We start from the raw sequence: 56532 nt of genomic DNA, 5'->3' as shown, positions 1-56532 counted from the left end.
TTCAGACCGCGTCTGGCGGCGGCGTAGGCGTGGGACAGGCCGAGAATGCCGGCGCCGACGATCAGCATGTCGTTGTGGTGTGTCATCAAGTGATGTCCTGAATTTTAAGCCGCCTTCGCGGGCAAGCCTCGCTCCTGCAGGGTTGCGCGTTATCACAAACGACACCAACCCTGTAGGAGCGAGGCTTGCCCGCGAAGAGGCTCTTCAGCCGATAGAGATCTTACTTGGCAGCCACTTTCTCGGACTTGCCGTCATACCGCTTGCGCCACTCGCTCAGGATTTCGTCGCGATTCTTCGACGCCCAGGCAAAGTCGTTCTTGATCAAACGCTGCTCATAATCCGCCGGCAATTCGGTCTGCGGCTTGGCAATCCCCGGTTGCGCGAGCACCGCGAAGTTCTCTTTATAAAGCTCCATCGCCGCCGGGCTGGCCGAGAAGTCAGCCAGTTTCTTCGCCGCCTCTTCGTGTGGTGTGCCCTTGATCACAGCGGTCGCTTCGATCTCCCAGCCCAGGCCTTCCTTCGGCAGGATGATGTCCAGCGGTGCGCCCTGACGCTTCAGCTGAACCGCCGGGTATTCAAAGGAAATGCCGATCGGGAATTCACCCGAAGCCGCCAGCTTACAAGGCTTGGAACCGGAGTGAACGTACTGGCCGATGTTCTGGTGCAGGTCGTCCATGTACTGCCAGCCCTGCTTCTCGCCGAAGGTTTGCAGCCAGGCGCTGACGTCGAGGAAACCGGTGCCGGACGAGGCCGGGTTGGGCATCACGATCTTGCCTTTGTACTCAGGCTTGGTCAGGTCCTGCCAGCTCACCGGTTTGGTCAAACCCTGCTTTTCGGCTTCGACGGTGTTGAAGCAAATGGTCGCCGCCCAGACGTCCATCCCGACCCACGCGGGTGGATTGGCGGCATCGCGGTAGTTGCCGCCGATCTTGCCCAGGTCCTTCGGCGCGTAGCTTTGCAGCATGCCTTGCTGATCGAGGATCGCCAGGCTCGACGCCGCCAGGCCCCAGACCGCATCAGCCTGTGGGCGGGCTTTTTCGGCCAGCAGTTTGGCAGTGATAATCCCGGTGGAATCGCGTACCCACTTGATCTCGACGTCCGGGTTAGCCTTTTCGAAGGCTTCTTTGTAAGTCTTCAGTTGCTCGGCTTCGAGGGCGGTGTACACCGTCAACTCGGTTGGCGCCGCGAAGGCGTTCAGGCTGAAAGCGGTGAGGACAGCAGCGGCCAGGGCCATAGGCTTGAACATGATCTTTTCCTGTTTGAGTTGAGGGTTGGTCTTTTATGGGGACAGATTTATTTACCAGGAGCGGTCTGCCGCCAGGCCTGGGAACGGCGCAGCAAGCCGCGCGAGGCCCAGGCCAGCAGCATCGACACGCCTGCCGAAGTGAACAGAATCAGGGTCGACATCGCCGCCGCGCCGCCGACGTTGCCGGCGTCGTCCATGTTCAGCACCGCCACCGCCGCGAGGATGGTGTCGGGGCTGTAGAGGAAGATCGCGGCTGAAACGGTGGTCATGGCCGAGACGAACAGGTAGCGCACGATGTCCAGCAGCGCCGGCAGGCAGATCGGCACAGTGACTCGCAGGTAGTGCCGATACAGCGGCGCCTTGAGCGACAACGCGGCGGCCTCGAACTCGGCGTCGAGTTGACGTAGCGCCGTGGTCGCGGTCATTTGTGCGGTGGTCAAATAGTGAGCAATAGTGCAGACCACCAGCAGCGTCATGGTCCCGTAGAGCACATGCAGCGGGTTGCCGCTGAGGTTGAAGAAGAAAACGTAACCCAGGCCCAGCACCAGACCCGGCACCGCCATCGGCACGAAACTGAGCATGCGCAAGGCCAGGTTCAGTCCGCGCTGGCCTTTGGTTTTCTCCATCAGGTAGGCGCCGGTGAAGATCAGCACGCTGCCGATCAACGCCGTGCTCAAAGCCATTTTTACGCTGTTGCCGTAGGCCAGCCAGCCGCCGCCCGCGGTGTCGCTGAACTGGTAATGGTTGAGCGACAGCGACAGGTTGTACGGCCAGAATTTCACCAGCGAGGAGAACACCGCCATGCCGAACACCAGCAGCAACACCGCGCAGATCAGCAGCACGATGGCCAGATAACAACCGTCCCGCCGCTTCGACGGCGCGGGTTTGAAGACTTGGGCGCGGCCGCTCATGGCGTCGCCGTGACGTCGACGCAACCAGGCATCGACTGCAAAACTGAAGAGTGCCGGCAGCAGCAGGACCATGCCGATCAACGCGCCGCGACCGAATTGCTGCTGGCCGACCACGGCCTTATAGGCTTCCAGCGCCAGCACTTGATAGTCGCCACCGACCACTACGGGCACGCCGAAGTCAGTGATGGTCAAGGTGAACACCAGGCAGAACGCCGCGAACACGGCCTGACGGGTCGCTGGCCAGGTGATGCTGCGAAAGGCTTTGGCCGGACTGGCGCCCATGCTGGAGGCGGCATCGAAGAGTCGCGCATCCGCCAGGGAAAGCGCCGACAGAAGAATCATCAATGCGTGTGGGAAGGTGTAAATGACCTCGCCCAGAACAATGCCCCAGAAACCGTAGATATTGTCCGAGAGCAAGCCGCGCAACATGCCCTGATTGCCGAACAGATAAACCAGCGCAATCCCCGGCAGCATCGACGGCGCCATCAGCGGCAACAACGAAATTGCGCGCCAGATGCCTTTGCCGGGAATCAACGTGCGTTGCAATGCGTAGGCAAACAGGTAGGCCAGCGGTACGACAATCGCCGCCACGCTGAGGGAAACTTTCAGGCTATTGCCGAGCAACCAGTGGAAGTTCGCACTGGTCACCAATTCACGCGCGGCCACCAGGCCTCCGCCCTGCCCGGCCTCGGAACTGAAACCGCGCCAGAAGATCGCCAACAACGGCATCAACACCGCGAGGCCGAGCAACACCAATAAAAGGAGTTTGCCGCCGACCACGAACACCCGGTCGCCGATCTCGGCACGGGAGGTCTGCCGAACCTGCTTGTGCGGTATCGGCAGCGCGATGTTCGCGCTCATCAGGCAAACACCTGCAGGCTGCGCGGGGGCAAGGCGACCATGATCTGCTGCGCACCGAGGCGCGGCATGGCTTCCGGTGCCAGTTCGGCCAGCAATGCGTGGCCGGGCAGTTGATCGAGTTCGAAGCTCATGCGGCAGCGGTTACCGAGAAAGGTGATCTCGCGAACCTTGGCCGGGAACAGGTTTTCTTCATGCACCAGCGGGTTGACGTTGATCGCTTCCGGTCGGCAAAACAGACGGCCCGACGTGGTTTTAGCGCTGCCATCCGCCAGGCGCATGCTCATCCCGCCGACCTGGGCATGGCTGTCGCTGCTGCGGCTGAATGGCAGCCAGTTGCCCTGGCCGACAAACTCCGCCACAAACGGCGTGGCCGGGCGGTCGTAGATGTCCTGCGGCGTGGCGTACTGCTCGACCTTGCCGTTGTTCATCACGGCGATGCGGTCGGCCATCAGCATGGCCTCGTCCTGATTGTGCGTGACCATCAGGGTGGTGACGCCGAGGTTGCGCTGCAGTTGGCGCAGTTCGGTGCACAAATGCTCGCGAACCCGGGCGTCGAGGGCCGACATCGGTTCGTCCAGCAGCAACAACGATGGCGCCGGCGCCAATGCCCGAGCCAGCGCGACACGTTGCTGTTGGCCGCCGGACAACTGGCCGGGGTACTTTTTCTCGCTGCCGGTCAGGCCGACCAGTTCCAGCATCTGACCGACACGTTTGCGCACTTCATCACGACCACTGCCGGCGAGGCCGTAGGCAATGTTCGCTTCGACGGTGAGGTTGGGAAACAGCGCGTAGGACTGAAAAAGAATGCCGTAATCCCGGGCCTGGGGTGCCAGGTGGGAAACGTCGCGATCGCCGAGGTACAACTCGCCGCTGTCCTGTTTCTCCAGGCCGGCGATGCAACGCAGCAACGTGGTTTTGCCACAGCCGGACGGGCCCAGCAGGCACACCAGTTCACCGGCCGCCACGTCGAGGGAAACATTGTCCAGCGCGGTGAAGGCGCCAAAGCGTTTCTGCACACCGCGCACTTTCATCGGGGCGCCGGGGTTGGTCAGGGCAGTTGCGATCGAGTGGTTCATGGACAGGCCTCATCAAGCAGATGAAGCCCATCCTAGGTTTGTAATGCGTCCGTCATGTGGCAGTGAGGCAAAAACGGCTGATAGTGGTATTCAAGAATTTGGGTTGGATACGTTGGTGCACTGACGGACGCCTTCGCGGGCAAGCCTCGCTCCTACAGGGGAATGCGACCACCTGTAGGAGCGAGGCTTGCCCGCGAAGGGGCCCTCACATTCAACACAAATCTCACGCGGGGGCCATTTCCTGCGCCAAACCCAGGAACGCCGCCGGCAACCGCGCGCCTTTGCGCTCCTTGAGGCAGTACAGATACTCCGGAATCTGCGGCGCATTCTCAATCGTCAGCACGCGCAATTGCGGGTCATGCGGCACTTCCTGTCGGGCAATGATGCTGATGCCGATGTTGCGCAGCACCGCCTCGCGAATCGATTCACGGCTGCCAATTTCCAGCAACGGCCCGAAACTCACCCCGGCGCTGGCGAGCAATTCTTCGGTCAGGCGTCGAGTGGTCGAGCCTGATTCGCGCATCAACAAGGTATGCCCGGCCAACGCGCTGAGCGGCACATGATCGTGCGCCGCCAGCGGATGGTTGCGATGCACCGCCAACACCAGCGGATCGCTGCCGAGTACCCGCCGAATCAGCCGCGCGTCATCGAGCAATTGTGACGACGCCGCGACATCCACCCGGTAATCCTCCAGCGCTTCCAGCACCTGCTGGGAGTTGCCGATTTCCACTGACACTTCCACTTGCGGCAAGCGCTCGCGGAAAGTCTTCACCAGGTCGAGGATGTAATACGGCGCGGTAGCAGCAATGCGCAATGTGCCCTGGACCTGGCCGCTGTTGCGCAGGAAAAACTCGATGTCGGCTTCCTGCTGCAACAGCGCCTTGACCATCGGCAACAGCCGCGCGCCTTCATCGCTGACGCTGAGGCGGCGGCCGCCACGGTAGAACAGCTCAACCGAATACTGGCTTTCCAGATGGCGGATCTGCGTGGTCACCGTGGGTTGGCTCAGGCCGAGCTTTTTCGCCGCCAGGGTAATGCTGCCCAGGCGGGCAACCATGTAAAACGCCTTCAGCTCGGCACTCAGCACACCCGTCCCTCATCGCTTACTTGCGCAGCAGGCGCAAACCGTTGAACACCACCAACAGGCTGACACCCATGTCGGCGAACACCGCCATCCACATGGTGGCGATCCCGGCGAAGGTTACCCCAAGAAAGATCACCTTGATGACCAAAGCGAGGGCGATGTTCTGTTTGAGAATGGTCGAGGTTCGACGCGACAGGCGGATGAACGCAGGGATCTTGCGCAGATCGTCGTCCATCAGGGCGACATCGGCGGTCTCGATGGCGGTATCGGTACCGGCGGCGGCCATCGCGAAACCAATCTGGGCGCGGGCCAGCGCCGGCGCATCGTTGATGCCGTCGCCGACCATGCCAACACGATGGCCCTGTGCATAAAGTGCCTCGATGGCTTGCAGCTTGTCGTTGGGCAGCAGATCGCCCTTGGCCTCGTCGATGCCGACTTGCACGGCAATCGCCTGGGCGGTGTGGACATTGTCGCCGGTCAGCATCAGGGTTTTGATGCCCAGATCGTGCAGTTGCTGGATCGCTTCGCGGCTGGACTCTTTCACCGTGTCGGCCACGGCAAACAGCGCCAACGGGCCGGACTTGTCGAGCAACAGCACCACCGATTTTCCCTGTTTTTCCAGGGCAAACAGCTTCTCTTCCAGCGCAGGCGAACACAGGCCCAAGTCTTCCACCAGGCGATGGTTACCCAAGTGGTAGACCTGACCGTTGATTTCCCCGCGTACACCGCGACCGCCCAGGGCTTCGAAGTTATCCACAACGAGCGGCGCGAATTGTTTATCCACCGCCGCATTGGCGATGGCCAACGACACCGGGTGGTCCGAACGACCGGCCAGCGCTGCGGCAATCGCCGGGGCAGTGGCGTCTGCGGTGGGATCAAGCGACACATAATCGGTCTGCACCGGTTTGCCGTGGGTCAGGGTGCCGGTCTTGTCCAAGGCCAGGTAATCGAGTTTGTGGCCACCTTCCAGATAAACGCCGCCCTTCACCAGGATGCCTTTGCGTGCCGCCGCGGCGAGGCCACTGACGATGGTCACCGGAGTGGAAATCACCAACGCGCATGGGCAAGCGACCACCAGCAAGACCAACGCGCGGTAGATCCAGTCGAACCAGACGGCGCCCATAAACAGCGGCGGAATCACCGCCACAGCCAAGGCCAGCAGGAACACCGCCGGGGTATAGATTTTCGAGAACTGATCGACGAAGCGCTGGGTCGGCGCCCGTGCGCCCTGGGCCTGTTCCACGGCGTGGATGATCCGCGCCAGCGTGGAATTGTTCGCCGCTGCAGTGACGGAATACTCCAGCGAGCCTGCCTGGTTGATGGTGCCGGCGAAGACCTTATCGCCCACCGTCTTCTCGATCGGCAGACTTTCGCCGGTGATCGGCGCCTGATCGATGGTCGAACTGCCCGACACGACTTCGCCGTCCAGGCCAATCCGCTCGCCGGGACGCACCCGCACTCGCGCACCGAGCTCGATGGTTTTGACCTCTTGCGTGACCCAGCTGCCGTCGGCTTGCTGCACCGTCGCCTGTTCCGGGGTCATCTGCATCAAGCCGCCAATGGCGTTACGCGCCCGGTCCAGCGACTTGGCCTCGATCAACTCGGCCACGGTGAACAGGAACATCACCATCGCCGCTTCCGGCCATTGCCCGATCAGGATCGCGCCGGTGACTGCGATGCTCATCAACGCGTTGATGTTCAGGTTGAGGTTCTTGAGCGCGATCCAGCCCTTCTTGTAAGTGGTGAGGCCGCCACTGAGGATCGAAATCAGCGCGATGATCGCCACCACCCAGTCCGGCGCGGCACTAGTGAAGTGGATCACTTCTGCCGCCAGCGCACCCACGCCGGACAGTGCCAGAGGCCACCAGTGCTTTTTCTCGGCGATCGGCGCTGGCGCTTCGGCGCCCTGTTCCATCGGTTCAGCCACCATGCCCAGCGACTTGATCGCCTCGATGATCGGCGCAGTGCTCGGCAGGTTATGGGTCACGCCCAGGACCCGATTGATCAGGTTGAATTCCAGTTGCTGCACCCCCGCAAGCTTGCCCAGTTTGTTCTGGATCAGCGTCTGCTCGGTCGGGCAGTCCATGGCGTCGATGCGGAAGCTGCTCAGCCGCGCGCCGTCGGTCGGCGTGTCGCTCAACTTGATCAGCGAAGGCGCTGCCGCCTTGGAGGAGCAGCAGGAATCGCCGTGCCCGCCATGGTCATGCTTCTGCACAGGCTGCAGCTTGTGGCTGTGATCGTGATCGTGATCGTGATCGTGATCAGCCTCGGGTTTGTGGGTGTGAAGGGAATCGCTCATTGGTTGCGTCCATGAAGGTGCCTGTTGCCAAGTAAAGACCCTGTAGCCACTATAGGGTCAAGCACCCTTTTGGAGATTGCTGTCATGAAGATTGGAGAACTGGCGAAACTCACCGACTGCGCCGTCGAAACCATCCGCTACTACGAGCGCGAAAACCTGCTGCCGGAGCCCGCCCGCAGCGACGGCAACTACCGGGTCTACACTCAGGCCCACGCCGAACGCCTGACCTTCATCCGCAACTGCCGCACGCTCGACATGACCCTGGAAGAGATCCGCAGCCTGCTGGCCCTGCGCGACAGTCCGCAGGATCAGTGCGAAAGCGTGAACGCGTTGATCGACGAGCACATTCATCACGTGAAAGCGCGGATCGACGGATTGATGGCGTTACAGACGCAACTGCTCGACCTGCGCCAACGCTGTGGCGAGGGCCCGGACATTGATCAGTGCGGGATTTTGCAGCGGCTGGAAGTGAGTGGCGGGGTGGTGGCGACGGAAGTTGAGCATTCCCATGTCGGCAGGAGTCATGGGCATTAGCCCCATCGCCACATCAGCGACTAGATCAACTTGAATTCCAATATGCCTCGATGCCCCATGCCGTAACCGATGCCCGGGACCATGCCCGAGCCCAGAAAAAGACTGCAGCGCAGGTGAACGGTCTCACCCCGATGCTTTTGATAGACAGAGGGCTCAATCCGAAACTTGAGGGGGGAATCGGGATTGACCGTCAACTTGCGCTGATAGTCTCTCCAGGCTCCGCCCTGCCCGCCATTCGCGCTACTTATCCAGAGCATTTCAATGGCGTTGTTTGTTCGCAGGTTTTCAATCCGCGGAATGGTCAGAACGACGCCATCGGGATGTGGGTCAATCTCCAGAACGCCCTCAGAGACGCCCTCAATAGAGACCGGGCCGGTTTGAATCAGTGCCGGGGCGAAGGTCATGAGCAATGATGCAGAAGGTATAGCGCCCCCGCTTCTTTCGATGACAAAAATGACCTCGACCCGGTCTCCTTCAAACTGCCTTGCCGTGTCGTCGGGCACAACAAAATGCAACGGCATAAAACTCTGTACGGACTGCGGCTGCGACTGATAATTGCCCCCCGAACCGCCAAACGCCGCCCATTGCACTCGAACCTGATCGCCGATCTGAAATTCTCTATCGTTTACCGCCACGACCACTCGAAGTGAATCGACGAAGATCGGTGCGCCGGTGAAAACCTCCATGGGCACCACGCATCCCCATGGATCGAGGCCCGGAATGAAATGAAAGAGCCCCGACTGGCTTTCACAGCCAACGAACGGTGCTCCTGTCAATCCGCTCCTTAGAGGGTTTGTGCCGAAATGTCGCTCCGAAAAGCCGTCCGTTACACCGGCCGCAGTGTTATTCATGACAAGGCTCCTGAAATAAAAAGAGAGTGTTGCTGACCACGGCCTGATGGCCTCGTGATCAGTCAAACACCCTCTCATTTATTCGCCTACTGGCAGAAATGACAGTCAGGTAGAACCTTTTCTAATAAAACAGCCCTGCCCGTCAAACAATCAGACGGCCATCGGTGCCGTCATCGGCGCGTGATGCTGATACCCCTCAAGCGAGAAATCGCTCGGCTCGATCAACTCCAGCCACTCCGGCTGATACAAGCCGGTCTTGGCAAACTCCGGCACACGGTCACTGATCACCAGTTTCGGCATCGGGAACGGCTCGCGCTTGAGCTGTTCGTTGAGCATGTCCAAATGGTTTTCGTAAACGTGGGCATCACCGATGAAATAGGTGAACCAGCGCGGTGTGTAGCCGGTCAGTCGGCCGATCAGACTCAGCAACGCGGCGCCTTCGGTGAGGTTGAACGGCGTGCCCAGCCCTAGGTCGTTGGAGCGGATGTAGAGCGTCAGGGAGATTTCCCTGGTCTCGACATTCGGGTGGAACTGGTACAGCAGGTGGCACGGCGGCAAAGCCATTTCATCGAGTTGGGCGACGTTCCAGCCGTGGAACAGAATGCGGCGGCTGCCCGGGTCCTTGATGATGGTGTCGACGCACTGGCGGACCTGGTCGATCGCCTTGTACAGAACGACATAGGCCTGACCGTCTTCCTCGCCTTCGGCGATCTGACGATAACCCTGGCTCAGGGTCTGTTCGATAGCGGCCTGATTGCTGACCGGAATCTGCTTGTACGCCGGCCATTTGCGCCATTGCACGCCGTAGATTTCGCCAAGGTCGTCTTCACCCTGACGGAACGGATTGGCCAGCCACTGCGCGTTTTCGTTGGCGTTCTGATCCCAGACCTTGCAGCCCAGCGCGCGGAATTCGGCGGCGTTGTTCACGCCACGCAGGAAACCACACATCTCGCCGATGGCCGATTTGAAGGCCATCTTGCGCGTGGTGATCGCCGGGAAACCTTCTTTCAGGTCATAACGCAGCATCGCGCCCGGAAAGCTGATGGTGTTCACGCCGGTGCGGTTGGCTTGCTTGGTGCCGTTCTTGATGACGTGGGCGACCAGTTCGAGATATTGCTTCATGAATTACCTGTGTCCTTGAACCCGGGGCCGTCACCCCGGGATTCGAATTTATACGGCAGCCGCTGGAGTCGCCGGGGCGCGGTGATACGCCAGCCAGATCAGGAACAGCCCGCCAACGATCATCGGTACGCAGAGCACTTGGCCCATAGTCAGCCAGTTCCAGGCCAGATAGCCCAGTTGCGCGTCCGGTACGCGGACAAACTCCACGATGAAACGGAAGATGCCGTAGAACAGGGCAAACATCCCGGACACCGCCATGGTCGGCCGCGGCTTGCGCGAGAACAGCCAGAGAATGGCAAACAGGGCCACGCCTTCGAGCGCGAACTGGTACAGCTGCGACGGGTGACGCGCCAGTTGCGCCGGATCGGTCGGGAAGATCATTGCCCACGGCACGTCGGTCGCCTTACCCCACAACTCGGCGTTGATGAAGTTACCGATGCGCCCGGCACCCAGGCCGATCGGCACCATCGGCGCGACGAAATCCATCAGCTGGAAGAACGACTTGTTGTTCTTCTTGCCGAACCACAACGCGGCCAGCATCACGCCGATGAAGCCGCCATGGAACGACATGCCGCCCTTCCATACTTCGAAAATCAGTGTCGGGTTGGCCAGATAAGCGTTCAGATCGTAGAACAGCACATAGCCCAGGCGGCCGCCGACGATAACGCCCATCGACATCCAGAAGACCATGTCGGAAAGCTTTTCCTTGGTCCAGGTCGGGTCGAAACGGTTGAGCCGGCGCGATGCCAGCAGCCAGGCGCCGCCGATGCCGATCAGGTACATCAGACCGTACCAGTGGATTTTCAGCGGACCGATGGCCAGGGCCACCGGGTCGATCTGCGGGTAAGGCAGCATTGCGACTCCTTGTTGAAAGTTGAAACCAGAATTCCCGGGCGACGCTGCCACCTCAGGATTAAGCCAGCATTGCGAGCTAGAGCAGGAAGCTCAGGCCTACGCAGAACAGCAAAGCCGCGAACAGCCTTTTCAGCAACTTTGGCGACAGCCTGTGGGCCAGTCGCGCACCGAGGCGGGCGAACACCATGCTGGTCAGGGCAATCCCCAGCAGCGCCGGCAAATAGATAAAACCGAGACTATGGGCCGGCAGCAAGGGATCGTGCCAGCCCAGAATCATGAAACTTGATGCACTGGCCAAGGCGATGGGCAGGCCGCAAGCCGACGAAGTCGCCACGGCTTGCTGCATCGGCACGCTGCGCCAGGTCAGGAACGGCACGGTCAACGAGCCGCCGCCAATGCCGAAAATCGCCGAGGCCCAGCCAATCACACTGCCGGCCACGGTGAGACCGAGTTTGCCGGGCACCGTTCGACTGGCCTTGGGTTTGACGTCCAGCGCCAGTTGCGCGGCGATGATCAGCGCAAACACACCGATGATTTTCTGCAGATTCGGGCCGGAGATCGCTTCGGCCGTCAGCGCCCCGAAACCGGCACCCATCAGAATTCCGACGGTCATCCACACGAATATCGGCCAACGCACGGCGCCACGACGATGATGTTCGCGGACGGCATTGACCGACGTAAAGATGATCGTTGCCAGGGACGTGCCGACCGCCAGGTGGGTCAGGATCGAGGCGTCGAAGCCCTGCAAGGTGAAACTGAACACCAGCACCGGGACGATGATGATCCCGCCACCTACCCCGAACAGCCCGGCCAGCACGCCTGCGCAGGCGCCCAGCGCCAGATAGAGCAGAAATTCCATGGACGATCTCAATGCTTAGGCAAAACCGGAGCGGCATGGTAACGGATGCGTGGCCTCGGGCTCCACTGCGGATGGCAATGGAACGACAGGCGACGACTGCGTAGAGTGAGCAAAAAACACACAAGGACCACCTTATGTGCCTGATTGTTTTTGCCTGGCGACCGGGTCACGCCCAGCCGCTGATCGTGGCGGCCAACCGCGACGAGTTCTATGCCCGGCCCAGCCAGCCCCTGGCGCAATGGCCGCACGCACCGCATGTCTACGCGGGTCTCGACCTCGAAGCCGGCGGCACCTGGCTCGGTATTGGTGCCAATGGGCGTTTTGCTGCGCTGACCAATATTCGTGATCCGAATCAGTCGCCATCGCGAAAATCCCGAGGTGAGCTGGTGGCGGGTTTTCTCTTGGGCAATATGCCAATTGATGATTACTTAAGCGACGTTGTCGGACGTTCGCTGGAATATGCCGGATTTAATCTGCTGATCGGCAATGCCAACGAGCTGTGGCACTTCAATGCGCGGGAGTCTGAGGCGGTGATGCTGGCGCCTGGGATTTATGGGCTGTCGAATGCCGGGCTGGATACGCCGTGGCCTAAATTGCTCAAGGCACGGGCGGCACTGGAGGAAGTGCTGGAGGATCCGCAGCCAGAGGCGTTACTGGCGTTGCTGAAAGATCCGCAGACCGCACCCTTCGCCGAGTTGCCGGATACCGGGGTGGGGTTGGCGACCGAGACGTTGCTGTCGAGTGTGTTTATTGCCAGTCCGACTTATGGGACGCGTGCGAGTACGGCGCTGATTGTTCAGGCGGATGGGACGCGGCGGATGGTCGAACGGAGTTTCGGGCCGTATGGGGGGCATTTGGGGGAAGTGGAGATCTGGGTTTAGATTTTTGGAGTGTTCGAGGACGTCTTCGCGGGCAAGCCTCGCTCCTACAAGGGTCAGGTAATCCCTGTAGGAGCGAGGCTTGCCCGCGAAGGGGCCATCAGCCTTTCAGAGGGTTTTGACCGAAGCCGGATTGACCATCCGCGCCAACCCAAGGTTTTTCAGCGCCAATTGCAGCGAGCTGTGGATCACTTGCGGGTTGTCGATGGTCATCAGTTCAGCCAGCAATTCCTGGGCCTTGCTCAGGTTGATCTGACGCAGCATCCACTTCACTTTCGGCAGGTTGGTGGCGTTCATCGACAGGCTGTCGAAGCCCATCGCCATCAACAGCACCGCCGCCGCCGGGTCACCGGCCATCTCGCCGCAAATGCTCACAGGCTTGCCTTCGGCATGGGCATCACGCACCACGTTCTGCAACGCTTGCAGCACCGCCGGGTGCAGATAGTCGTAAAGGTCGGCTACACGCGGGTTGTTCCGGTCCACCGCGAGCAGGTATTGAGTCAGGTCGTTGGAGCCGACCGACAGGAAGTCCACCTGCCGCGCCAGTTCCTTGGTCTGATACACCGCCGCCGGAATCTCGATCATCACGCCAATCGGCGGCATTGGCACGTCGGTGCCTTCGTCGCGGACTTCGCCCCATGCCCGGTGAATCAGGTGCAGGGCTTCTTCGAGTTCATGGGTGCCGGAGATCATCGGCAGCAGAATCCGCAGGTTGTTCAAGCCTTCGCTGGCCTTGAGCATGGCGCGGGTCTGCACCAGGAAGATTTCCGGGTGGTCGAGGGTAACGCGAATGCCGCGCCAGCCGAGGAACGGGTTGTCTTCCTTGATCGGGAAGTACGACAGCGACTTGTCGCCGCCGATGTCCAGGCTACGCATGGTGACCGGTTGCGGATGGAACGCGGCGAGTTGCTCGCGGTAGATCGCCAGCTGCTCCTTTTCGCTCGGGAACCTCTGGTTGATCATGAACGGCACTTCGGTGCGGTACAGACCGACCCCTTCGGCACCACGCTTCTGCGCTCGCGCCACGTCCGCCAGCAGACCGGTGTTGACCCACAGCGGCATGCGGTGGCCATCGAGGGTCACGCACGGCAAGTCGCGCAAAGAGTCCAGACCCAGCGCCAGCTGTTTCTCTTCTTCCACCACTTCGGCGAACTGCTTGCGCAGCACGTCGCTGGGGTTGGTGTAGACCTCGCCGCGATTACCATCGACGATCAATTCGATGCCGTCGACCTTGGCATAGGGCAGGTCGACCAGGCCCATCACCGTCGGTATGCCCATCGCCCGGGCGAGGATCGCGACGTGGGAGTTACCCGAACCGAGGACCGAGACCAGACCGACCAGCGTGCCTTCCGGCACCTCGCCGAGCATGGCCGGCGTCAGTTCTTCGCTGACCAGAATGGTTTTTTCCGGATAGACCAGATTCTGCTGACGCTCTTCCTGCAAGTAGGCGAGCAAACGGCGGCCAAGGTCCTTGACGTCCGAGGCTCGCTCACGCAGGTACGCGTCGTCCATCAATTCGAAACGGTTGACGTGCTCCGTGACCACCTGACGCAACGCACCCTGGGCCCACTGACCGGTCTTGATCACCGTGGTCACTTCGTTGCCCAGCGCTTCGTCGGCGAGCATCATCAGGTAGACGTCGAACAAGGCCCGCTCTTCGGGGCGCAGCTGCGAGGCCAATTTGGCGGACAAGGCACGCATGTCGGCGCGAACGCCTTCGATGGCGGTCTTGAACAGCCCGAGTTCGGCGGCGATATCGGAGATGGTCTTGTCGGGCACCACGTCCAGGTCGGCCGGCGGCAGCATGACCACCGCGGTCCCGACCGCCGCACCCGGCGAACCCGGTACACCGACGAACTTGGCTTCCTGAATGCCTTTGCCCTGACGGCCCAGGCCACGGATCGAACCGGTGGCTTCGGCGTGGGCGATAACGCCGGCGAGCTGCGCGCTCATGGTCACGAGGAAGGCTTCTTCACCTTCATCGAACTGGCGGCGTTCTTTTTGCTGAATGACCAACACGCCGACGACGCGGCGGTGGTGAATGATCGGCGCCCCGAGGAAGGAGGCGTAGCGCTCCTCGCCCGTTTCGGCGAAGTAGCGGTAGCGCGGGTGATCCGCGGCGTTTTCGAGGTTCAGGGGTTCTTCACGCGTGCCGACCAGGCCAACCAGACCTTCGTTGGGTGCCATGCTGACTTTGCCGATCGAGCGCTTGTTCAAGCCCTCGGTCGCCATCAGCACGAAGCGGTTGGTCTCGGGGTCAAGCAGGTAGACCGAGCAGACCTGGCTGCCCATGGCCTCTTTGACGCGCAACACAATAATCCCCAACGCCGCCTTGAGATCCTTGGCGGAGTTAACTTCCTGGACGATCTTGCGCAGCGTATTGAGCATGGCTCGGGGTCGAACTCCGTCGTCAGTCGCGCGTTAAAAGGCGCGGGGCAAGCTCTTTGAGAGCGCGTCGATACACCTCGCGCTTGAATGTCACCACCTGGCCCAACGGATACCAATAACTGACCCAGCGCCAGCCATCGAACTCCGGTTTACCGGTCAAATCCATCCGCACCCGCTGCTCGTTGGAGATCAGGCGCAGGAGAAACCATTTCTGTTTCTGGCCGATGCACAGCGGTTGGCTGTGTGTTCTGACCAGACGTTGCGGCAAACGATAGCGCAACCAGCCCCGGGTGCAGGCGAGAATTTCAACATCTTCGCGCTCAAGACCCACTTCTTCGTTCAACTCGCGGTACAAGGCGTCTTCCGGCGTCTCCTGGGGGTTGATCCCGCCCTGTGGAAACTGCCAGGCATCTTGATTGATACGGCGAGCCCATAGCACCTGTCCGGCATCATTCGTGAGAATGATCCCGACATTGGGGCGGAAACCATCGGGGTCGATCACGGCAACAACCTCGCAAACGCATGTCGCCGCATTGTTCCACAAAGGTTGTGAAGGCAGCAACGAGCCGACCTACCTTATGTGCACTCTTGTGAAAAGTCCGTATTCTGGACGCCTTTCTACAGACTTTTCAGCGAGTAACTGCAATGCGGCTGGCTTTATTCGACTTGGACAACACGCTTTTGGGCGGCGACAGTGACCACGCCTGGGGCGATTACCTGTGCGAGCGCGGCTTCCTCGATGCCGTCGCCTACAAGGCACGCAACGACGAGTTCTATCAGGATTACCTGGCCGGCAAGCTGGATAACGATGCTTATCTGAACTTTTGCCTGGAAGTCCTCGGCCGCACCGAGATGGCCACACTGGATCAATGGCACCTGGATTACATGCGCGATTGCATTGAGCCGATTGTGCTGCCCAAGGCTATCGATTTGCTGGCCAAGCACCGCGAGGCTGGCGACAAATTGGTGATCATCACCGCGACTAACCGTTTCGTCACCGGGCCGATTGCCCAGCGTCTGGGGGTTGAAACTCTGATCGCCACGGAATGCGAGATGGTTGATGGCCGTTATACCGGGCGCAGCACCGATGTTCCGTGCTTCCGCGAAGGCAAGGTCACGCGGTTGAATCGTTGGCTGGAAGAGACCGGGCATTCGCTGGAAGACAGCTATTTCTACAGCGACTCGATGAATGATTTTGCGTTGCTGGAGCAAGTGGCGAATCCGGTGGCGGTCGATCCTGATCCGAATTTGCGCGCCGAGGCCGAGCAGCGTGGCTGGCCGGTAATTTCGTTGCGCGACTGAAATTGCTTTCGCGGGCAAGCCTCGCGCCTACAGGATTTGTGGTGGTAGCCGACTACAGACTCGACACATCACCTGTAGGAGCGAGGCTTGCCCGCGAAGGGATCGCCTCGGTTTCAAGCCTTAAACCGGCTTGGCGCCCATCAACCCCGCAATGGCGATAAAGCAGACAAAGCTGAACAGCGCGAGAGCAAAGGTGAACTTGCCGCTGCCGCCCGGCGCAGTACGCAGCTTGTTCAGCCGCACCAACAACCAGAACCACCCCAACGCTGCCAGGGTGTAAAGCACACTCGACGCGAGCAACCACGTCTGCCCCAACGGCCAGCCCACCAGATGCACCATCCACCAGCCGGTGAACGGCATGCTCAGCAGCGCCAGGCCCATCAACAGCCAAACGAACACCCGAGGCCGTTGCAACGTGCGCGCTGCAGCAGTCGCATCACCACGACGCCGCGTTTGCCAAAACCATATCCCCAAGCCCAGCGCACAACCCAACAATATTGCCGTCGCCGCGGTGTGCGCCATTTTCAGGGCGGTTAACGTTTCCATTGTTCGACTTCCTTAGAGACTGCCCATCAGCGTAGCCGCTCAGCCGAGAAACAGCTGATAGGCCGGATTGTCGCTTTCATCCCAGTACGGGTAACCGATTTCCTCAAGCGCCGCAGGAACCAGATGACGTTCGTCGTGAGGCACTTGCAGGCCCGCGACCACACGGCCATCCGCCGCGCCGTGGTTGCGGTAGTGGAACATCGAGATGTTCCAGCGCCCGCCGAGCTTGTTGAGGAAGTTGAACAGCGCACCCGGACGTTCCGGGAATTCAAAGCGCAGCACCACTTCATCGACGACCTGGGCCGCGCGGCCACCGACCATGTGACGTATGTGCAACTTGGCCAGTTCGTTATCGGTCAGGTCCAGCACCGGGAAACCCTGCTCGCTGAGGCTGGCGATCAGCGCACTGCGCGGGTCGGTTTCCGGATGCGTCTGCACGCCGACGAAGATATGCGCTTCGCTGCCAGTGTTGTAGCGGTAGTTGAATTCGGTGATCTGGCGCTTGCCGATGGCTTCGCAGAACGCCTTGAAGCTGCCCGGTTTCTCGGGAATGGTCACGGCGATGATGGCTTCGCGGCCCTCGCCCAGCTCGGCGCGCTCGGCAACGTGGCGCAAGCGGTCGAAGTTGACGTTGGCGCCGGAATCGATGGCGACAAAGGTGTGCCCGGTGACACCGCGTTGCTCGACGTACTTCTTGATCCCGGCCACGCCCAGGGCGCCGGCAGGTTCGGTGATCGAGCGGGTATCGTCGTAGATGTCCTTGATCGCCGCGCAGATTTCGTCGGTGCTGACGGTGATCACCTCATCGACGTAGTCTTTGCAGATATCGAAGGTGTGCTGACCGATCTGCGCCACCGCGACACCATCGGCGAACAGGCCCACGGTCGGCAGCACCACGCGCTCGCCGGCCGCCATGGCCGCTTGCAGGCAGTTGGAATCGTCCGGTTCGACGCCGATGATTTTGATTTCAGGGCGCAGGTATTTCACATACGCAGCGATCCCGGCGATCAACCCGCCGCCGCCCACCGGAACGAAGATCGCATCCAGACGCCCGGGGTGCTGGCGCAGAATCTCCATCGCCACGGTGCCCTGCCCGGCAATAGTGTGGGGATCGTCGTAAGGGTGAATGTAGACGTAGCCTTTTTCGTCGACCAGTTTGAGCGAGTAGGCCAGGGCTTCCGGGAACGAATCGCCGTGCAGCACGACTTTGCCGCCACGGGAGCGCACGCCTTCGACCTTGATTTCCGGGGTGGTCTTGGGCATGACGATGGTGGCTTTCACGCCCAGCACTTTTGCCGCCAGGGCCAGGCCCTGCGCGTGGTTGCCCGCCGAGGCGGTGACCACACCGCGAGCGCGCTCTTCATCGCTCAACTGCGTCAACTTGTTGTAGGCGCCGCGAATCTTGAACGAGAACACCGGCTGCAAGTCTTCACGCTTGAGCCAAATGGAATTGCCCAGCCGCTCGGAGAGCTGGCGAGCAGTCTGCAACGGGGTTTCTACGGCAACGTCATAAACGCGCGAGGTGAGGATCTTTTTGACGTACTGTTCGAGCATCGGAAAGCATCACTGAGCGGGTTGGGCAGGGCCAAGGAGTCTAACCCGGCTTTCGGCCGGACGACCACACTAAACAGGTGGTTTTACCGTCCATGGAAGGGATCATGAACCTGTGGGAGCGAGGCTTGCCCGCGAAGAGGCCGTCACATCCAACATAAATGTTGGCGGTACGATCGCTTTCGCGGGCAAGCCTCGCTCCTACAAGTAACGGTCGTGGCCCGCCAATCGGGCAATGACCTTCCCTGCCCCGAAGCCTATAATGCTGGCCTTTCGTTCCCTCCTTCGGCACCTCGGAGCCCGCATGACCCAGGATCAACTCAAACAGGCAGTGGCTCAGGCCGCCGTCGACTTCATCCTCCCAAAACTCGACGACAAGAGCATTGTCGGGGTCGGCACCGGCTCCACCGCCAACTGCTTCATCGACGCCCTGGCCAAGCACAAAGGCGCGTTTGACGGCGCGGTCGCCAGCTCCGAAGCCACCGCCGCTCGCCTCAAGGGCCACGGCATTCCGGTGTATGAGCTGAACACCGTCAGCGACCTGGAGTTTTATGTCGACGGCGCCGATGAAAGCGACGAGCACCTGAACTTGATCAAGGGCGGCGGCGCGGCCCTGACTCGCGAGAAAATTGTCGCGGCCGTGGCCAAGACCTTCATCTGCATCGCCGACGCCAGCAAACTGGTGCCGGTGCTCGGCGCGTTCCCGCTGCCGGTCGAAGTGATCCCGATGGCCCGCAGCCATGTGGCCCGCGAGCTGGTGAAGCTCGGCGGCGACCCGGTCTACCGTGAAGGCGTGTTGACCGACAACGGCAACATCATCCTCGACGTGTTCAACATGCAGATCACCAACCCGGTGGAGCTGGAGGCGCAGATCAACGCCATTGTGGGCGTGGTCACCAATGGTTTGTTCGCGGCGCGTCCGGCGGATTTGCTGCTGCTGGGCACTAGCGAAGGCGTGAAAACCCTCAAGGCCTGACCCCGCACTCCCAGTAGGAGCGAAGCTTGCTCGCGAAGAGGCCGTCACATTCAACATCTCTGTCGATTGTTACGGCCTCTTCGCGAGCAAGCTTCGCTCCTACAATAGGTTTTGCGGTGTTTGTTAGTTCTGCGCTGGTTTTTTGAAGACGTAGAACAGGTTCGGCTCGCTCACCAGGTACATCGTGCCATCGTCATCCATGGCGATGCCTTCCGCTTGCGGCACGGTCTTCTGCAACCCCTGTCGCCCCTTGCTCAGCGACATGGTGCTCAGCGGTCGCCCGTCCACATCCAGTTCCAGAATCAGCCGCGACTCGTCGGACAGCGCCAGCAAATGGCCGCTGCGCTCGTCGTATTGCAGGCTCGACAGGTCTCGCACGAACATCCCGGCATCGCGCTTGGGGTTGTTGACCACATGCACCGCGTAGGATTTCTCCGGGTTGTAATGTGGGAAGCCCTGCACTTCGTAGATCAGCATCGGGTCGCGCTCCTTGGCGACGAACAGGCGCTTGCCCACCGAATCGTAAGCCAGGCCTTCGAAACCCTTGTTGCCGCTCATGTGCACGCCGAGGGTCATCTGCTCGGCGTCCGCCGCGTCGAGGAACGTCGTGTCCTTATCCAGATGAATCTTGATCAGCCGCTGCTGGCGTTCATCGGTGATCACGTATGTGTCGGCGCTGATGAACTCCACCGCCTCCGGATCACCGAAGCCGACCAGCGAAATACGTCGGACGATCCGCCCGTCCAGCGACAGTTCGATCAGCTCGGCGTTTTTGTTGGTGACGGTAAACAGGCTTTTGCGCACCGGATCGAAGGTCAGCGCCGACACGTCGTCGTTCAGCCCGTCAATGACCCGGGCTTCGAGCTCCACCCGGTATTGATCCAGGCCGATGGACTCGCTGCTTAAAGGTTGCCAGAGGGTGTGCAGGTTGAACCAGGCGCGCTCGAACAGACGCATGTATTGGCCAACCGCAATCAGCGCGACCAGTGCAATGACTGTCAGGATCAAAATAAGGGGTTTGGGACGGGCAAGTCGGCGCATTCAGGCGGGCTCGGAAACAGAAACAGGCGGATGAAATATCACGCCTGTATGAATTCAAGCTTAATGGCCAGTTGCCTTTGACCACAACGCCTGGATTCTGAGCGCCTATTTCTGCTTTTCGAAACGGTAGAACAGGTTCGGCTCACTCACCATGTACAGCGTGCCCGCCTCGTCCATGGTCACGCCTTCGGCGCGCGGAATGGTCTTCTTCAAGCCGTTGAAGCCGCCCAGCAAGGTCATGAAGCTGACCTGCTCGCCCTTCTCGTCCAGTTCCAGCAACAAGTGGGAATCGGCGGACAGCACCAGGGTGTGGCCTGTACGCGGGTCGATGGCCAGTCCCGAGAGGTTGCGGATGTCCAGTTCGTCATTGGCGAGTTTCTGCTTGTCGCCCTTGAGGGTCTGGCTGCCGTCGCTTTTCCAGCTGAACAGCGCAGGCGGACGCTCCTCACCCAGGAGGATTTGCTGATTGCGCGGGTCATAGACGATGGCTTCGAAGGCCTTGTTCTGGTCTTTCGAAGGGCCGAGGTCGTATTTAGGGAAGTTGGTGATGTTCAGTTCACGCGTGTCGGCATCGACCTTGACGATGGAGAGCATATGCTCACGCTCATCGACGATGGCCAGCAGACCATTGCCCATCATGGTCAGGCCTTCAGGGTTGCTCCAGCCCACCAGCGGCATCTTGCGCAGGACATCGCCTTGCAAGGTCAGCTCAACGAGGAACGGGTTTTTGCCCATGACCGAAAACAGGGTTTTGGTGTGCGGGTTGTAAGCCAGGTCCGACGCTTCGTCCTTCTCCATGCCCGGCAGCAGCTTGGCGTCGATCACTGCGCGGTAATCCGGTAGCCAGATACTTTCCTGACGCTCGGCCGGGCTTTCAAAACGCTCATGCAGCCAGAGCACACCGCGATCGTCCCAATGCATCGCAAAGGCGAGGCCATAAACGGCGACGGCCACCAGCAAAAGCCAGGAATACCAACGCATGACAAAGCGCGAGCGGCGGGCAGTTTTGACAGTGGGCAGCGGTCGGGTGGCCATTCAGGATGCGTTCCAGAAATTCAGGCTACGGGTAATAGCACAATTGGGACCGGCTCAGACGCCGGAATCCGCGGAATTATCCAGACAAGATGTGAAAAAAACGGGAAATGGCGGGATTGCCCTTCTGCGGGCCACCACAAACCGATGTCGGAGCGAGCCTGCTCGCGATGAGGGCGTGTCAGTCAACAGAGATGTCGAATGACAGGCCGGTATCGCGAGCAGGCTCACGCCTACCGGGTTTTGCGGTGTTTGGGTTAACGGACGCTGCTGGTGAAACTGCTCGCGCCGGACAGTTCGATCACCAGTTCATCACCGACATTCAGCGGGCCAACGCCCACTGGCGTGCCGGTCAGGATCACGTCCCCGGCCTGCAGCGAGAAGCAACCGGCCATGTGCTGGATCATCGGCACGATCGGGTTGAGCATGGCGCTGCTGTTGCCATCCTGGCGCACTTCGCCATTGATGGTCAGGCGGATGCCGATGTCAGTCAGGTCGGCAAAGGTGCTGCCGGACACGAACGGCGCAATCACCGCCGCGCCGTCGAAGGACTTGGCGATTTCCCACGGCAGGCCCTTGGATTTCAGCTCGGCCTGCTTGTCGCGCAACGTCAGGTCCAGGGCCGGGGCGAAACCGGAAATCGCATCCAGCACTTCTTCACGGCTTGGCTTGGTCGACAACGGCTTGCCGATCAACACCGCGATTTCCGCTTCGTAATGCACCGAACCGCGCTCGGTCGGAATGCTGAAACCGCCTTCCAGCGGCACCACGCAACTGCCTGGCTTGATGAACAGCAGCGGCTCGGTAGGCACCGGATTGTCCAGTTCCTTGGCGTGTTCGGCGTAGTTGCGGCCAATGCACACCACTTTCCCCAGCGGGAAGTGAATACGCGTACCGTCGACATACTGGTGCTGATAGCTCATTACCGACTCCTGTTCCGTTGATTCAAACAGCGAAGATTTTGCCCGGGTTCATGATGCCGTTCGGGTCGAACACCGCCTTGACGGCTTTCATGTATTCGATCTCGACCGGCGAGCGGCTGTAGGTCAAGTAATCACGCTTGGTCATGCCCACGCCGTGTTCGGCGGAAATCGAGCCGTTGTACTTCTCGACGGTTTCGAACACCCACTTGTTGACGGTGGCGCACTTGGCGAAGAACTCGTCCTTGCTCAGGTTTTCCGGCTTGAGGATGTTCAAGTGCAGGTTGCCGTCGCCGATGTGGCCGAACCAGACGATTTCGAAATCCGGGTAGTGTTCGCCGACAATCGCGTCGATTTCCTTCAGGAATGCCGGGACTTTCGACACGGTGACCGAAATGTCGTTCTTGTATGGCGTCCAGTGGGAAATGGTTTCGGAAATGTATTCGCGTAGTTTCCACAGGTTCTGCAGCTGGGTTTCGCTCTGGCTCATGACGCCGTCCAGCACCCAGCCCTGCTCGACGCAGTGCTCAAAGGTTTCCAGGGCGTGGTTGGCCACTTCTTCGGTGGTCGCTTCGAATTCCAGCAGCGCGTAGAACGGGCAATCGGTTTCAAACGCCGCCGGCACGTCGCCGCGGGCCATGACCTTGGCCAGGGCCTTGTCGGAGAAGAACTCGAAGGCGGTCAGGTCGAGTTTGCTCTGGAACGCGTGCAGCACCGGCATGATCGAGTCGAAATCGGCGGTGCCGAGGACCATCGCGGTGAGGTTTTTCGGCGCGCGGTCCAGGCGCATGGTCGCTTCGACGACAAAACCGAGGGTGCCTTCGGCGCCGATGAACAGCTGACGCAGGTCGTAGCCGGTGGCGTTCTTGATCAGGTCGCGGTTCAGTTCCAGCAGATCGCCCTTGCCGGTGACGACTTTCATGCCGGCTACCCAGTTGCGGGTCATGCCGTAGCGAATCACCTTGATTCCGCCGGCATTGGTGCCGATATTGCCGCCAATCTGGCTCGAACCCGCCGACGCAAAATCCACCGGGTAATACAGGCCTTTTTCTTCAGCCACGTTCTGCAGATGCTCGGTGACCACGCCTGGCTGGCACACCGCCGTGCGGTCGGTCAGGTTCACGTCGAGAATCTGGTTCATGTAGTCGAACGACACGACCACTTCACCATTGGCCGCCACCGCAGCGGCGGAAAGACCGGTACGACCGCCGGACGGCACCAGCGCCACCTTGTGCGTGTTGGCCCAACGGACAATGGCCTGGACCTGCTCGGTGGTCTTGGGGAACACGATGGCGGTCGGGGCCGGGGCGAAATGCTTGGTCCAATCCTTGCCATAAGTATTCAGGGAGTCGGCGTCGGTCAACACCTTGCCAGGCTCAACCAGGGTCTTCAGCTCATCAATCAGGGCAGGATTGGTCATCGACAGAACTCTCGAACAATTCATGGTCATCCTGAGAACGCTTCACGTCGCAGGAATGAGTGTTTAGCGGGGTGCGTATGCTAGCATACCGACCCCGCAGGGTAGTGCCCAACGGCTATTCTGCGGTGACGGCTTTCCTGCCGTCCGGGTCAGCGTTATGTGCCCTGTTTTATACGTACGATCCTCTTTTGACGAGTGGCTGTTGTCGTCAGGTAAGGCGCCGCGACGAGTCATAGCCCGCTATGGCGAGGAGCGGCAACGCAGCATGACGGCAACAGACGCCGTCAAAAAGGATCAGTACGTATAAGACAGGGCACCCTGACTATTTCCTGCCATTTTTCTCCGGGATACAGGTTTACGCAGATGAGCAAGACTTCTCTCGATAAGAGCAAGATCAAGTTCCTTCTTCTCGAAGGCGTCCACCAATCGGCTGTCGACGTCCTCAAGTCGGCGGGCTACACCAGCATCGAGTACCTCACTGGTTCTCTGCCGGAAGCCCAGCTGAAGGAAAAGATCGCTGATGCGCACTTCATCGGCATTCGCTCTCGCACTCAACTGACCGAAGAGATCTTCGATCACGCGAAGAAGCTCGTGGCTGTGGGGTGTTTCTGCATCGGCACCAACCAGGTCGACCTGAACGCGGCGCGCGAACGCGGCATCGCGGTGTTCAACGCCCCGTACTCCAACACTCGCTCCGTTGCCGAGCTGGTGCTGGCCGAAGCGATCCTGTTGCTGCGCGGCATTCCTGAGAAAAACGCATCCTGCCACCGTGGCGGCTGGATCAAGAGCGCGGCCAACTCCTTCGAGATCCGCGGCAAGAAGCTGGGCATCGTCGGTTACGGCTCGATCGGCACGCAATTGTCGGTCCTGGCGGAAGGCCTGGGCATGCAGGTGTACTTCTACGACACCGTGACCAAGCTGCCATTGGGCAATGCAACCCAGGTCGGTAACCTGACCGAGCTGCTGGGCATGTCCGACATCGTTACCCTGCACGTTCCGGAAACCGCGGCGACCCAGTGGATGATCGGCGAGAAGGAAATCCGCGCCATCAAGAAGGGCGGCATTCTGATCAACGCCGCACGCGGCACCGTGGTCGAACTGGACGCCCTGGCGGACGCGATCAAGGACAAGCACCTGATCGGCGCGGCCATCGACGTGTTCCCGGTGGAGCCACGCTCCAACGACGAAGAGTTCGAAAGCCCGCTGCGTGGCCTGGACAACGTGATCCTGACCCCGCACATCGGTGGTTCCACCGCCGAGGCGCAGGCCAACATCGGTCTGGAAGTGGCAGAAAAACTGGTCAAGTACAGCGACAACGGCACCTCGGTGTCGTCGGTGAACTTCCCGGAAGTGGCCCTGCCGGCTCACCCTGGCAAGCACCGCCTGCTGCACATCCACCAGAACATTCCGGGTGTGATGAGCGAGATCAACAAGGTCTTCGCCGAAAACGGCATCAACATCTCCGGTCAGTTCCTGCAGACCAACGAGAAAGTCGGCTACGTGGTCATCGACGTAGACGCCGATTACTCGGAAATCGCCCAGGAGAAACTGCAGCACATCAACGGCACTATTCGCTGCCGCGTGTTGTTCTGATAGCGACTTGAGTGACAAAAAAAGGAGCCCTTCGGGGCTCCTTTTTCATGCGCTACCGTGTCATTTGACGTTGACGGTGATCTTCTTCGACACGATGGGCGGATCGAACGGCATGTGTCCGCTGTCGCCCAGCTCAAGCTGCAAGGTGTGTTTGCCCGGGGCCAGTTTGATTTCGGCCTGGGTCTGCGCCTTGCCGAAGTGCATGTGGTTGGCATCCAGCGGAATCGGTGCGCCGGCGGCCGGCAGTTTGTCGACATCGATCAGCAAGTGGTGGTGACCGGTGTTCTTGGTGACATCCCCGGCCGGTGCCAGGGCGATGTCCTTGACGCCGAATTTGACGGTGAAGGTTTCCGGGACAGTGGCGCCGTCTGCGGGAGATACGATAAACACTTCTGCACCCTTGGGCGCCGGAGTCGCAGCCGTTGCCAGCATCGAAGCACTCAGCAGCAGCCCAGCGAATGCTGCTCGTGACATAAACGTTTTCATTCTCTTCTCCAGTTTTTCCGTAAAATCCGCGTGGCCGAGACAACTTCACGGCCATTTGTTGTCGAAGGACCTCGACAACCATAGCAAAGCGAGCCTGAATCAGAGCATCGCGATAAATGTATTCAAAGGAGTGACCATGCGCTTTTTGCCTGGCCTGATCTGCCTGCTACCCCTTTTGAGCCCTTTGGCCCATGCCGAACTGATTGACGATGTAAACGATCGGGGCGAACTGCGTATTGCCCTTGAGGCTAATACACCCCCCTTCAATTTCAAGGACGAGGGCAAACTCACCGGCTTCGAAGTGGAATTGGGCCAACAGCTGGCCAACGAACTGGACGTGCGGGCCGACTTCGTCGTGACCGATTCCAGCGACCTGTTGTCCGGCGTTGAAACCGGCAAGTACGACATCGCCATCAACCACATAGCAATGACCCCGGATCTCAAGGATCGTTTCGACTTCACCGAGCCTTACATTCAAACCAATGCGCAATTGATCGCGCAGAAAGAAGAGCCGCGTTCGATCCTGTTGGTGCAGTCGCTGACGGAAGAAAAGCCGAAAACCGCCCCGGCTGTGGATTTGGCGATTCCGTTTCAGAAGGGTAACCCGGCGTTTCACGCCAGCCTGGAAGCTGCGTTGAAGCGGATCAAGGCGGATGGTCGACTGGAGGCGCTGGAGCAGAAGTGGTTTGGGGCGGATGCGAGTGTGGCGCCCAAACCCTGATCCCGGACTGACGACCAACCCTGTAGGAGTGAGCCTGCAGGGTGTGTAGGTGGTTAGTCTTGCGCGGTCAATGCAGCGGACGCTTCGGCCAGCTCCAACTCACTGAAGACTTGCACACCATGGCGCTTGAGCAACGCCGCCGTCACCCCCTCGCCGCTGACCTTCACACCGCTGAAGCTCCCGTCATACGTCAGCAAGTTCCCGCACGACGGGCTGTTGGCCTTGAGCACGGCGATGCGGATGTCGTGCTTTCGCACCAACTCCAGCGCCTGATAAGCCCCCGAGAGAAACTCGGCGCTGACATCCTCACCCTCGGTAGTGATGACGGAGGCGTGGCCATCCAGCACTTCACCGCCCTGCCCGCCCGGAATTTCCGCTGCAGCCCTGGGTGTTGGCAAACCACCGGCAACCTCCGGGCACAACGGCACCACGCGACCTTCATCGAGCCACTGTTGAAGCTGATCGAACGGCCCGCTCGCCCCGCCGTCGTAACGCACGCGATGGCCCAGCAGGCAGCGGCTTACCAGAATCTTCTGCATGATCAGAACGGCTCGTTACCGCGGCGCCGGAACCAGCCCGTCAATGAAAGGCGATCCCGGGTCGCGGGCAGGACTTCGTGAGGCACCTCGCCTGACAGAAACACCACCAGGCATCCGCCAGTGGGCACCACGTCGTGTTCGACGCCGTCCTCCAGGTACATGCGCAACTGGCCTCCGTGCTCGGGCAGCCAGCCGTCATTGAGGTAGATCACCGCCGAAACCATGCGCCGGTCGTCATCCCGAAAACGATCGACATGCTTGAGGTAAAACGCACCGGGCGGGTACAGGGCAAAATGGCTTTCGAAATCTTCCAGGCCCAGGTACAACCCGCGATTCATCGCCTCGCGCAGGCTGTCCATCAAGCTCAGGTAACTGTCGCACGCCAACGCCTGGCCGGGCTCGATCCACTGGATGTGGTCGCCGCGGATCCCCTCGCGAATCTCCGACGTCGGCCCTCGCCCCACGGCCGCCGGGGCCAGTTCGCCCTCAGCTGCACGTTTACGGCACTCAGCCGCCAGTTTCCGGGTCAGACCCAGAGGCAGGAAAATATTCTGCTGCGACCAGCCGCGCTCGGCCAGGTCGTCGACGATACGTAACAGCAGCGGGTGATCAGAGGATATTTGCATGGCGCGCATAGTATTCCTGTGCCTGCAAATCCGACAGAGCCGCGCGGCGGAGGATTTGTCGGATTACTGATACGAATTCTCGACAAGTACGAAAGCCGCACGGAGAATAGTCGCCTGCTGACAGGAGTCCCTATGCGCCGTTTGTTTTTTTCATTGCTGATGCTCTGTGTGTTGCCCGCTTGGGCAGACGGCCACGACCAGTTGTACAAGGTCGCCGGTTGGCCAGATCAGCGCGCGCATTTTAACGACGCCCTCTCTGCCGCTCAGCAGCGCTACCAGAACAGCCTGCCACCGGCGGTGTTTCAAGCCTTGGTGAACAACAGCAATCAACGTTTCGCCTCCCAGGCCGTGGACCAGCGCGCCGAAGCTCAATTGCGCAAAAGCCTCGCCGATCCGCAACCTGCGCTGACCTTCTTTCAATCGCCCCTGGGCAAGAAAATCGTCGCCGCCGAATTGCTGGCGACCCGTCGCGATCAACTGGCGAAAAACGCCAAGGGTTTGCCGAAGATTCAGGCCAGTGACAGCCGTCTGCTGATCATCGGCCACCTGGCCCAGGCCCTGCCCGCTCGCGAGGCTGGTGCGGAAGTCAGCCTGGCGATCGCCGGTGTCGCGGCTGACAGCCTGAGTTCGATGATCCCGGGGTTGCTCGGTGGCGGTCAGGCGCAAGGGGTGTTGAACGGACAGCGCCAGCGTTTGATGGAACAGATTGGTGCTGATCTGAACAACACGCTGTTGTATGTGTATCGCGATCTGTCGGATGAAGAACTGGAAGAGTTCGCCACGTTTGCCGAGTCCACCGAGGGCAAGGCTTATTACCAGGCAGCGCTGGCAGCCATTCGGGCGGGGTTGGCGGTGGGGCAGGATCCGGCGAATCTCAGTCAGTAATCTTTAGCGCCTGATACACCGACTTGCCCGCGATGAGGCCCTCACTTGCGCTAAAGATTCCGACCCTTGATCCGCTTGGTCAAAAACCCGAAATACTCCCGCCGCAACCCAACCGTCTCATTCGCCAGATGATGCCGCGCCTCCGGCAGCATCAATACCTGCGGCCGATCAAACTTGGCCTTCAACACCTCAAGGTTATGCTCCCAATCCACCGTCATGTCCGACTGCCCCTGCACAATCAGCGGTCGCCGTGGACTGTTCGGTGCCGCCTCGATTCGCTTGATCCACCGCGCCAACGCACCGACCCACGCCGTTGGCAGTCGCAGCGCTTGCAACGGATCGGCTTGCAGGAACGACAGGAACTCAGGGTCGTTGGAGTTCTCGCTGAAGCGCCTGGCAATGCCGTTCACGAAAGGCTTGAGCAGGTAATAACTGAGCTGCGACCAGCCCCAGGCGCGCGGCCGAACCAGCGGTGACAGCAGAATCACCTGACCCTGGGCCGGACTGTCTGCACCGTGGTTAAGTACATGATCGATCACGATCGCCCCGCCAGTACTTTGCCCGCACAGATGCCACGGCTGTGGGAGGTCAAGCGACTGCGCCTCGGCAAGCAACCCTTCCAGGGTGTGCTGATACTCGGCGAAATCCTTGATGCTCGCCCGCTCGCCACTGGACAGACCATGCCCCGGCAAGTCGCAGGCAATCACTGCGAAGCCCTGATCCAGCGCCCACTCGATCACATGTCGGTAGAGCCCGGTGTGATCGTAGAAGCCATGGAACATAAACAGGGTCGCCTTCGCCTGGTCAGGCCACCAGACCTGGCTGACCACTTCATAGCCATCGACCCCGAAACGCCCCAATCCGCGGCGCAGCATTCGCCCCGGAAAATCCAGCCCGTAAAACCGCTGATAGGCCAGCGCTTCCACCGAAAGCGGCTGCCATTCGGCCAATGGCCGCAGGCTGGCGCGCAAATGATCGGGGTCGAAAGTGGCAGACATGAGCTATTTCCAGAGCGTTAAACAGACTTTATGGGCCTGCGATATTCATCTGTCGCGGCAAGCATGGCAAGCTAGCCGACCTTCGAGGATTGAAACCCATGCGCCCGGCCTACCGCACCACACTGCTTGCCAGCCTGCTCGCCCTCGTGTGTGCCGGCGTCTTGTGGGCGGCCTATGACTGGTTTCAGGGGCGCTACCTGCGCGCCTTCAGTTCACACACCGCGTTATTTTCCGGTGATCCGCTGCGCCTGCCCGCCGACCTCGCCGGCCCCGGCGCCATACGCCTGGTGCACTTCTGGGACCCGGCCTGCCCGTGCAATGTCGGCAACCAGCAACACCTGACTGAACTGGTCGATCAATACGTACCGCAGGGCGTGGAGTTTTACGCGGTCCAAAAACCCGGCAGCCACGGTCAGTTGCCCAGCACCTTGAGCCGCCTGAAAACCATCACCGTTCTCCCGGGTTCCGAACAGATCCCCGCCAGCCCGGCGGTGGCGATCTGGGACCGCAGCGGCAAACTGGCCTACTTCGGCCCGTACAGCGAAGGCCTGACCTGCAATTCGAACAACAGCTTTATCGAGCCCATCCTGCAAGCACTCAGCGAAGGTCGTGCGGTGGGCGCCACCCATACGCTGGCGGTCGGTTGCTACTGTCCTTGGCCGGAGGAAGCGAAGTAAGGCAATCCTGACTTTTCCAGGACCGCGATGCCCGGCACAGAAGGTCTGTGCTACATGTTTGCAGCCCGCACGGGCGGCAATCCCGAAGAACAAGGAGTCACCATGAAACGCGTCCTGACCGTACTTGTATTGCTGATCGTCACGCTCGTCATCGGGGTCGGCGGGTACGTGTACATCAAGCAGCCGACGCGCCAGGGCCAGGTGGAGTTGCAGCATCTTCAGGGCTCGGTGACCGTGCGTTACGACGAGCGCGGCGTGCCGCATATCCGCGCCGAAAACGAAACCGACCTCTACCGCACCCTCGGCTACGTGCAGGCTCAGGATCGGTTGTTCCAGATGGAAGCCATGCGCCGCCTCGCCCGGGGTGAGCTGGCCGAAATCCTCGGTCCGAAACTGATCGACACCGACAAACTGTTCCGCAGCTTGCGTATCCGGGAGCGCGCCGAGAGTTATGTGGCCGCACTGGATCGTCAGTCACCGGCATGGAAGGCGCTGGAAGCCTATCTGGATGGCATCAACCAGTATCAGGACACTCACGCGGCGCCCATGGAGTTCGACGTGCTGGGCATCCACAAGCGCCCGTTCACCGCCGAAGACAGCATCAGCGTCGCCGGTTACATGGCGTACAGTTTTGCCGCCGCGTTTCGCACCGAGCCTTTACTGACGTTTGTGCGCGACCAACTGGGCGTCGAGTACCTGAGTGTTTTCGAACTCGACTGGCAGCCCAAAGGCGTATTGGCCAAGACGCGCACACCCGGCCCCGCCCTCGCTGCCGGTGACTGGAAAGACCTGAACGCCCTCGCCCGCCTGAGCGAACAGGCCTTGGCCGACAACGGCCTGCCGCAGTTCGAAGGCAGCAACGCCTGGGTGATTGCCGGCAACCGCAGCAAAAGCGGCAAGCCGCTGCTGGCCGGTGACCCGCACATTCGCTTCTCGGTGCCGTCGGTATGGTACGAGGCGCAATTGTCGGCGCCGGGCTTCGAGCTCTACGGTCATCATCAGGCGCTGGTGCCGTTTGCCTTTCTCGGCCACAACCTGGACTTCGGCTGGAGCCTGACGATGTTCCAGAACGACGACCTCGACCTGATCGCCGAGAAGATCAACCCGGACAACCCGAACCAGGTCTGGTATCGCGGCAAATGGGTCGACATGGTCAACACCGAGCAACAGATCGCGGTGAAAGGCCAGGCGCCGGTCACCCTGAAGCTGCGCCAGTCGCCCCACGGCCCGATCATCAACGATGTGCTGGGCAGCGCCGCCGGCAAGACACCGGTGTCCATGTGGTGGGCGTTCCTTGAAACGCCGAACCCGATCCTCGAAGGTTTCTACCAGCTCAACCGCGCCGACACCCTGGCCAAGGCCCGCGCCGCAGCGGCCAAGGTTCAGGCACCGGGATTGAACATCGTCTACGCCAACGCCAAGGGCGACATCGGTTGGTGGGCCTCGGCGCTGCTGCCCAAACGTGCGGCCGGGGTGAAGCCCGGTTTCATCCTCGACGGCAGCACCAATCAGGCGGACAAGGACGGTTTCTACCCGTTCAGCGCCAACCCGCAGGAAGAAAATCCGGCGCGCGGCTACATCGTCTCGGCCAACTTCCAGCCCGTGTCGCCGACCGGCATGGAGATTCCCGGTTACTACAACCTCGCCGATCGCGGCCAGCAACTCAATCATCAGCTCAGCGACAAGAGCGTGAAATGGGACAACGAGGCCAACCAGAAGCTGCAACTGGGCACCACCACCGCCTACGGCCCGCGTCTGTTGGCGCCGCTGTTGCCGGTACTGCGTGAAGGGGTGAGCGATCCCGCCGAACTGAAACTGGTCGAGCAACTGGCGCAATGGAAAGGCGATTACCCGCTGGATTCCACCAGCGCCACGCTGTTCAACCAGTTCCTGTTCAACCTGGCCGACGCGACGATGCACGATGAGCTGGGGAATGATTTTTTCGAGGCCCTGCTCTCGACTCGCGTGATCGACGCTGCGCTACCCCGCCTGGCCGCGACGGCCGATTCGCCGTGGTGGGACAACCGCAACACCCTCGGCAAGGAAACCCGCGCCGATACAGTGAAAGTGGCCTGGCAAGCGAGCATCGCCCACCTCAAGACCACCCTTGGCCCTGACGTCGCGCACTGGCAGTGGGGCAAGGCGCACACCCTGACCCACGATCACCCCTTGGGCGTGCAGAAGCCGCTGGACCGAATCTTCAACGTCGGCCCGTTCGCGGCGCCCGGCACCCATGAAGTGCCGAACAACCTCTCGGCCAAGATTGGCCCGGCGCCGTGGCCGGTGACGTATGGCCCATCGACGCGGCGCCTGGTGGACTTTGCCGACCCGGCCCACAGCCTGACCATCAACCCGGTCGGCCAGAGCGGCGTGCCGTTCGACAGCCATTACGAAGACCAGGCCGAAGCGTATGTCGAAGGGATTTACTACGAGGCGCACTTCAATAACGAAGAAGTCACGGCCAATACGCGCAGTACGTTGAAGCTGTTGCCGGCGCGAAGTGCTCAATAGTTTTGTATTGCCAGCAGGCTGGCTCCCACAGTGATCCTGTACACGCAGATCCATTGTGGGAGCCAGCCTGCTGGCGATGAGGCCCGCAAGAACAACGCCTGTTCATGGCTCAAACCATCGCCGCAAAATTCAGCCTGAACTGCTGCGGCGTCACTCCCAATCGGCGACTGAACACCGTGCGCATGTGCTGGGCATCGCGAAACCCGCATTGATACGCCACCGTTTTGAGCGGTGAATGGGTGCTTTCAAGCAGCACCCGCGCCGCGTCCACCCTCGCCCGCTCGACGAATTCCGCCGGGGTGATTTTCGCCTCCTTGGCGAACACCCGGGAAAAGTTGCGGGCACTCATGTTGGCCGCGTTCGCCAGATCGGCAATGGTCAGGTCGCCGGTCAGGTTGGCCAGGACGTAGAGTTGCACCAGTGCCACCGCCGACGTCGGTTCGGCGTGGGGTGTGAGGAACGGGCTGAACTGCGATTGCCCGCCCGAGCGTTGGGTGAACACCACCAGCCGCTTGGCCACGCTCAACGCCACTTCCGGTCCGTGGTCCCGGGCCAAGAGGTACAACGATAAATCAATCCCCGCCGTGACGCCGGCCGAGGTGAAGAGCTCGCCGTCCTGAACGTAGAGGCGATCGGCATCGACCTGAGTCGATGGGCACGCTGTCGCCAACGCCGCGGCATCATCCCAATGGGTGGTGACGGTCCGTCCTTCGAGCAATCCGGCCCGGGCCAGCATGAACGCGCCGTTGCAGATCGAACCAAATCGTTGCGCCCGCGCACAGGCATCGCGCAACCAGCCATCGAAGGCCGCGCCAAAATCCAGGAACGGCAATTGCGGCCCGCCGGCCACCAGCAGCAAGTCATAAGCCTCCAGCGCTTCGCTGAAATGCCGATGGGCATTGAGCGACAAACCGTTGGAGCACGCCATCATCCCGTGCTCGACGCCGATAACCTCTAGCCGGTAATGGTCATGCGGTTCGAGGAAGCGATTGGCTTCGCAAAACACATCCATGGGACCGGTGACGTCCAACGACTGGACGCCAGCGAACACTACGATGGCAACGGTTTTACTCATGGTTGGACTGCCTCTACGGGTCACACTTACCTGTGGCGAGGGAGCTTGCTCCCGCTGGAGTGCGCAGCACTCCCATTCCTGTCACTACTGTTTGCCTGGTGTAATTGAGTTGCAGGTTTTGGAGCCGCTTCGCAGCCCAGCGGGAGCAAGCTCCCTCGCCACAAAAGCGTATTTGCCGGTACCAAACTTAGCCAACCCGGGCGCAACAAGCGAGGTTGGCGCGATTTGCATGCTCATTGGCCGGGATCGCAGCCATGGATCGATTGTCCGGTTTTGGAGGCCGGAACAGACTTGTTCCATCAGCGCCGCCACGGCGTTCCCCACAAGGAAAGCACCATGAGCAGCATCATTGCCGGTATCAAAATCCCCGACAGCGCGTTGGCCAAGGCCACCACCGAATACATTCGCGACGCCGAGTCCGATTTGCTTTACCACCATTCGCGCCGGGTGTTTCTGTTCGGCGCCTTGAGCGGTGAGCGCAAGCAGTTGGCCTACGATCCAGAGATGCTCTACGTCGGCGCCATGTTCCATGACCTGGGCCTGGTGGAAGGTCATCGCACGGACAACGAGCGCTTCGAAGTCGATAGCGCCAACGCCGCCAAAGCGTTCCTCAAGCCGTATGGGTTGTCGGATGGCGATATCGAGCAGGTGTGGCTTTCGATCGCCCTGCACACCACGCCGGGCGTACCGCAACACTTGCGGCCTAATGTGGCATTGGTCACGGCCGGTGTGGAAATGGATGTGCTGGGTATCGATTACGCCGCGTTTCCCACCGTGCAGCGTGAGGAAGTGGTGCATACGCACCCACGAGGCGAGGGGTTCAAGGAATGCATCCTGTGCGCGTTCGCCAATGGCTTCAAACACAAGCCGGACACTACGTTCGGCACGGTGAACGCAGATGTGCTGGTGGACAGCGAGCCGGGGTTCAAGCCGATGAACTTCGTCGAGATCATCCGCAAGTCTCCCTGGATGTCCTAAAACAACTGTGGGAGCTAGCCTGCTCGCGAATGCGGTGTGTCAGTCGACATCTCTATCAACTGACACGACCTCATCGCGAGCACGCTCGCTCCCACACTGGATCGGGGTTGGCCACATAATCGTGGCCAACCTTCAAGCCGCTTCCGGCGCCTGCTGGGCGCGACGCACGTCCGGTTGTTTCCAGGAGTCGGCCGCGCTTTCTTCGATCGCCTGCTGGATCGCACGCTTGCGCGCTTCTTCGGCACGGCGGCTGAAGAACCAGACCAGGAAGGTCATCAGCGAAACCGCCAGCAGAATCAGGCTGGCCACGGCGTTGATCTCGGGTTTAACCCCAAGGCGCACCGCCGAGAACACTTCCATCGGCAGGGTCGTGGAGCCCGGGCCCGACACGAAGCTCGCCAACACCAGGTCATCCAGGGACAGGGCGAACGACATCATGCCGCCGGCACCCAGGGATGGCGCGATCATCGGGATGGTGATCAAGAAGAACACCTTCCATGGCCGCGCACCGAGGTCCATGGCTGCCTCTTCGATGGACAGGTCCAGCTCACGCAAGCGCGCCGACACCACCACCGCTACATACGCCGCACAGAACGTGGTGTGAGCGATCCAGATGGTGACAATGCCGCGTTCCTGTGGCCAACCGATCATCTGCGCCATGGCCACGAACAGCAGCAACAGCGACAGACCGGTGATCACTTCGGGCATCACCAGCGGCGCGGTGACCAGGCCACCGAACAGCGTGCGACCCTTGAAGTGGGTGATACGGGTCAGCACAAATGCCGCCAACGTACCCAGTGCCACCGCCGCCACCGCCGTGTAGCAGGCGATTTCCAGCGAGCGCACCACCGAGCCCATCAATTGAGTGTTGTCCATCAAACCGACGTACCACTTGATCGACCAGCCGCCCCACACCGTCACCAGTTTCGAGGCGTTGAACGAGTAGATCACCAGGATCAGCATCGGCGCGTAGATGAACAGCAAGCCCGCGATCAGCATGAAACTCGAGAAACGGAAGCGCTTCATTCTTTACCCTCCATTTCCTTGGCCTGACTGCGGTTGAACAGAATAATCGGCACAATCAGGATCGCCAGCATCACCACCGCCAGGGCGGACGCCACCGGCCAGTCGCGGTTGTTGAAGAATTCTTGCCAGAGCACTTTACCGATCATCAGGGTTTCCGGACCGCCCAGCAGTTCCGGGATCACGAACTCGCCCACCACCGGAATGAACACCAGCATGCAGCCGGCGACGATGCCGTTCTTCGACAGCGGAATAGTGATCTTCCAGAAGCTGTTGAACGTGCTCGAACCCAGGTCCGACGCAGCTTCCAGCAGACTGTTGTCGTGCTTCACCAGGTTGGCGTAAAGCGGCAGGATCATGAACGGCAGGTACGAATAGACCACGCCGATGTACACGGCGAGGTTGGTGTTGAGGATCTGCAGCGGTTCGTCGATCCAGCCCATGGTCATCAGGAAACCGTTGAGCAGGCCGTTGTTGCTGAGGATGCCCATCCACGCATACACGCGGATCAGGATCGCCGTCCAGGTCGGCATCATGATCAGCAGCACCAGCACCGTTTGCAGCTCTTTACGGGCACTGGCGATGGCGTAGGCCATCGGGTAGCCAATCAGCAGGCAGAGGACGGTGCTGATCAGCGCCATCTTCAGCGAGCCAAGGTAGGCAGCGATGTACAACTCGTCGCCGGCCAGCATCGCGTAGTTGCTCAGGTTAAGCAGCAACTGCACCTTCTGGTCGATGTAGCTGTAGATCTCGGTGTACGGAGGAATGGCTACGTCGGCTTCAGCGAAGCTGATCTTCAGGACGATGAAGAACGGCAGCATGAAGAACAGGAACAGCCAAATGAACGGAACCCCGATGACCAGCTGGCGGCCACCGGGAATTATTCGATTGAGGCGGCGTTTGAATTTGCGCATGTTCATGAGCGAAGTACCACGCCGCTGTCGTCTTCCCAGTACACGTAGACCTGGTCACCCCAGGTTGGGCGCTGGCCACGGCGCTCGGCGTTGGCGACGAACGACTGGACGATCTTGCCGCTCGGCAGCTCGACGTAGAACACCGAGTGACCGCCGAGGTAGGCGATGTCGTGCACCTTGCCGCTGGACCAGTTGTATTCGCAGGTCGGCATGGTCGGGGTCACCAGCAGTTTTTCCGGACGGATCGCGTAGGTCACGGATTTGTCCTGCACCGAGGTGCTGATGCCGTGGCCCACGTAGATCTTCCGGTCGAGGTCCTTGCAGGTGATGATCGCGTGCCCCTCGGCGTCATCGATCACTTCACCGTCGAAGATGTTGACGTTGCCGATGAACTCGCAGACCAGGCGGCTGGTCGGGGTTTCGTAGATGTCGATCGGGCTGCCGATCTGAGCGATCCAGCCCAGGTGCATGATCGCAATGCGCTCGGCCATGGTCATGGCCTCTTCCTGATCGTGGGTCACCATGACGCAGGTCACGCCGACGCGCTCGATGATCTCGACCAGTTCCAGCTGCATTTGCGAACGTAGCTTCTTGTCCAGCGCACCCATCGGCTCGTCGAGCAGCAACAGCTTCGGCCGCTTGGCCAACGAGCGCGCCAGGGCCACACGCTGACGCTGGCCACCGGACAACTGATGCGGCTTGCGTTTGGCGTACTGGGTCATCTGAACCAGCTTGAGCATGTCTGCGACACGGGCATCGACTTCAGAGGCGGGCAGCTTGTCCTGCTTGAGGCCGAAGGCGATGTTCTGCGCCACGGTCATGTGCGGGAACAACGCGTAGGACTGGAACATCATGTTGATCGGCCGCTCGTATGGCGGCATGTCAGTGATGTCTACGCCATCGAGGTAAATGCGCCCCTCCGTGGGCCGTTCGAAGCCTGCGAGCATGCGCAGCAACGTGGATTTGCCCGATCCAGAACCGCCGAGCAAGGCGAAAATCTCGCCTTTCTTGATTTCCAGGGACACATCGTCCACGGCAATCGTCTCGTCGAACTTCTTCGTGACCCGGTCGATTTTGACCAGCACCTGTTTAGGTGTCTGGTCGCCCTCGAGGGCTTTCTTATAGGCGCCGGAGGCAACTGCCATTTACGAAACTCCCAGAAAAAAAGAGTGCAGTTCGCTCAAGGTGAGCCAACCTTGGATAGTTTGAGCCTTGTCGCTATTTACCCGACTTGACCTTGGTCCAGCTGCGGGTCATCAAACGTTGAATGTTTGGTGGTAACTCGACGGACACATAGGTCTTGTCGAGAACGGCTTGCGGTGGATAGACCGACTCGTCGGTGCGGATGGACTGTTCCATCAACTTGTCCGAGCCAGGGTTGGGGTTCGCATAGCCAACAGAATCACTGACCTGTGCGATCACCTCGGGTTTCAACAAATAGTTGATGAAGGCGTGGGCCTCTTTGACGTTGCTCGAATCCTTCGGAATCGCAAGCATGTCGAACCACAGCGCACCGCCCTCCTTGGGAATGGTATAGGCCACATTCACGCCTTTGCCGGCCTCGGATGCCCGGGCCTTGGCCTGGAACATGTCACCGGAGAAACCGATGGCGATGCAGATGTCGCCGTTGGCGAGGTCCGCGATGTATTTGGAGGAGTGGAAGTACGTCACGTAAGGGCGCACCGCCAGCAACTTGGCTTCGGCCTTTTTGTAATCTTCGGGGTTGGTGCTGTTAGCGTTGAGGCCCATGTAGTTGAGGACGGTGGGCATCATTTCATCGGCGGAATCGAGGAACGCGACACCGCAAGCGTGCAGCTTCTTGATGTTCTGCGGTTCGAATACCGCGCTCCAGGAGTCGATCTTGTCGACGCCCAGTACCGCCTTGATCTTGTCGACGTTGTAACCGATGCCGTTGGTGCCCCACAGGTAAGGCACGGCGTACAAGTTGCCCGGATCGTTTTGCTCAAGACGCTTGAGCAGTACCGGATCGAGGTTGGCATAGTTAGGCAGCTTCGACTTGTCGAGCTTCTGGAAGGCGCCCGCCTTGATCTGTTTGCCCAGGAAGTGGTTGGACGGTACGACCACGTCGTAACCGGTGCGCCCGGCCAGCAACTTGCCTTCCAGGGTTTCGTTGGAATCGAAGACGTCATAAACCGGTTTGATGCCGGTCTCTTTCTGGAAGTCGGCCAGCGTCGTCGGGCCGATGTAGTCCGACCAGTTATAAATATGCACAGTGCCGGCGGCCTGGACACTGACAGCGAGTGTCAGCCCGGCGCCGACCAGCATGGCATTGCGCAACAAAGAAAAAATAGGCAAGTGGAGGTCCTCTAAAATTAGTTGGGCCCAAGTTGCCCCGCGTTACATGACAGGCATGGCTGCCCAGCAACAAAACCGGCGCGCAACTTACCCTCGAAAAACCGTTCCAGCAAAACTTTCTGTCATTTAATTACACCTGTTGCCGTCACCGCGCAGGCGACGGCAACAGGTTGTTGCCTCAAAACGGCTTATTTACCCGATTTGATCTTGGTCCAGCTGCGCGTCATGATCCGCTGGGTCGCGGCCGGCAAGTCGGCAATCGCGTACAACTTGGCCAGCACTTCTGCCGGCGGGTAGATGCCCGGGTCGGCGGTGATTTCTTTATCAACCAAGGCGGTGGCGGCCGCGTTACCGTTCGGGAAGCGCACGGCGTTGGTGATTTCAGCCATGATTTCCGGCTTCTGCAGGAAGGTCATGAACTTGTAGGCGCCTTCGACGTTTTCGGCATCTTTAGGGATGGCGACCATGTCGTAGAAGCTACCGGCACCTTCTTTCGGAATGTTGTAGCTGACTTTCACCTTGTCACCGGCTTCAGCCGCGCGGGACTTGGCCTGGTAGATGTCACCCGAGTAACCCACGGCCACGCAGATGTTGCCGTTGGCCAGGTCGGAGATGTACTTGGACGAGTGGAAGTAGCCCACCGAAGGACGAATCTTCAGGAACAGCGCTTCGGCTTCGGCCAGTTGTTTTTTGTCCTGGCTGTCGGTTGGATAGCCCAGGTAGTGCAACGCCACCGGAATCATCTCGGTTGGCGAATCGAGGAAACTGATACCGCACGACTTCAACTTCGCGGCGTTTTCAGGTTTGAACAGCAGGTCCCAGGAATTGGTTGGTGCATCGGCACCCAGTGCAGCCTTGACCTTCTCGGCGTTGAAGCCAATGCCGATCGAACCCCACATGTACGGGAACGCGTGTTCGTTGCCCGGGTCGCTCACCGACACAGCCTTGAGCAGGTCAGTGTTCAGGTTTTTCCAGTTAGGCAGCTTGGACTTGTCCAGCTTCTGGTAAACGCCGGCCTTGATCTGCTTGGCCAGGAAGTTGTTCGACGGCACGACAATGTCGTAGCCGGACTTGCCTGCCAGCAACTTGGCTTCCAGGGTTTCGTTACTGTCGAATACGTCGTAGACAACCTTGATGCCGGACTCGGTTTCGAACTTCTTGATGGTGTCCGGCGCGATGTAGTCGGACCAGTTATAGACGTGCAACACCTTGTCGTCCGCCTGAACCGCACCCGCCATTATGCCCATCAGGGACATGGCGAGAAGTGTCTTGCCAGCAAGCTTTTTTCCTAATGCCTTCATGCGTAATGCTCCAAATTTTTTCTTTTTTGAACCACTTTGTTCAGCGGCCGAATCCGGACAACTGGAACCGCGGCTAGTCTGGCAAGATCCGAGGCGGTCTTTCAAGGAAAGGCCTCCTTTAGAACTGCTCTGAGCGAAAGTTTCATGACTCCCGCCCAGAGCCTAGCACTTAGCCCTGCAACGCACTCAGGGTCAGGTCCAGGCACTTGCGTGCCTTGGTTACCAGCTCATCGATTTCAGCCTTGGTAATCACCAGCGGCGGAGCAATGATCATGGTGTCCCCCACGGCGCGCATGATCAGGCCGTTGTCGAAGCAGAACTGGCGGCAGATCATGCCGACGCCCTTGCCTTCGTAACGCTTGCGAGTGGCCTTGTCCTGCACCAGCTCGATTGCCCCCAGCAGACCGACCCCACGCACTTCCCCCACCAACGGGTGATCGTTCAGTTCCCGTAGACGCTTTTGCAAATAGGGTGCCGTTTCGGCATGAACACGCTCGATAATTTTTTCTTCGCGCAGGATGCGGATGTTTTCCAGTGCCACCGCCGCGGCCACCGGGTGTCCGGAATAAGTGAAACCGTGGTTGAAATCGCCACCTTCGTTGAGCACGGCGACCACTTCGTCACGCACGATCAGGCCACCCATCGGAATGTAGCCGGAGGTCAGGCCCTTGGCGATGGTCATCATGTCGGGCTTGAGGTCGTAGAAATCGGTACCGAACCACTCACCGGTGCGTCCGAAACCACAGATCACTTCGTCCGCCACGAACAGGATGTCGTACTTGGCGAGGATTTCCTTGATGCGCGGCCAGTAGGTGTCTGGCGGAATGATCACGCCGCCAGCGCCCTGGATCGGCTCGGCAATAAAGGCACCGACGTTGTCCACGCCGAGTTCCAGAATCTTTTCTTCCAGCTGATTGGCCGCCCACACACCGAACTCTTCCGGTGTCATGTCGCCTCCTTCGCCGAACCAGTACGGCTGGGCGATGTGGAGAATGCCCGGAATCGGCAAGTCGCCTTGTTCGTGCATGTAGGTCATGCCGCCCAGGCTCGCGCCGGCCACGGTGGAACCGTGATAGCCATTCTTGCGGCTGATGATGACTTTCTTCTTCGGCTGGCCCTTGATCGCCCAATAGTGGCGGACCATCCGCAGCATGGTGTCGTTGCCTTCGGAACCGGAACCGGTGAAGAACACGTGGTTCATGCCTTGCGGTGCGATGTCGGCGATGGCCTTGGCCAGTTCCAGCACCGGCGGGTGGGCCGTCTGGAAGAACAGGTTGTAGTAAGGCAGTTCGCGCATCTGTTTGCTTGCGGCATCGGCCAGTTCATCGCGACCGTAGCCAATCGCAACGCACCACAGGCCGGCCATGCCGTCGAGGATCTTGTTGCCTTCGCTGTCCCAGAGGTAAACGCCTTTGGCGCTGGTGATGATCCGCGGGCCTTTCTCTTTCAGCTGCTTGAAGTCGCTGAACGGGGCCAAGTGGTGATCGTTGCTCAGGGTTTGCCATTCACGGGTTTGCGGATTGTTGCTAGTCATACCAATCTCCAAAAAAAATCAGGTGAAAGCGCCGCCCGACAACGACGGCGCCCGGCGTATCAGACGGCGAAGAGCAGGAATTCCCGCTCCCATGAGCTGATCACGCGCTTGAAGTTTTCATGCTCGGCCCGCTTGACCGCGACGTAGCCAGTGATGAATTTCTTGCCCAGGTATTTCTCGATAGTCGCGCTGTTTTCCATGCGTTCCAGCGCGTCTTCGATGGTCAGTGGCAGGCGCAGGTTGCGGCGTTCATAGCCACGACCCACCACCGGCGCACTCGGGTTCAAGCCTTCGACCATGCCGATGTAACCGCAGAGCAGGCTCGCGGCAATCGCCAGGTACGGGTTGGCGTCGGCGCCCGGCAGGCGGTTTTCCACCCGACGGTTTTGCGGCCCGGCATCCGGAACCCGCAGGCCCACGGTACGGTTCTCTTCGCCCCACTCCACGTTCACCGGTGCCGAGGTGTCCGGCAGGAAGCGGCGGAACGAGTTGACGTTGGGTGCGAACAGCGGCAACAGCTCGGGGATCAGTTTCTGCAAGCCACCGATGTGGTGCAGGAACAGCTGACTCATGGTCCCGTCTTCATTAGAGAAGACGTTCTTGCCGGTTTCGAGGTCGATGATGCTTTGGTGCAAGTGCATGGCACTGCCGGGCTCGCCAGTCATGGGTTTGGCCATGAAGGTGGCCGCCACGTCGTGCTTGAGCGCGGCTTCGCGCATGGTGCGTTTGAACACCAGGATCTGGTCAGCCAGGGACAGGGCATCGCCGTGACGGAAATTGATTTCCATCTGCGCCGTGCCGTCCTCGTGGATCAGCGTGTCGAGGTCCAGCTCCTGCAATTCGCACCAGTCGTAGACGTCCTCGAACAGCGGATCGAATTCGTTCGCGGCTTCAATGGAGAACGACTGACGACCGATTTCCGGGCGCCCGGAACGGCCGATAGGCGGTTGCAACGGGTAGTCCGGATCGTCACTGCGCTTGGTCAGGTAAAACTCCATTTCTGGCGCAACGATCGGCTGCCAGCCCTTCTCGGAATAGAGTTTGAGCACTTTCTTGAGTACGTTGCGAGGCGACAGCTCAATCGGGTTGCCCTGCTTGTCATAGGTGTCATGGATCACCTGCGCGGTGGGCTCGACGGCCCAAGGCACCAGGAACACCGCGTTCTGATCGGGGCGGCAGATCATGTCGATGTCGGCCGGGTCGAGCAGTTCGTAATAGATGTCGTCTTCGACATAGTCGCCCGTCACGGTCTGCAGCAGAACGCTCTCGGGCAGGCGCATGCCTTTTTCAGCAATGAACTTGTTGGTCGGCGAAATCTTGCCCCGGGTGATCCCGGTCAAGTCGGCGATCATGCATTCGACTTCTGTGATCTTGTGGTCTTTCAACCAATCGGTGAGCTGGTCGAGGTTGTTACTCATAAATGCCTCTTAGGCTGAGTTTCCTGACTCTTATAAGTCAGGCGTTGTTTGACGCACGGGCGTCGCGTGATACAGATTGCCACTGCAATAGCCGCGCACAAGTACCCACACGGGTAATGGCGTGGGTCAGTGAGAGCGTAGTGGAGCGTGCAGAATCATGAGCAGAAGCCGACGCGTTGGTCGGGCTGCCAGGACGAAACGGAACTATATTGGATAGAGAGGCAGTCAAGAGAATGTCGTGCAGACCGTCCAGAATATCGGACGGTGCCAGCAGGTTCGCCGGGGAAGTAAGAGTCGACGGCACGCCTTGGGCAACGCTTGCCTTGGCGTGGACGCTACGATCGCCACTGATGTGATAAGCATACAGACCGATCTGCCTTGAGCAGATGGCGACGCCGATTAACGGCAGGCGAGACATGAAGCACCCCGGTATTATTGCTGTTATGGGTTTGAATCGAGCTTAGCCTTGTTCATTTTTTTACACAACACCCCCGTAAAAAATACAACACGGCCCGCTCAAGCTCGCGGGCGCTAAAGCGCTCAAAGGCATAAAAACGCCCCAAACTGCCTCAAAAAAGCCCTACGAGCGCTTTTTTAGGGCAAAAAAGGCCTCGCTTGACTTCGGCATGCCGTTCGGGTTGACTGAAACCCGAAGAGATCAATGATTGATATTTTTAACAACAAAGGTGTTGCATCATGTCGGTACCCCCGCGTGCCGTTCAGCTTAACGAAGCGAACGCGTTCCTTAAGGAACATCCTGAGGTTCTGTACGTTGACCTTCTGATTGCGGATATGAATGGTGTGGTGCGCGGCAAGCGCATTGAACGCACCAGTCTCCACAAGGTTTACGAGAAAGGCATCAACCTGCCGGCCTCTCTATTTGCTCTGGATATCAATGGCTCGACGGTGGAAAGCACCGGCCTGGGCCTGGACATCGGTGATGCTGACCGAATCTGCTATCCAATCCCCGACACCCTGTGCAATGAACCCTGGCAGAAGCGCCCTACTGCGCAACTGTTAATGACCATGCACGAACTCGAAGGTGAACCTTTCTTCGCGGATCCCCGTGAAGTCTTGCGTCAAGTTGTTACCAAGTTTGACGAGATGGGTTTGACCATCTGCGCCGCGTTCGAACTTGAGTTCTACCTGATCGACCAGGAGAACGTGAACGGTCGCCCACAACCTCCGCGCTCGCCGATTTCCGGCAAACGCCCGCATTCGACCCAGGTTTACCTGATCGACGACCTCGACGAATACGTCGACTGCCTCCAGGACATTCTGGAAGGTGCGAAAGAGCAAGGCATCCCTGCCGACGCGATCGTCAAGGAAAGTGCTCCGGCGCAGTTCGAAGTGAACCTGCACCACGTGGCTGACCCGATCAAGGCCTGCGACTATGCGGTCCTGCTCAAGCGTCTGATCAAGAACATCGCCTACGACCATGAGATGGACACCACCTTCATGGCCAAGCCTTATCCAGGCCAGGCGGGTAACGGTCTGCACGTCCACATCTCGATTCTTGATAAAGATGGCAAGAATATTTTTGCCAGCGAGGATCCCGAGCAGAACGCCGCACTGCGTCACGCGATCGGCGGTGTGCTCGAGACCCTACCGGCGCAGATGGCTTTCCTCTGCCCGAACGTCAACTCCTACCGTCGTTTCGGCGCACAGTTCTACGTGCCGAACTCGCCGTGCTGGGGCCTGGACAACCGTACTGTGGCGATCCGCGTACCGACCGGTTCCTCCGATGCCGTGCGCATCGAACACCGTGTGGCCGGTGCCGACGCCAACCCGTATCTGTTGATGGCTTCGGTCCTGGCAGGCGTGCATCACGGCCTGACCAACAAGATCGAGCCGGGCGCCCCCGTGGAAGGCAACTCCTACGAGCAGAACGAGCAAAGCCTGCCGAACAACCTGCGCGATGCATTGCGCGAGCTGGACGACAGCGAAGTCATGGCCAAGTACATCGATCCGAAATACATCGATATCTTCGTCGCGTGCAAAGAGAGCGAGCTGGAGGAGTTTGAACACTCCATCTCCGACCTTGAGTACAACTGGTACCTGCATACCGTGTAAGCGGTTGCAGTAAAAACAACGCCGCAGGCTATTGAAGCCTGCGGCGTTTTTTTATGGCCAACATCAAACCTGTGGCGAGGGCGCTTGCTCCCGCTGGGTTGCGAAGCGGCCCCAAAACGTCAATGAGGTGTGTCTGACAGAACCGTATCGCTGTTACAGGGAGTCCTTCGGCCTCCAACGGGAGCAAGCTCCCTCGCCACAGGGGATATGGAACATGTGCCCGCTCTGCGTACAATGCCCGCTGCCCCGCAGGAGGACTCCAATGACGCGCACCGCCACCGTTCGCAAACCCCGCGCCCGCAGCCAGGCCCGGATCGATTCGATACTCGATGCCGCCCGCACGCTGCTGGCAGCCGAAGGCGTGGCCAGTCTGTCGATCTACAGCGTCGCCGAACGCGCGGAGATCCCACCCTCCTCCGTCTACCATTTCTTCGCCAGCGTCCCGGCGCTGCTTGAAGCCTTGACGGCCGACGTCCACGCCGCGTTCCGCGCCTGCCTGCAAGCGCCCATCGACCACGAAGGCCTCAACGGCTGGCGCGACCTGTCGCGAATCGTCGAGCAGCGCATGCTCGACATCTACGACGAAGACGCTGCCGCCCGGCAACTGATCCTCGCCCAGCACGGACTCACCGAAGTCACCCAGGCCGACCGTCAGCACGACATCGAACTCGGCGACCTGATGCACAAGCTGTTCGATCATCACTTCGAGTTGCCGAGATTGCCGACCGATGTCGATGTGTTTGCCCTGGCGATGGAGCTCGGCGACCGCGTCTACGCCCGTTCAGTGCAGCAGCATGGGCAGATCACGCCGCGCATGGCAGAGGAAGGGATGCGGGTGTTTGATGCGTACCTGGGGCTTTATCTGCCGCCGTACCTGCCGAAGCGCCCCATTTACGCCTGATTTCTGCGGTGCCTGCGATGGTTTCTTCGCGAGCAGGCTCGCTCCCACATTGGATCTTCAGCGGGCATAGCGTCTGTGTACGGTACAACTCCATGTAGGAGCGAGCCTGCTCGCGAAGGCCGCACCGCTAAACTCACTGATTCAAACACATAAAAAACCCCGAAGGGTTCACACCCTCCGGGGTTGTCTGCACGGCATGCCCTTACAACTTGGCGATCGACACCTCGGTGGATTTCACAAACGCGATCACTTCACTGCCGACCACCAGTTCCAGCTCTTTCACTGAACGCGTGGTGATCACCGAAGTGACGATGCCGGAAGCGGTCTGTACGTCGATTTCCGACAGCACGTCGCCCAATACGATTTCCTTGATCGAGCCTTTGAACTGGTTGCGAACGTTGATGGCTTTGATAGTCATACGATTTCTCCTGAGGTCGAAATGAGCTGCAGGTGGCAAGCTACAAGTGGCAAGTAAAAGCGCCCTGCTTCTTCTTGCAGCTTGAAGCTTGCAACTCGCCGCTGCGTCTATTGCGCCCAACGCAATTGCGTGGGCAAGGGTGAAACAGGTTCCGGTTCCGGCGGTTGGCCGGGCAGCGCCAGCACGCGATTGAGCACTTCGGTTTCCAGCGCCGCCAGCCGATGGGAGCCGCGCACGCGTGGGCGGGGCAATTCAACGGGCAGGTCGAGGCCGACTTCGCCCTCTTCGATCAGGATCACCCGATCGGCAATCGCCACGGCTTCGCTGACGTCGTGGGTTACCAGCAACACGGTAAAGCCGTGCGTCTGCCAGAGCCGTTCGATCAACTGCTGCATTTCAATTCGGGTCAGGGCGTCCAGCGCGCCCAGGGGTTCGTCGAGCAACAGCAAGCGCGGTTGATGGATCAGCGCGCGGGCCAGGGCCACCCGTTGTTTCTGGCCACCGGACAATGCGGCGGGCCATTCATTGGCGCGATCCGCCAGGCCGACCGATTCCAAGGCTTCCAGCGCTTGTGGCCGCCAGTTGCCCTTGAGCCCGAGGCCGACGTTGTCGATGACCTTTTTCCACGGCAGCAGACGCGCTTCCTGGAACATCAATCGGGTGTCTTCCCGGGCATCGTTCAGCGGCGCGGAGCCGGCGAGCAATTCACCCCCGGTGGGTTTGTCGAGACCGGCGAGCAACCGCAGCAGGGTGCTTTTGCCACAACCACTGCGACCGACCACGGCGACGAACTGACCGGCTGGAATGTGCAAATCGATCTCACGCAACACCTGCCGAGAACCAAAGGCCTTTTGCAGCTCACGCACCACCAGCGGGATTCCGCGCTGCAACCGTGGAGGTTGTTGAGCCGTCATGCCGCCCCTCCTTTAACAACTTGATAGGCTGGGTGCCAGCGCAACCACACGCGCTCAAGCCCGCGGGCCGAGAGGTCGGCGAGTTTGCCGAGCACGGCGTACAGAAGAATCGCCAGCACCACCACGTCGGTCTGCAAAAACTCCCGGGCATTCATCGCCAGGTAGCCAATGCCGGCGCTCGCGGAAATGGTTTCCGCGACGATCAGCGTCAACCACATGAAGCCCAGCGCGAAGCGCACACCCACCAGAATCGAAGGCAGCGCCCCCGGCAGAATCACCTGGCGAAACAGGCTGAAACCGGACAAGCCATAACTGCGCGACATTTCCACCAACGCCGGATCGACGTTGCGGATACCGTGATAAGTGTTGAGGTAAATCGGGAACAACGTGCCCAACGCCACCAGGAAAATCTTCGCCGACTCGTCGATGCCGAACCACAGGATCACCAAGGGAATCAGCGCCAAGTGCGGCACGTTGCGGATCATCTGCACCGAACTGTCGAGCAGGCGTTCGCCCCACTTCGACAGACCGGTGATGAAACCCAAGGCCAGGCCGATGCCGCCGCCAATGGTGAAGCCCAGCGCAGCACGCCAGCCGCTGATTGCCAGGTGCGTCCAGATTTCGCCGCTGCGCACCAGGCTCACGCCGGCCTCGATGACCGCGACCGGCGCCGGCAGAATCCGTGTCGACAACCAGCCCGCCGACACTGACAACTGCCACACCGCGAGCAGCAACACCGGCAACGCCCAGGGCGCGAGGTTGTGGATAAGTCTCTTCATGCGCGCCTCAGCTCTGGGACGCGGCTTTGGGAAGAATGTCGTTGGCGACCATCTCACCGAACGGGCTGACGTAATTGGCGCCTTGGGGCAGTTCCGGACGTTCGATGTCGAGGTGCGGGAACAGCAATTCCGCAACCCGGTACGACTCTTCCAGATGTGGATAACCGGAGAAGATGAAGGTATCGATGCCCAGGTCCGCGTATTCCTTCACGCGGGCAGCCACGGTCGGACCATCGCCCACCAACGCCGTACCGGCACCGCCACGTACCAGGCCAACACCGGCCCACAGGTTGGGGCTGACTTCCAGGTTGTCGCGGCTGCCGCCATGCAGCGCGGCCATGCGTTGCTGGCCGACCGAATCGAACCGGGCCAGAGAAGCCTGGGCTCGGGCGATGATTTCATCGTCGAGATGGGAGATCAGCCGATCCGCCGCTTGCCAGGCTTCGGCATTGGTTTCTCGGACGATCACGTGCAAGCGAATGCCGAAACGCACGGTGCGACCCAGCTTCGCGGCTTTGGCTCGCACTTGTTCAATCTTCTCGGCGACGGCGGCCGGTGGCTCGCCCCAGGTCAGGACCATTTCCACCTGCTCGGCCGCGAGGTCTTGCGCCGCTTCCGACGAACCGCCGAAGTACAGCGGCGGACGCGGTTGCTGGATCGGTGGATAGAGCAACTTGGCGCCTTTCACGCTGATGTGCTGACCGTCGTAATCAACGGTTTCGCCTTCCAGTACGCGACGCCAGATGCGGGTGAATTCCACCGAGGCTTGATAGCGCTCTTCGTGAGTCAGGAACAAACCGTCGCCGGCCAATTCTTCCGGATCACCGCCGGTGACCAGGTTGAACAACGCACGGCCGCCGGACAGGCGATCCAGAGTCGCCGCCTGACGCGCGGCCACCGTCGGGGAAATGATTCCGGGGCGCAGCGCGACAAGGAATTTCAAACGCTGAGTCACTGGAATCAGCGACGCCGCCACCAGCCACGAGTCTTCGCAGGAGCGACCGGTGGGAATCAACACCCCACCGAAGCCCAGGCGATCCGCCGCCTGGGCGATTTGTTGCAGGTAACCGTGGTCGACGGCGCGGGCGCCTTCGGCGGTGCCAAGGTAATGGCCATCGCCGTGGGTAGGCAGGAACCAGAAAATATTGAGGCTCATGGAGTGGTCTCCCAGGGGAATCGAATTACTGCGCTTTGGCAACGGCTGCCGGTGGCGTCCAGATCACGTCTTTGATGCTCAACGGTTTCGGGATCAGCTTGAGCTGGTAGAAGCTGTCGGCGATTTTCTGTTGGGCGGCGACCACTTCAGGCGTGAGGAACAACGCGCCGTAACCCTGACGTTTCATCGAGGTCAGGGTGATGTCCGCCGGCAAGCCGAGCAGTGGCGAAACCTGTTGGGTCACCTCGACTGGATTGGCCTTGGACCACTCGCCGACGGCGCGCACTTCTTCCACGAGGGTCTTGATCACCTCAGGGTTTTTCTGTGCGTAAGGCTTGGTCGCCAGATAGAACTGGTGGTTGTCGACGATGCCCTGGCCATCGCGCAGGGTCCGCGCTTGCAGTTGCTGTTCGGCGGCAGCCTGGTACGGGTCCCAGATCACCCACGCATCGACGCTGCCACGCTCGAACGCAGCGCGGGCATCGGCCGGCGGCAGGAATACGGTCTGGATGTCGGTGTATTTGAGGCCGGCGTCTTCCAGTGCGCGGACCAGCAAGTAGTGGACGTTGGAGCCTTTGTTCAGGACGACTTTCTTGCCCTTGAGGTCCTGCACCGATTTGATCGGTGAATCCTTCGGCACCAGGATTGCTTCGCTGTGTGGCGCTGGCGGTTCGTAGGCGACGTAGAGCAGATCGGCGCCGGCGGCTTGAGCAAAGACTGGTGGGGTTTCGCCGGTGACGCCGAAGTCGATCGAGCCGACGTTCAGGCCTTCAAGCAATTGCGGGCCGCCGGGGAATTCAGTCCATTGCACGTCCACGCCTTGGGCGGCGAGGCGTTTTTCCAACGTGCCTTTGGCTTTGAGCAGCACCAGGGTGCCGTACTTTTGATAACCGATTCGCAACGTCTCGGCTTGAGCTTGAGTAATGGCGCCGAAGGTGACAGCCGCTGCAAACAGAGCGACCAGACCACGACGCAAAATGACAGTGCGCATGGCGCTCTCCTTTTTGCAGTTGGGTTTTGGCTGCACCTGCTTGCCCGTTAGCGGGCGAGTAAGGCCAGTACATCAATTTCAGGTGTGGCTTTAGTGCTGACTTAAATGCTCCAGCGAGCACTCAACAAACGTTCATTCAACAGCTTCGGATCGATCGGCTTGGGCCGTCGGGCCATGGCGCTGAAAAACAGCTCCAGCGATTCCCTCAGTCGTTGTTCCAGCTCTGGCGCCAACTGCGCCTGGGCGCTGCCTTCGCCGTAAGCGATCTGGCTGTCTACCGCGAATACCCCATGGAGCATTTCCTGGGCTTTCAACGCCGACAGCACCGGCTTGAGCGCGTAATCCACCGCCAGCATGTGGGCGATACTGCCGCCGGTCGCCATGGGCAAAACCACTTTGTGGTCCAACGCGCGCTCGGGCAGCAAATCCAGCACGGTTTTCAGTGCACCGGAGAACGACGCCTTGTAGACCGGAGTGGCGATCAACAGGCCATCGGCATTTTCAATCTGTTGCAGCAGGTCGATCACCTTAGGGCTGTCGAAGCGTGCATGAAGCAAGTCTTCGGCCGGGAAGTCCCGCACCTGGTAACTCACCACTTCCACACCCTGCTCCTGCAACCAGCGTTGGGAGCGCTCCAGCAGCACCCCGGAGCGGGAGCGTTGGCTGGGACTGCCACCGAGTGAGACGACCAGCATTCAAATGATTCCTTGCACGGTGTTGGCGATTCGCGGTTTGCGATCTCGCTGTAATGGAGGTGACCTTAACAGGTGATTGTTATATCTATAAATCATATTTATTCATTTGGTTATGCGCATTGGATATATAAGAAGACACTTCCTGCGGGCGAAAAAAAGGCCGTCGAAACGGCCTGAAATCCCCTGCTTTATGGATACGGTTCAATCTTTCTGCGGTGCCTGCAATTCCGTCATCGCGAGCAGGCTCGCTCCCACAGTGGATAGCGTTTTACCTGCTCATGATGGCGATACCAGCCACACCGAAAATGTTGATGGCTTACCTGTTGGGCTGCGGCGTCAGACGCAGGTACGGTTTCACCGCGCGGTAACCCTTGGGAAAGCGCTGCTTGATTTCGTCTTCGTCCTTGAGCGACGGCACGATCACCACTTCATCACCGTCCTGCCAGTTGGCCGGGGTGGCCACCTTGTAGTTGTCGGTAAGTTGCAGCGAGTCGATCACCCTCAGGATCTCGTGAAAATTGCGCCCGGTACTCGCCGGGTAGGTGATGGTCAGCCGAATCTTTTTGTTCGGGTCGATCACGAATAGCGAGCGCACGGTCAGGGTGTCATTGGCGTTCGGGTGGATCAGGTCATAGAGGTCGGAGACCTTGCGGTCCGCGTCGGCCAGGATCGGGAAATTGACGACCGTGTTCTGGGTTTCATTGATGTCCTCGATCCACTTGTGATGCGAGTCCACCGGGTCCACGGACAGGGCGATGGCTTTGACGCCGCGATTGGAAAACTCATCCTTGAGCTTGGCAGTGAAGCCCAGTTCGGTGGTGCACACCGGCGTGAAGTCCGCCGGATGGGAAAACAGCACGCCCCAGCTATCGCCCAGCCATTCGTGGAAACGGAGGGTGCCGGCGCTGGAATCCTGTTCGAAGTCGGGGGCGATATCGCCCAGTCTGAGGCTCATGGTGCTGCTCCTGATGAGTGCTTGTCGGGCTCAACTTTGCCTGTGTTCCTTATGAATTAAAAAGAATAAATATCGATGAATTTAGATCATAAATGAATATTAAATATCTATTCACTGGACCTCCAGGAACATCAGGACGAACATCGCCGACAAGGTTCGAGAAGGCCTTGAGTTGCTGCAAAGAGGGAGTTTCACGGCGGGATTACGGGGGTGACCCCGCCTTGAAAACGCAAAAGCCCCGCCCGGCGAGATGCCGGGCGGGGCTTTTTTTTCAGCGTTTACGCGAGCGCTGTTACAACAGCGGGATCGAGTAGCTGACGATCAGACGGTTTTCGTCCTGGGAGCGAACGCCCGGGATGTTGGTGCGCCAGGTGGCGTTTTTCCACATCAAGCCAACGTTCTTCAACGGGCCTTCCGGTACGACGTAACCGACAGTCAGGTCGCGTTCCCACTCGGTGCTGTTATTACCGGCTGCAGCAGTAGAGGTGCGATTGGTGTCGATATCGTCGCCACGCAGATAAACCATACCTGCGGTCAACCCAGGCACGCCGACTTTGGCGAAGTCAAACGAGTAGCGAGCTTGCCAGGTGCGCTCGCCGGCACGGCCGAACTTCTGGATTTGCATGTCGGTGATGGTGTAGTTCGACGAACCGTCGCCCTGGTTCAGCCAAGGGAAGTCGCTGCTGCCGTTGCTGACCTGATAGCCACCACCGAAGGTGTGACCGGCAACGGTATACAGGAACAAGCCGCTGTACAGATTGTTGTCGACCTTGCCTTTGCCATTGGAGGTGCTGCTGTAGTTGCCGGAGCTGTAGTACAGCGGGTCGTGACCGTTTGCGCCGTCATCCGAGCTGTTGAAGTAGCGCAAGTCAGACTTCAACACGCCAGGGCCGATAGCCCAGTTGTGTACCAGACCCAGGAAGTGCTGCTTGTAGAAGTCTTCCAGATTGCCGTAGTAGTACTGGGCAGTCAGGTCTTTGGTGATTTTGTAATCACCACCGGCATAGATGAACTTGTTGCTGTCGCGGCCGCTGGCGGTACGAGCGTTGGCGCCGCCGATGCTCAGCTGCTCATTGTTGCTGGAGTTACGTCCTTTCACGGCTTCGATCTGACCGCCAACCAGCGTCAGGTCCTTGATCTCGCCAGAAGTGATCTGACCACCCTGCCAGGTTTGTGGCAGCAGACGACCGTCGTTGGTCACGATAACCGGGTTCTTTGGCTGCAACGTGCCCAGCTTCAGTTCGGTCTGGGAGATCTTGGCTTTTGCCGTCAGGCCCAGGCTGGAGAAGTTATCAACTGCTTCGCCGTTGGACTCGCTTGGGAATACCGTGCCGCCATACGAGTTATTGCTGGCACCGTTGGTACCACCGCCCGAATCCAGACGCACGCCCAACAGACCGATCGCATCGATACCGAAGCCGACAGTGCCTTGGGTGTAACCGGAGATGAAACGCAGGTCGAAGCCTTGGCCCCACTCTTCGTTTTTGTTCGCGCCCGAACCATCACGGTTATCGGTGTTGATGTAGAAGTTACGCAGACCCAGAGTGGCCTTGCTGTCTTCGATGAAACCGGCGGCGCTTGCCTGCTGCGCCAAAACCCCTACGGCCACGGCCAGGGCCAAGGTGGACTTGTTCATTTGTTTCGCTCCTATCGTTTCTAATTTTTTATGCTTCTGGTCCTGGGTCGGATGCCCTGGATCCTGAAAAGCGCGGTTAGCGCCAGACCGCATGTCAACGTGACAACGCGCATCTACGGTCGCGGCCTACCCGCTGTGATTTTTTGGGGGGCGCATGGTAAAACCGAAAAACATTTATTTCATTATTTTTAATGCCATTTCGGAATATAGCTATGCGCGCCGAACACAGGGTATCGGCTCCTTGGCTTGCCACTTTAGGCGCCCGGATAAAAATCCAAAAAGAATAATAAATTACTATTTAAGGTCTATTTGGAATATCAAATAAAACGCGAAAAAAAGCCCCGCCCTGAGGCGAGGCTATTTCTGGTGGGTGTTACAGGAAGCTGTAGGTGTAGTTGAAGATCAGGCGGGTCTGGTCTTGCGCAGAGATGTTGGTATCGCCGCGGTAGGTACCGTGACGCAACGTCGTGCCGAAGCCTTTAAGCGCGCCTGTCTGGATCACGTAATCCACACGCAGGTCGCGTTCCCACTCGGTCTGGTCTTTACCCACGCCGTTGGTAGCCTTGATGTTATCGCCACGCAGGTAGGCGGCCGAGGCTTTCAGGCCAGGAACACCCAGAGAAGCGAAGTCGTAGGTGTACTGACCGAAAGTGGTGTTCTCACCAGCACGGACGAAGCCGTTAACCATGGCGTCGGTGAACAGGTAGAAGCTCGTTCCTCCCGCGCCTTCGTTGCGACCGTTGCTGTCGACCACGTTGCCCTGGTTCAGGTAAACAAAGCCACCGTCATCGCTGACACGCTGATGGCCGAGCAGGAAGGCGTTGGCACCCAGGGTGTAGGTGAACATGGCGCTCCAGGTCTTGTTATCGACCTCGCCCGGGTTCTTGGCGAAACCACCGTTGTTATTGAACCGATAGCCCGCATCGCCGTTCTTGCCGTCGGAGCTGCTGTCGAAATAGCGCAGGTCTGTCTTGAACGACTGGTTGGGTGCGATCGTGTAGACGTGCACCAGACCGAGGAAGTTCTGCTTGTAGTAGTCTTCCAGGTTCGCGTAGTAGTACTGCAGGGTGAGGTCTTTGGTGACCTTCCAGTCCGCACCGGCATACCGGAACTTGTTGCTTTCCTCGGTACCGCCTGCCACGGCCAGGCCGGTGGTGTTCGACGAGGCGCGACCCGCTGCGTGCTCAAACTGGCCGACGTTAAAGGTGAAGTTGTCGATTTCCTTCGAGGTGATGGTGCCACCTTCAAAGCTCTGTGGCAGCAGACGACTGTCGTTCGCGACCAGAATCGGCATGTTCGGTTGCAGAGCGCCGCCCAGGTGAGCCTCGGTCTTCGAGAAACGCGCCTTGACGTTGGCGGCTGCGCGACTCCATGGGTCCGACGCCGAACCGTCGGAATCGCTTGGGAAGAAGGAGTTGTTATCCGGGTGGTGACCACGGCCACCGTCCAAATGAATGCCAACGACCGCCTGGGCATCGATACCGAATCCAACAACACCCTGAGTGAAACCAGACTGGTAATCGAACTTGAGACCTTCAGCGGTCTCTCTTTGATCGTTCGCAGTCCCTTCGCGGGTGTCCGCGTTGTAATACATGGTGCGGGAACTGACGGATGCCTTGCTGTCTTCGATAAAACCCGCGGCGCCTGCCTGCTGCGCCAAAACCCCTACGGCCACGGCCAAGGCCAAGGTGGACTTGTTCATTGTTTTAGCTCCTCTCGTTTCTAATTCTTGTATTCCTGGCCCTGAGTCGAATGCCCGGGATCCTAAGATGCGCGATTAGCGCCAGACCGTGACTCACAAGTCAATCGTAACTATGTGTGTCTACGACCATGGTCTAATCCCCGTTTTTTTTGGTCCTTGCAGGGTCGTGCGTTCGTCACAAACCCAAAAAGAATTGGTCTGTTCTTTTTAATACCTTTTAGGAATGAAGCTCCGCTCCATTCCTCGTCCCGGGCCAGAGCGGCTGGCTCGAAAATTAATTCCTAAAAGGTATTTTTTAGCGGTTTTTTAGATCGATCAGCTTTGACGCCATTCGGAAACAATCCCCTCCCGAAAGGCCACGCCATGACGACCAAACGCGCACTATCCAGACCAATTGTTACAGTTTGTGTATCGCTATTATTTTTCACTCAGCGTTCAAACGGCGAACCTCACGGTCGGTTATCAAACCGGTATCGACCCCAGCAAAGCCCCCCAAGCGGACGGTGTTTACGAAAAGACCATGGGTGGAAAATCGACTGGCGCCGTTTCAGGGCCTGGATGCCTCGAAGGTCAAAGTGGTGAACGGCAACCGGCGGAAATCGCTGCCGCCTGCAAGCGTGGCGCTGCTGGACGGCGGCACGGCCAAGGCCATTGGCGAGACGGCGAAGTTCTTGAAGGAGCAAGGGAAGGGTCGAGACGGTGCTGCCGGATTATTCGGCGTATGTCAGCGCGAAGTTCGTGCAGGAGTAACACAAACCCTGTGGCGAGGGAGCTTGCTCCCGCTGGGCTGCGGAGCGCCCCCAAACCCGGTAAACGCGTTATGTCTGATAGACCGAGTTGCCGGGTTTGGGAGTCCTTCGGCCTCCGGCGGGAGCAAGCTCCCTCGCCACAAAAGCCCGCAGTTACAGGGATTTTTCGAAGATCTTCGAATTACGCTGATAGTTGTACAGCGACGCTCGCGCCGA

52 protein-coding genes and 2 pseudogenes (2 of these 54 cut by a window edge) are annotated in these 56532 nt (G+C 59.7%); 14 read left to right on the top strand and 40 right to left on the bottom strand.

Annotation, left to right across the window (positions count from 1 at the left end; translation table 11 throughout):
• The 6 genes from BLU63_RS12025 to BLU63_RS12000 form a co-directional block, all read right to left on the bottom strand.
• Nucleotides 1–86: the 5' end (the start) of a TIGR03364 family FAD-dependent oxidoreductase gene (locus BLU63_RS12025; protein ID WP_010466758.1), read on the bottom strand. It extends 1048 nt beyond the left edge of the window; the window shows 86 of its 1134 coding nt (coding positions 1–86); it begins with the start codon at nt 84–86; its stop codon lies beyond the left edge, outside the window.
• Between the two features lie 134 nt (nt 87–220).
• Nucleotides 221–1246 carry a putative 2-aminoethylphosphonate ABC transporter substrate-binding protein gene (locus tag BLU63_RS12020; RefSeq protein WP_010466757.1) on the bottom strand — a complete coding sequence of 342 codons (1026 nt, stop codon included), beginning with the start codon at nt 1244–1246 and terminating at the stop codon, nt 221–223.
• Nucleotides 1247–1293: 47 nt separating this feature from the next.
• On the bottom strand, nt 1294–3018 hold the full coding sequence (locus BLU63_RS12015) for a putative 2-aminoethylphosphonate ABC transporter permease subunit (RefSeq protein WP_083375527.1): 1725 nt from the start codon (nt 3016–3018) through the stop codon (nt 1294–1296).
• The gene (locus tag BLU63_RS12010; RefSeq protein WP_083375526.1) at nt 3018–4094 is read right to left on the bottom strand and encodes a putative 2-aminoethylphosphonate ABC transporter ATP-binding protein; all 1077 of its coding nucleotides are present in this window, start codon (nt 4092–4094) and stop codon (nt 3018–3020) included. Before BLU63_RS12010 ends, BLU63_RS12015 begins: the two co-directional genes overlap by 1 nt.
• Nucleotides 4095–4317: 223 nt before the next feature.
• Nucleotides 4318–5181 (bottom strand): LysR family transcriptional regulator, encoded by an 864-nt coding sequence (locus BLU63_RS12005; RefSeq protein ID WP_010466752.1) that lies wholly within the window; start codon nt 5179–5181, stop codon nt 4318–4320.
• 16 nt (nt 5182–5197) lie between these two features.
• Nucleotides 5198–7477 carry a heavy metal translocating P-type ATPase gene (locus tag BLU63_RS12000; protein ID WP_083375525.1) on the bottom strand — a complete coding sequence of 760 codons (2280 nt, stop codon included), beginning with the start codon at nt 7475–7477 and terminating at the stop codon, nt 5198–5200.
• 84 nt (nt 7478–7561) lie between these two features.
• Here BLU63_RS12000 and cadR point away from each other — a divergent pair, with 84 nt between their 5' ends.
• Entirely contained in the window at nt 7562–8011 is a 450-nt protein-coding gene (cadR, locus tag BLU63_RS11995; RefSeq protein ID WP_010466748.1) for a Cd(II)/Pb(II)-responsive transcriptional regulator, read from the top strand.
• Nucleotides 8012–8031: 20 nt separating this feature from the next.
• Here the strand turns inward: cadR and BLU63_RS11990 are convergent, their stop codons facing one another.
• The 4 genes from BLU63_RS11990 to BLU63_RS11975 all read right to left on the bottom strand — a co-directional run bounded on the left by BLU63_RS11990 (nt 8032) and on the right by BLU63_RS11975 (nt 11698).
• Nucleotides 8032–8862, bottom strand: coding sequence for a hypothetical protein (locus BLU63_RS11990; RefSeq protein WP_083375524.1), 831 nt, complete (start codon nt 8860–8862; stop codon nt 8032–8034).
• 150 nt (nt 8863–9012) lie between these two features.
• Nucleotides 9013–9984, bottom strand: coding sequence for a thymidylate synthase (locus BLU63_RS11985; protein WP_083375523.1), 972 nt, complete (start codon nt 9982–9984; stop codon nt 9013–9015).
• Nucleotides 9985–10032: 48 nt separating this feature from the next.
• Complete coding sequence (lgt, locus tag BLU63_RS11980) at nt 10033–10839, bottom strand: prolipoprotein diacylglyceryl transferase (protein ID WP_010466741.1); 807 nt, start codon at nt 10837–10839, stop codon at nt 10033–10035.
• A gap of 76 nt (nt 10840–10915) precedes the next feature.
• The gene (locus tag BLU63_RS11975) at nt 10916–11698 is read right to left on the bottom strand and encodes a sulfite exporter TauE/SafE family protein (RefSeq protein WP_077747197.1); all 783 of its coding nucleotides are present in this window, start codon (nt 11696–11698) and stop codon (nt 10916–10918) included.
• 134 nt (nt 11699–11832) lie between these two features.
• Between BLU63_RS11975 and BLU63_RS11970 the strand changes: the two genes are divergently transcribed.
• Complete coding sequence (locus BLU63_RS11970; RefSeq protein ID WP_083375522.1) at nt 11833–12579, top strand: NRDE family protein; 747 nt, start codon at nt 11833–11835, stop codon at nt 12577–12579.
• A 105-nt stretch (nt 12580–12684) separates the two neighbouring features.
• Here the strand turns inward: BLU63_RS11970 and ptsP are convergent, their stop codons facing one another.
• Complete coding sequence (gene ptsP / locus BLU63_RS11965; RefSeq protein ID WP_083375521.1) at nt 12685–14964, bottom strand: phosphoenolpyruvate--protein phosphotransferase; 2280 nt, start codon at nt 14962–14964, stop codon at nt 12685–12687.
• Nucleotides 14965–14986: 22 nt separating this feature from the next.
• Entirely contained in the window at nt 14987–15466 is a 480-nt protein-coding gene (locus tag BLU63_RS11960; protein WP_007945562.1) for an RNA pyrophosphohydrolase, read from the bottom strand.
• 143 nt (nt 15467–15609) lie between these two features.
• Between BLU63_RS11960 and BLU63_RS11955 the strand changes: the two genes are divergently transcribed.
• Nucleotides 15610–16266: a histidinol-phosphatase gene (locus tag BLU63_RS11955; RefSeq protein ID WP_010466731.1), complete on the top strand. Its 657-nt coding sequence runs from the start codon at nt 15610–15612 to the stop codon at nt 16264–16266.
• Nucleotides 16267–16386: 120 nt separating this feature from the next.
• On the opposite strand, the gene BLU63_RS11950 is transcribed toward BLU63_RS11955, so the two are convergent.
• Together BLU63_RS11950 and ilvA are read right to left on the bottom strand one after the other, a co-directional pair.
• On the bottom strand, nt 16387–16812 hold the full coding sequence (locus BLU63_RS11950) for a DUF2269 domain-containing protein (protein WP_077747195.1): 426 nt from the start codon (nt 16810–16812) through the stop codon (nt 16387–16389).
• 39 nt (nt 16813–16851) lie between these two features.
• Nucleotides 16852–18366 carry a threonine ammonia-lyase, biosynthetic gene (gene ilvA, locus BLU63_RS11945; protein WP_010466728.1) on the bottom strand — a complete coding sequence of 505 codons (1515 nt, stop codon included), beginning with the start codon at nt 18364–18366 and terminating at the stop codon, nt 16852–16854.
• A 301-nt stretch (nt 18367–18667) separates the two neighbouring features.
• Here ilvA and rpiA point away from each other — a divergent pair, with 301 nt between their 5' ends.
• Nucleotides 18668–19339, top strand: coding sequence for a ribose-5-phosphate isomerase RpiA (gene rpiA, locus BLU63_RS11940; protein WP_010466726.1), 672 nt, complete (start codon nt 18668–18670; stop codon nt 19337–19339).
• Between the two features lie 123 nt (nt 19340–19462).
• On the opposite strand, the gene BLU63_RS11935 is transcribed toward rpiA, so the two are convergent.
• From BLU63_RS11935 to BLU63_RS11920, 4 genes are all read right to left on the bottom strand, one after another.
• Complete coding sequence (locus BLU63_RS11935) at nt 19463–20380, bottom strand: SdiA-regulated domain-containing protein (RefSeq protein ID WP_083375520.1); 918 nt, start codon at nt 20378–20380, stop codon at nt 19463–19465.
• A 105-nt stretch (nt 20381–20485) separates the two neighbouring features.
• Nucleotides 20486–21415, bottom strand: coding sequence for an SdiA-regulated domain-containing protein (locus BLU63_RS11930; protein WP_083375519.1), 930 nt, complete (start codon nt 21413–21415; stop codon nt 20486–20488).
• 254 nt (nt 21416–21669) lie between these two features.
• Nucleotides 21670–22335 (bottom strand): fumarylacetoacetate hydrolase family protein, encoded by a 666-nt coding sequence (locus tag BLU63_RS11925; protein ID WP_010466720.1) that lies wholly within the window; start codon nt 22333–22335, stop codon nt 21670–21672.
• Between the two features lie 22 nt (nt 22336–22357).
• Nucleotides 22358–23752 (bottom strand): FAD-binding oxidoreductase, encoded by a 1395-nt coding sequence (locus tag BLU63_RS11920; protein ID WP_010466719.1) that lies wholly within the window; start codon nt 23750–23752, stop codon nt 22358–22360.
• 363 nt (nt 23753–24115) lie between these two features.
• Here BLU63_RS11920 and serA point away from each other — a divergent pair, with 363 nt between their 5' ends.
• Nucleotides 24116–25345 (top strand): phosphoglycerate dehydrogenase, encoded by a 1230-nt coding sequence (gene serA, locus BLU63_RS11910; protein ID WP_010466716.1) that lies wholly within the window; start codon nt 24116–24118, stop codon nt 25343–25345.
• Nucleotides 25346–25405: 60 nt separating this feature from the next.
• On the opposite strand, the gene BLU63_RS11905 is transcribed toward serA, so the two are convergent.
• Nucleotides 25406–25831, bottom strand: coding sequence for a DUF4399 domain-containing protein (locus BLU63_RS11905; protein WP_010466714.1), 426 nt, complete (start codon nt 25829–25831; stop codon nt 25406–25408).
• Nucleotides 25832–25967: 136 nt separating this feature from the next.
• Between BLU63_RS11905 and BLU63_RS11900 the strand changes: the two genes are divergently transcribed.
• Entirely contained in the window at nt 25968–26552 is a 585-nt protein-coding gene (locus tag BLU63_RS11900; protein WP_010466713.1) for a transporter substrate-binding domain-containing protein, read from the top strand.
• A gap of 53 nt (nt 26553–26605) precedes the next feature.
• Here the strand turns inward: BLU63_RS11900 and BLU63_RS11895 are convergent, their stop codons facing one another.
• Both BLU63_RS11895 and BLU63_RS11890 read right to left on the bottom strand, forming a co-directional pair.
• Nucleotides 26606–27091: a DUF523 domain-containing protein gene (locus tag BLU63_RS11895; RefSeq protein WP_010466711.1), complete on the bottom strand. Its 486-nt coding sequence runs from the start codon at nt 27089–27091 to the stop codon at nt 26606–26608.
• A gap of 2 nt (nt 27092–27093) precedes the next feature.
• Nucleotides 27094–27726, bottom strand: coding sequence for a 2OG-Fe(II) oxygenase (locus tag BLU63_RS11890; protein WP_083375518.1), 633 nt, complete (start codon nt 27724–27726; stop codon nt 27094–27096).
• A 123-nt stretch (nt 27727–27849) separates the two neighbouring features.
• On the opposite strand from BLU63_RS11890, the gene BLU63_RS11885 reads away from it, so the two are divergent.
• On the top strand, nt 27850–28602 hold the full coding sequence (locus BLU63_RS11885; protein WP_010466707.1) for a DUF2059 domain-containing protein: 753 nt from the start codon (nt 27850–27852) through the stop codon (nt 28600–28602).
• A gap of 50 nt (nt 28603–28652) precedes the next feature.
• On the opposite strand, the gene BLU63_RS11880 is transcribed toward BLU63_RS11885, so the two are convergent.
• Complete coding sequence (locus BLU63_RS11880) at nt 28653–29600, bottom strand: phospholipase BipL (RefSeq protein WP_010466703.1); 948 nt, start codon at nt 29598–29600, stop codon at nt 28653–28655.
• A gap of 98 nt (nt 29601–29698) precedes the next feature.
• Here BLU63_RS11880 and BLU63_RS11875 point away from each other — a divergent pair, with 98 nt between their 5' ends.
• Together BLU63_RS11875 and BLU63_RS11870 are read left to right on the top strand one after the other, a co-directional pair.
• Entirely contained in the window at nt 29699–30277 is a 579-nt protein-coding gene (locus BLU63_RS11875) for a DUF6436 domain-containing protein (RefSeq protein WP_083375517.1), read from the top strand.
• 102 nt (nt 30278–30379) lie between these two features.
• On the top strand, nt 30380–32788 hold the full coding sequence (locus tag BLU63_RS11870; protein WP_083375516.1) for a penicillin acylase family protein: 2409 nt from the start codon (nt 30380–30382) through the stop codon (nt 32786–32788).
• A gap of 109 nt (nt 32789–32897) precedes the next feature.
• Here the strand turns inward: BLU63_RS11870 and BLU63_RS11865 are convergent, their stop codons facing one another.
• Nucleotides 32898–33863, bottom strand: coding sequence for a GlxA family transcriptional regulator (locus BLU63_RS11865; RefSeq protein WP_010466698.1), 966 nt, complete (start codon nt 33861–33863; stop codon nt 32898–32900).
• Between the two features lie 336 nt (nt 33864–34199).
• Between BLU63_RS11865 and BLU63_RS11855 the strand changes: the two genes are divergently transcribed.
• A complete protein-coding gene (locus tag BLU63_RS11855; protein WP_083375514.1) occupies nt 34200–34841 on the top strand; it encodes an HD domain-containing protein in 642 nt (213 codons plus the stop codon).
• Between the two features lie 132 nt (nt 34842–34973).
• Here BLU63_RS11855 and BLU63_RS11850 read toward each other — a convergent pair whose 3' ends face one another.
• The 7 genes from BLU63_RS11850 to BLU63_RS11820 all read right to left on the bottom strand — a co-directional run bounded on the left by BLU63_RS11850 (nt 34974) and on the right by BLU63_RS11820 (nt 43347).
• Complete coding sequence (locus tag BLU63_RS11850; RefSeq protein WP_010466694.1) at nt 34974–35867, bottom strand: ABC transporter permease subunit; 894 nt, start codon at nt 35865–35867, stop codon at nt 34974–34976.
• Complete coding sequence (locus tag BLU63_RS11845) at nt 35864–36745, bottom strand: ABC transporter permease subunit (RefSeq protein ID WP_169857238.1); 882 nt, start codon at nt 36743–36745, stop codon at nt 35864–35866. Before BLU63_RS11845 ends, BLU63_RS11850 begins: the two co-directional genes overlap by 4 nt.
• A 35-nt stretch (nt 36746–36780) precedes the next feature.
• Nucleotides 36781–37923, bottom strand: coding sequence for an ABC transporter ATP-binding protein (locus BLU63_RS11840; protein ID WP_010466690.1), 1143 nt, complete (start codon nt 37921–37923; stop codon nt 36781–36783).
• Between the two features lie 73 nt (nt 37924–37996).
• Nucleotides 37997–39094, bottom strand: a complete 1098-nt coding sequence (locus BLU63_RS11835) for a polyamine ABC transporter substrate-binding protein (RefSeq protein WP_077747186.1) — start codon at nt 39092–39094, stop codon at nt 37997–37999.
• Nucleotides 39095–39282: 188 nt separating this feature from the next.
• On the bottom strand, nt 39283–40395 hold the full coding sequence (locus tag BLU63_RS11830) for a polyamine ABC transporter substrate-binding protein (RefSeq protein WP_010466686.1): 1113 nt from the start codon (nt 40393–40395) through the stop codon (nt 39283–39285).
• 169 nt (nt 40396–40564) lie between these two features.
• Entirely contained in the window at nt 40565–41929 is a 1365-nt protein-coding gene (locus BLU63_RS11825; protein ID WP_083375513.1) for an aspartate aminotransferase family protein, read from the bottom strand.
• Nucleotides 41930–41988: 59 nt separating this feature from the next.
• On the bottom strand, nt 41989–43347 hold the full coding sequence (locus BLU63_RS11820) for a glutamine synthetase family protein (protein WP_010466683.1): 1359 nt from the start codon (nt 43345–43347) through the stop codon (nt 41989–41991).
• A 696-nt stretch (nt 43348–44043) separates the two neighbouring features.
• Here BLU63_RS11820 and BLU63_RS11810 point away from each other — a divergent pair.
• Complete coding sequence (locus BLU63_RS11810) at nt 44044–45420, top strand: glutamine synthetase family protein (RefSeq protein ID WP_010466681.1); 1377 nt, start codon at nt 44044–44046, stop codon at nt 45418–45420.
• A 262-nt stretch (nt 45421–45682) separates the two neighbouring features.
• A complete protein-coding gene (locus BLU63_RS11805; RefSeq protein ID WP_083375512.1) occupies nt 45683–46321 on the top strand; it encodes a TetR/AcrR family transcriptional regulator in 639 nt (212 codons plus the stop codon).
• A 202-nt stretch (nt 46322–46523) separates the two neighbouring features.
• Here the strand turns inward: BLU63_RS11805 and BLU63_RS11800 are convergent, their stop codons facing one another.
• From BLU63_RS11800 to BLU63_RS11760, 9 genes are all read right to left on the bottom strand, one after another.
• Nucleotides 46524–46739, bottom strand: coding sequence for a TOBE domain-containing protein (locus BLU63_RS11800; protein ID WP_003229256.1), 216 nt, complete (start codon nt 46737–46739; stop codon nt 46524–46526).
• A 107-nt stretch (nt 46740–46846) separates the two neighbouring features.
• The gene (gene ssuB / locus BLU63_RS11795) at nt 46847–47653 is read right to left on the bottom strand and encodes an aliphatic sulfonates ABC transporter ATP-binding protein (protein WP_010466673.1); all 807 of its coding nucleotides are present in this window, start codon (nt 47651–47653) and stop codon (nt 46847–46849) included.
• Nucleotides 47650–48432: an aliphatic sulfonate ABC transporter permease SsuC gene (ssuC, locus tag BLU63_RS11790; protein WP_083375511.1), complete on the bottom strand. Its 783-nt coding sequence runs from the start codon at nt 48430–48432 to the stop codon at nt 47650–47652. The genes ssuB and ssuC overlap by 4 nt, the downstream gene beginning before the upstream one ends.
• Before the next feature lie 7 nt (nt 48433–48439).
• Complete coding sequence (gene ssuD, locus BLU63_RS11785; protein WP_083375510.1) at nt 48440–49588, bottom strand: FMNH2-dependent alkanesulfonate monooxygenase; 1149 nt, start codon at nt 49586–49588, stop codon at nt 48440–48442.
• A gap of 25 nt (nt 49589–49613) precedes the next feature.
• Nucleotides 49614–50579: a sulfonate ABC transporter substrate-binding protein gene (locus tag BLU63_RS11780; RefSeq protein ID WP_083375509.1), complete on the bottom strand. Its 966-nt coding sequence runs from the start codon at nt 50577–50579 to the stop codon at nt 49614–49616.
• A gap of 101 nt (nt 50580–50680) precedes the next feature.
• The gene (gene ssuE, locus BLU63_RS11775; protein WP_077747180.1) at nt 50681–51274 is read right to left on the bottom strand and encodes an NADPH-dependent FMN reductase; all 594 of its coding nucleotides are present in this window, start codon (nt 51272–51274) and stop codon (nt 50681–50683) included.
• 316 nt (nt 51275–51590) lie between these two features.
• A complete protein-coding gene (locus BLU63_RS11770; protein ID WP_077747179.1) occupies nt 51591–52229 on the bottom strand; it encodes a peroxiredoxin in 639 nt (212 codons plus the stop codon).
• A 292-nt stretch (nt 52230–52521) separates the two neighbouring features.
• On the bottom strand, nt 52522–53865 hold the full coding sequence (locus BLU63_RS11765; protein ID WP_010466661.1) for an OprD family porin: 1344 nt from the start codon (nt 53863–53865) through the stop codon (nt 52522–52524).
• 373 nt (nt 53866–54238) lie between these two features.
• Nucleotides 54239–55567, bottom strand: a complete 1329-nt coding sequence (locus BLU63_RS11760) for an OprD family porin (protein WP_010466659.1) — start codon at nt 55565–55567, stop codon at nt 54239–54241.
• Nucleotides 55568–55930: 363 nt separating this feature from the next.
• On the opposite strand from BLU63_RS11760, the pseudogene tauA (BLU63_RS33785) reads away from it, so the two are divergent.
• Nucleotides 55931–56122: pseudogene (tauA, locus tag BLU63_RS33785) on the top strand (taurine ABC transporter substrate-binding protein); the annotation flags it as partial.
• Between the two features lie 59 nt (nt 56123–56181).
• Nucleotides 56182–56317: pseudogene (gene tauA, locus BLU63_RS33975) on the top strand (taurine ABC transporter substrate-binding protein); the annotation flags it as partial.
• A gap of 152 nt (nt 56318–56469) precedes the next feature.
• Here the strand turns inward: tauA (BLU63_RS33975) and argA are convergent.
• Nucleotides 56470–56532: the 3' portion of an amino-acid N-acetyltransferase gene (gene argA / locus BLU63_RS11750; RefSeq protein ID WP_083375508.1), read on the bottom strand. Its footprint extends 1236 nt past the window's final position; only the last 63 of its 1299 coding nucleotides appear in the window; its start codon lies beyond the right edge, outside the window; its stop codon occupies nt 56470–56472.

It is taken from the genome of Pseudomonas mandelii (assembly GCF_900106065.1).
Lineage (GTDB): Bacteria > Pseudomonadota > Gammaproteobacteria > Pseudomonadales > Pseudomonadaceae > Aquipseudomonas > Aquipseudomonas mandelii.
Note: the sequence above shows the minus strand (reverse complement) of the source record. Positions and strands in the feature narration are given on the sequence as shown.

What these genes read in the sequence shown, in the direction of transcription:
- BLU63_RS12020 (WP_010466757.1), bottom strand. Translation starts at nt 1,246, where the DNA reads ATGTTCAAGCCTATGGCCCTGGCCGCTGCTGTCCTCACCGCTTTCAGC.
- rpiA (WP_010466726.1), top strand. Translation starts at nt 18,668, where the DNA reads ATGACCCAGGATCAACTCAAACAGGCAGTGGCTCAGGCCGCCGTCGAC.
- BLU63_RS11970 (WP_083375522.1), top strand. Translation starts at nt 11,833, where the DNA reads ATGTGCCTGATTGTTTTTGCCTGGCGACCGGGTCACGCCCAGCCGCTG.
- BLU63_RS11955 (WP_010466731.1), top strand. Translation starts at nt 15,610, where the DNA reads ATGCGGCTGGCTTTATTCGACTTGGACAACACGCTTTTGGGCGGCGAC.
- BLU63_RS11870 (WP_083375516.1), top strand. Translation starts at nt 30,380, where the DNA reads ATGAAACGCGTCCTGACCGTACTTGTATTGCTGATCGTCACGCTCGTC.
- BLU63_RS11810 (WP_010466681.1), top strand. Translation starts at nt 44,044, where the DNA reads ATGTCGGTACCCCCGCGTGCCGTTCAGCTTAACGAAGCGAACGCGTTC.
- serA (WP_010466716.1), top strand. Translation starts at nt 24,116, where the DNA reads ATGAGCAAGACTTCTCTCGATAAGAGCAAGATCAAGTTCCTTCTTCTC.
- BLU63_RS11840 (WP_010466690.1), bottom strand. Translation starts at nt 37,923, where the DNA reads ATGGCAGTTGCCTCCGGCGCCTATAAGAAAGCCCTCGAGGGCGACCAG.
- BLU63_RS11930 (WP_083375519.1), bottom strand. Translation starts at nt 21,415, where the DNA reads ATGGCCACCCGACCGCTGCCCACTGTCAAAACTGCCCGCCGCTCGCGC.
- BLU63_RS11920 (WP_010466719.1), bottom strand. Translation starts at nt 23,752, where the DNA reads ATGACCAATCCTGCCCTGATTGATGAGCTGAAGACCCTGGTTGAGCCT.
- BLU63_RS11865 (WP_010466698.1), bottom strand. Translation starts at nt 33,863, where the DNA reads ATGAGTAAAACCGTTGCCATCGTAGTGTTCGCTGGCGTCCAGTCGTTG.
- BLU63_RS12010 (WP_083375526.1), bottom strand. Translation starts at nt 4,094, where the DNA reads ATGAACCACTCGATCGCAACTGCCCTGACCAACCCCGGCGCCCCGATG.
- BLU63_RS11805 (WP_083375512.1), top strand. Translation starts at nt 45,683, where the DNA reads ATGACGCGCACCGCCACCGTTCGCAAACCCCGCGCCCGCAGCCAGGCC.
- BLU63_RS11890 (WP_083375518.1), bottom strand. Translation starts at nt 27,726, where the DNA reads ATGCGCGCCATGCAAATATCCTCTGATCACCCGCTGCTGTTACGTATC.
- lgt (WP_010466741.1), bottom strand. Translation starts at nt 10,839, where the DNA reads ATGCTGCCTTACCCGCAGATCGACCCGGTGGCCCTGGCCATCGGTCCG.
- BLU63_RS11825 (WP_083375513.1), bottom strand. Translation starts at nt 41,929, where the DNA reads ATGACTAGCAACAATCCGCAAACCCGTGAATGGCAAACCCTGAGCAAC.
- BLU63_RS11925 (WP_010466720.1), bottom strand. Translation starts at nt 22,335, where the DNA reads ATGAGCTATCAGCACCAGTATGTCGACGGTACGCGTATTCACTTCCCG.
- ssuB (WP_010466673.1), bottom strand. Translation starts at nt 47,653, where the DNA reads ATGACGGCTCAACAACCTCCACGGTTGCAGCGCGGAATCCCGCTGGTG.
- BLU63_RS11875 (WP_083375517.1), top strand. Translation starts at nt 29,699, where the DNA reads ATGCGCCCGGCCTACCGCACCACACTGCTTGCCAGCCTGCTCGCCCTC.
- BLU63_RS11900 (WP_010466713.1), top strand. Translation starts at nt 25,968, where the DNA reads ATGCGCTTTTTGCCTGGCCTGATCTGCCTGCTACCCCTTTTGAGCCCT.
- BLU63_RS11885 (WP_010466707.1), top strand. Translation starts at nt 27,850, where the DNA reads ATGCGCCGTTTGTTTTTTTCATTGCTGATGCTCTGTGTGTTGCCCGCT.
- BLU63_RS11880 (WP_010466703.1), bottom strand. Translation starts at nt 29,600, where the DNA reads ATGTCTGCCACTTTCGACCCCGATCATTTGCGCGCCAGCCTGCGGCCA.
- BLU63_RS12015 (WP_083375527.1), bottom strand. Translation starts at nt 3,018, where the DNA reads ATGAGCGCGAACATCGCGCTGCCGATACCGCACAAGCAGGTTCGGCAG.
- BLU63_RS11800 (WP_003229256.1), bottom strand. Translation starts at nt 46,739, where the DNA reads ATGACTATCAAAGCCATCAACGTTCGCAACCAGTTCAAAGGCTCGATC.
- cadR (WP_010466748.1), top strand. Translation starts at nt 7,562, where the DNA reads ATGAAGATTGGAGAACTGGCGAAACTCACCGACTGCGCCGTCGAAACC.
- ptsP (WP_083375521.1), bottom strand. Translation starts at nt 14,964, where the DNA reads ATGCTCAATACGCTGCGCAAGATCGTCCAGGAAGTTAACTCCGCCAAG.
- ssuE (WP_077747180.1), bottom strand. Translation starts at nt 51,274, where the DNA reads ATGCTGGTCGTCTCACTCGGTGGCAGTCCCAGCCAACGCTCCCGCTCC.
- ilvA (WP_010466728.1), bottom strand. Translation starts at nt 18,366, where the DNA reads ATGCTCGAACAGTACGTCAAAAAGATCCTCACCTCGCGCGTTTATGAC.
- BLU63_RS12000 (WP_083375525.1), bottom strand. Translation starts at nt 7,477, where the DNA reads ATGAGCGATTCCCTTCACACCCACAAACCCGAGGCTGATCACGATCAC.
- BLU63_RS11985 (WP_083375523.1), bottom strand. Translation starts at nt 9,984, where the DNA reads ATGAAGCAATATCTCGAACTGGTCGCCCACGTCATCAAGAACGGCACC.
- BLU63_RS11770 (WP_077747179.1), bottom strand. Translation starts at nt 52,229, where the DNA reads ATGAGCCTCAGACTGGGCGATATCGCCCCCGACTTCGAACAGGATTCC.
- BLU63_RS11760 (WP_010466659.1), bottom strand. Translation starts at nt 55,567, where the DNA reads ATGAACAAGTCCACCTTGGCCTTGGCCGTGGCCGTAGGGGTTTTGGCG.
- BLU63_RS11820 (WP_010466683.1), bottom strand. Translation starts at nt 43,347, where the DNA reads ATGAGTAACAACCTCGACCAGCTCACCGATTGGTTGAAAGACCACAAG.
- BLU63_RS11830 (WP_010466686.1), bottom strand. Translation starts at nt 40,395, where the DNA reads ATGAAGGCATTAGGAAAAAAGCTTGCTGGCAAGACACTTCTCGCCATG.
- BLU63_RS11780 (WP_083375509.1), bottom strand. Translation starts at nt 50,579, where the DNA reads ATGCGCACTGTCATTTTGCGTCGTGGTCTGGTCGCTCTGTTTGCAGCG.
- BLU63_RS11990 (WP_083375524.1), bottom strand. Translation starts at nt 8,862, where the DNA reads ATGAATAACACTGCGGCCGGTGTAACGGACGGCTTTTCGGAGCGACAT.
- BLU63_RS11895 (WP_010466711.1), bottom strand. Translation starts at nt 27,091, where the DNA reads ATGCAGAAGATTCTGGTAAGCCGCTGCCTGCTGGGCCATCGCGTGCGT.
- BLU63_RS11975 (WP_077747197.1), bottom strand. Translation starts at nt 11,698, where the DNA reads ATGGAATTTCTGCTCTATCTGGCGCTGGGCGCCTGCGCAGGCGTGCTG.
- ssuC (WP_083375511.1), bottom strand. Translation starts at nt 48,432, where the DNA reads ATGAAGAGACTTATCCACAACCTCGCGCCCTGGGCGTTGCCGGTGTTG.
- BLU63_RS11950 (WP_077747195.1), bottom strand. Translation starts at nt 16,812, where the DNA reads ATGGAAACGTTAACCGCCCTGAAAATGGCGCACACCGCGGCGACGGCA.
- BLU63_RS11850 (WP_010466694.1), bottom strand. Translation starts at nt 35,867, where the DNA reads ATGAAGCGCTTCCGTTTCTCGAGTTTCATGCTGATCGCGGGCTTGCTG.
- BLU63_RS11935 (WP_083375520.1), bottom strand. Translation starts at nt 20,380, where the DNA reads ATGCGCCGACTTGCCCGTCCCAAACCCCTTATTTTGATCCTGACAGTC.
- ssuD (WP_083375510.1), bottom strand. Translation starts at nt 49,588, where the DNA reads ATGAGCCTCAATATTTTCTGGTTCCTGCCTACCCACGGCGATGGCCAT.
- BLU63_RS11905 (WP_010466714.1), bottom strand. Translation starts at nt 25,831, where the DNA reads ATGAAAACGTTTATGTCACGAGCAGCATTCGCTGGGCTGCTGCTGAGT.
- BLU63_RS11855 (WP_083375514.1), top strand. Translation starts at nt 34,200, where the DNA reads ATGAGCAGCATCATTGCCGGTATCAAAATCCCCGACAGCGCGTTGGCC.
- BLU63_RS11765 (WP_010466661.1), bottom strand. Translation starts at nt 53,865, where the DNA reads ATGAACAAGTCCACCTTGGCCCTGGCCGTGGCCGTAGGGGTTTTGGCG.